This window comes from Paenibacillus sp. 01L418, assembly GCF_056400045.1.
Window position 1 is genome coordinate 1 of the sequence record NZ_JBFTSN010000019.1, and the last position, 44,819, is coordinate 44,819.

The 44,819-nt window shown below is 46.4% G+C and carries 39 protein-coding genes; 9 read left to right on the forward strand and 30 right to left on the reverse strand.

Annotated elements, in window-relative coordinates; genetic code table 11:
• Nucleotides 1-139 precede the first annotated feature (139 nt).
• From guaA to AC1DSE_RS04595, 5 genes are all read right to left on the reverse strand, one after another.
• Nucleotides 140-1,678, reverse strand: coding sequence for a glutamine-hydrolyzing GMP synthase (gene guaA, locus AC1DSE_RS04575; RefSeq protein ID WP_441885164.1), 1,539 nt, complete (start codon nt 1,676-1,678; stop codon nt 140-142).
• A 584-nt stretch (nt 1,679-2,262) separates the two neighbouring features.
• A complete protein-coding gene (locus AC1DSE_RS04580) occupies nt 2,263-5,244 on the reverse strand; it encodes a DUF4129 domain-containing transglutaminase family protein (protein WP_477510436.1) in 2,982 nt (993 codons plus the stop codon).
• A complete protein-coding gene (locus tag AC1DSE_RS04585) occupies nt 5,231-6,727 on the reverse strand; it encodes a DUF58 domain-containing protein (RefSeq protein WP_477527443.1) in 1,497 nt (498 codons plus the stop codon). Before AC1DSE_RS04585 ends, AC1DSE_RS04580 begins: the two co-directional genes overlap by 14 nt.
• The gene (locus tag AC1DSE_RS04590) at nt 6,724-7,743 is read right to left on the reverse strand and encodes an AAA family ATPase (RefSeq protein ID WP_339206902.1); all 1,020 of its coding nucleotides are present in this window, start codon (nt 7,741-7,743) and stop codon (nt 6,724-6,726) included. Before AC1DSE_RS04590 ends, AC1DSE_RS04585 begins: the two co-directional genes overlap by 4 nt.
• A gap of 88 nt (nt 7,744-7,831) precedes the next feature.
• Nucleotides 7,832-9,148 carry a polysaccharide deacetylase family protein gene (locus AC1DSE_RS04595; RefSeq protein WP_477510434.1) on the reverse strand — a complete coding sequence of 439 codons (1,317 nt, stop codon included), beginning with the start codon at nt 9,146-9,148 and terminating at the stop codon, nt 7,832-7,834.
• A gap of 212 nt (nt 9,149-9,360) precedes the next feature.
• Here AC1DSE_RS04595 and AC1DSE_RS04600 point away from each other — a divergent pair, with 212 nt between their 5' ends.
• A complete protein-coding gene (locus AC1DSE_RS04600) occupies nt 9,361-10,479 on the forward strand; it encodes a copper amine oxidase N-terminal domain-containing protein (RefSeq protein ID WP_477510433.1) in 1,119 nt (372 codons plus the stop codon).
• A gap of 139 nt (nt 10,480-10,618) precedes the next feature.
• On the opposite strand, the gene AC1DSE_RS04605 is transcribed toward AC1DSE_RS04600, so the two are convergent.
• The 8 genes from AC1DSE_RS04605 to AC1DSE_RS04640 form a co-directional block, all read right to left on the reverse strand.
• Nucleotides 10,619-11,467 carry a MetQ/NlpA family ABC transporter substrate-binding protein gene (locus AC1DSE_RS04605; protein ID WP_477510432.1) on the reverse strand — a complete coding sequence of 283 codons (849 nt, stop codon included), beginning with the start codon at nt 11,465-11,467 and terminating at the stop codon, nt 10,619-10,621.
• A gap of 55 nt (nt 11,468-11,522) precedes the next feature.
• Entirely contained in the window at nt 11,523-12,185 is a 663-nt protein-coding gene (locus AC1DSE_RS04610; protein WP_076271133.1) for a methionine ABC transporter permease, read from the reverse strand.
• Nucleotides 12,182-13,183 carry a methionine ABC transporter ATP-binding protein gene (locus AC1DSE_RS04615; RefSeq protein WP_339206894.1) on the reverse strand — a complete coding sequence of 334 codons (1,002 nt, stop codon included), beginning with the start codon at nt 13,181-13,183 and terminating at the stop codon, nt 12,182-12,184. The genes AC1DSE_RS04610 and AC1DSE_RS04615 overlap by 4 nt, the downstream gene beginning before the upstream one ends.
• A gap of 675 nt (nt 13,184-13,858) precedes the next feature.
• Nucleotides 13,859-14,455 (reverse strand): lipoprotein BA_5634 family protein, encoded by a 597-nt coding sequence (locus AC1DSE_RS04620; RefSeq protein ID WP_477510431.1) that lies wholly within the window; start codon nt 14,453-14,455, stop codon nt 13,859-13,861.
• A gap of 234 nt (nt 14,456-14,689) precedes the next feature.
• Nucleotides 14,690-15,175, reverse strand: coding sequence for a thioredoxin-dependent thiol peroxidase (bcp, locus tag AC1DSE_RS04625; protein ID WP_477510430.1), 486 nt, complete (start codon nt 15,173-15,175; stop codon nt 14,690-14,692).
• Between the two features lie 53 nt (nt 15,176-15,228).
• Nucleotides 15,229-16,020, reverse strand: a complete 792-nt coding sequence (locus AC1DSE_RS04630) for an ABC transporter permease (protein ID WP_477527444.1) — start codon at nt 16,018-16,020, stop codon at nt 15,229-15,231.
• A 5-nt stretch (nt 16,021-16,025) separates the two neighbouring features.
• Nucleotides 16,026-16,820, reverse strand: a complete 795-nt coding sequence (locus tag AC1DSE_RS04635; RefSeq protein WP_076271138.1) for an ABC transporter permease — start codon at nt 16,818-16,820, stop codon at nt 16,026-16,028.
• Nucleotides 16,817-17,842, reverse strand: coding sequence for an ABC transporter ATP-binding protein (locus tag AC1DSE_RS04640; protein ID WP_339206887.1), 1,026 nt, complete (start codon nt 17,840-17,842; stop codon nt 16,817-16,819). Before AC1DSE_RS04640 ends, AC1DSE_RS04635 begins: the two co-directional genes overlap by 4 nt.
• Nucleotides 17,843-18,216: 374 nt before the next feature.
• Between AC1DSE_RS04640 and AC1DSE_RS04645 the strand changes: the two genes are divergently transcribed.
• A complete protein-coding gene (locus AC1DSE_RS04645) occupies nt 18,217-19,302 on the forward strand; it encodes an LCP family protein (RefSeq protein ID WP_477527445.1) in 1,086 nt (361 codons plus the stop codon).
• A 137-nt stretch (nt 19,303-19,439) separates the two neighbouring features.
• Nucleotides 19,440-20,750, forward strand: coding sequence for a glutamate-1-semialdehyde 2,1-aminomutase (locus AC1DSE_RS04650; protein WP_076271140.1), 1,311 nt, complete (start codon nt 19,440-19,442; stop codon nt 20,748-20,750).
• A gap of 63 nt (nt 20,751-20,813) precedes the next feature.
• Here the strand turns inward: AC1DSE_RS04650 and AC1DSE_RS04655 are convergent, their stop codons facing one another.
• Nucleotides 20,814-21,971, reverse strand: a complete 1,158-nt coding sequence (locus AC1DSE_RS04655; protein WP_477510428.1) for a PQQ-dependent sugar dehydrogenase — start codon at nt 21,969-21,971, stop codon at nt 20,814-20,816.
• 185 nt (nt 21,972-22,156) lie between these two features.
• On the opposite strand from AC1DSE_RS04655, the gene AC1DSE_RS04660 reads away from it, so the two are divergent.
• Entirely contained in the window at nt 22,157-22,642 is a 486-nt protein-coding gene (locus AC1DSE_RS04660) for an RrF2 family transcriptional regulator (protein WP_477510427.1), read from the forward strand.
• A gap of 60 nt (nt 22,643-22,702) precedes the next feature.
• On the forward strand, nt 22,703-23,617 hold the full coding sequence (locus AC1DSE_RS04665) for an NAD(P)/FAD-dependent oxidoreductase (protein ID WP_477510426.1): 915 nt from the start codon (nt 22,703-22,705) through the stop codon (nt 23,615-23,617).
• A gap of 87 nt (nt 23,618-23,704) precedes the next feature.
• Here the strand turns inward: AC1DSE_RS04665 and AC1DSE_RS04670 are convergent, their stop codons facing one another.
• From AC1DSE_RS04670 to AC1DSE_RS04695, 6 genes are all read right to left on the reverse strand, one after another.
• Nucleotides 23,705-24,559: an inositol monophosphatase family protein gene (locus AC1DSE_RS04670; protein ID WP_477510425.1), complete on the reverse strand. Its 855-nt coding sequence runs from the start codon at nt 24,557-24,559 to the stop codon at nt 23,705-23,707.
• A gap of 106 nt (nt 24,560-24,665) precedes the next feature.
• On the reverse strand, nt 24,666-25,484 hold the full coding sequence (locus tag AC1DSE_RS04675) for a sulfite exporter TauE/SafE family protein (protein WP_441885134.1): 819 nt from the start codon (nt 25,482-25,484) through the stop codon (nt 24,666-24,668).
• Between the two features lie 105 nt (nt 25,485-25,589).
• Nucleotides 25,590-26,612: a UV DNA damage repair endonuclease UvsE gene (uvsE, locus tag AC1DSE_RS04680; protein ID WP_477527446.1), complete on the reverse strand. Its 1,023-nt coding sequence runs from the start codon at nt 26,610-26,612 to the stop codon at nt 25,590-25,592.
• Between the two features lie 3 nt (nt 26,613-26,615).
• Nucleotides 26,616-26,933: a hypothetical protein gene (locus AC1DSE_RS04685; protein ID WP_054026471.1), complete on the reverse strand. Its 318-nt coding sequence runs from the start codon at nt 26,931-26,933 to the stop codon at nt 26,616-26,618.
• An 825-nt stretch (nt 26,934-27,758) separates the two neighbouring features.
• The gene (locus AC1DSE_RS04690; protein ID WP_441885130.1) at nt 27,759-28,880 is read right to left on the reverse strand and encodes a D-alanine--D-alanine ligase; all 1,122 of its coding nucleotides are present in this window, start codon (nt 28,878-28,880) and stop codon (nt 27,759-27,761) included.
• Between the two features lie 23 nt (nt 28,881-28,903).
• A complete protein-coding gene (locus AC1DSE_RS04695; RefSeq protein WP_477512572.1) occupies nt 28,904-30,223 on the reverse strand; it encodes an amidase domain-containing protein in 1,320 nt (439 codons plus the stop codon).
• A 509-nt stretch (nt 30,224-30,732) separates the two neighbouring features.
• Here AC1DSE_RS04695 and acnA point away from each other — a divergent pair.
• Nucleotides 30,733-33,444 (forward strand): aconitate hydratase AcnA, encoded by a 2,712-nt coding sequence (acnA, locus tag AC1DSE_RS04700; RefSeq protein WP_477512571.1) that lies wholly within the window; start codon nt 30,733-30,735, stop codon nt 33,442-33,444.
• Between the two features lie 784 nt (nt 33,445-34,228).
• Here acnA and AC1DSE_RS04705 read toward each other — a convergent pair.
• Nucleotides 34,229-34,972 carry an IclR family transcriptional regulator gene (locus AC1DSE_RS04705; protein WP_076271916.1) on the reverse strand — a complete coding sequence of 248 codons (744 nt, stop codon included), beginning with the start codon at nt 34,970-34,972 and terminating at the stop codon, nt 34,229-34,231.
• 253 nt (nt 34,973-35,225) lie between these two features.
• Here AC1DSE_RS04705 and AC1DSE_RS04710 point away from each other — a divergent pair, with 253 nt between their 5' ends.
• Both AC1DSE_RS04710 and AC1DSE_RS04715 read left to right on the forward strand, forming a co-directional pair.
• Nucleotides 35,226-36,281 (forward strand): alpha/beta hydrolase, encoded by a 1,056-nt coding sequence (locus AC1DSE_RS04710; RefSeq protein WP_339206872.1) that lies wholly within the window; start codon nt 35,226-35,228, stop codon nt 36,279-36,281.
• An 82-nt stretch (nt 36,282-36,363) separates the two neighbouring features.
• Nucleotides 36,364-37,449: a Fe-Mn family superoxide dismutase gene (locus AC1DSE_RS04715; RefSeq protein WP_477527447.1), complete on the forward strand. Its 1,086-nt coding sequence runs from the start codon at nt 36,364-36,366 to the stop codon at nt 37,447-37,449.
• Between the two features lie 180 nt (nt 37,450-37,629).
• Here AC1DSE_RS04715 and folE read toward each other — a convergent pair whose 3' ends face one another.
• The 8 genes from folE to AC1DSE_RS04755 form a co-directional block, all read right to left on the reverse strand.
• Nucleotides 37,630-38,223, reverse strand: a complete 594-nt coding sequence (gene folE, locus AC1DSE_RS04720) for a GTP cyclohydrolase I FolE (protein WP_076268865.1) — start codon at nt 38,221-38,223, stop codon at nt 37,630-37,632.
• 36 nt (nt 38,224-38,259) lie between these two features.
• Nucleotides 38,260-38,481 (reverse strand): YneF family protein, encoded by a 222-nt coding sequence (locus AC1DSE_RS04725; protein ID WP_053372732.1) that lies wholly within the window; start codon nt 38,479-38,481, stop codon nt 38,260-38,262.
• 127 nt (nt 38,482-38,608) lie between these two features.
• Nucleotides 38,609-39,142 (reverse strand): methylated-DNA--[protein]-cysteine S-methyltransferase, encoded by a 534-nt coding sequence (locus tag AC1DSE_RS04730; protein WP_477527448.1) that lies wholly within the window; start codon nt 39,140-39,142, stop codon nt 38,609-38,611.
• Nucleotides 39,135-40,316 carry a tRNA epoxyqueuosine(34) reductase QueG gene (gene queG / locus AC1DSE_RS04735; protein ID WP_477512569.1) on the reverse strand — a complete coding sequence of 394 codons (1,182 nt, stop codon included), beginning with the start codon at nt 40,314-40,316 and terminating at the stop codon, nt 39,135-39,137. Before queG ends, AC1DSE_RS04730 begins: the two co-directional genes overlap by 8 nt.
• Entirely contained in the window at nt 40,317-40,751 is a 435-nt protein-coding gene (gene rnhA / locus AC1DSE_RS04740) for a ribonuclease HI (protein WP_477512568.1), read from the reverse strand. It lies immediately after the preceding gene.
• A 70-nt stretch (nt 40,752-40,821) separates the two neighbouring features.
• Entirely contained in the window at nt 40,822-41,445 is a 624-nt protein-coding gene (lepB, locus tag AC1DSE_RS04745) for a signal peptidase I (RefSeq protein ID WP_477512567.1), read from the reverse strand.
• Nucleotides 41,442-41,999, reverse strand: coding sequence for a DUF402 domain-containing protein (locus AC1DSE_RS04750; RefSeq protein ID WP_477512566.1), 558 nt, complete (start codon nt 41,997-41,999; stop codon nt 41,442-41,444). Before AC1DSE_RS04750 ends, lepB begins: the two co-directional genes overlap by 4 nt.
• Before the next feature lie 110 nt (nt 42,000-42,109).
• Nucleotides 42,110-42,532: a GNAT family N-acetyltransferase gene (locus AC1DSE_RS04755; RefSeq protein WP_339206861.1), complete on the reverse strand. Its 423-nt coding sequence runs from the start codon at nt 42,530-42,532 to the stop codon at nt 42,110-42,112.
• A 355-nt stretch (nt 42,533-42,887) separates the two neighbouring features.
• On the opposite strand from AC1DSE_RS04755, the gene AC1DSE_RS04760 reads away from it, so the two are divergent.
• Nucleotides 42,888-43,499, forward strand: coding sequence for a superoxide dismutase (locus tag AC1DSE_RS04760; RefSeq protein ID WP_477527449.1), 612 nt, complete (start codon nt 42,888-42,890; stop codon nt 43,497-43,499).
• A 418-nt stretch (nt 43,500-43,917) separates the two neighbouring features.
• Here the strand turns inward: AC1DSE_RS04760 and AC1DSE_RS04765 are convergent, their stop codons facing one another.
• A complete protein-coding gene (locus AC1DSE_RS04765; RefSeq protein ID WP_477512564.1) occupies nt 43,918-44,547 on the reverse strand; it encodes a hypothetical protein in 630 nt (209 codons plus the stop codon).
• Nucleotides 44,548-44,819 lie beyond the last annotated feature (272 nt).

Consider the following 44,819-nt stretch of genomic DNA (forward strand, 5'->3'; position numbering starts at 1 on the left):
CTCATTAGCATGAAAAAAGCGCCAACTAAGTACATTTCAAATTAGTTCTTTGATTTTGATCAAACAAAAAAAACTCCCTTCTATTTGCTGAATAACACAAATAAAAGAGAGTATTTTTTTGTAATCAATTAATTCCAATCTATTCCCACTCAATTGTAGCAGGCGGTTTTGAAGTTACGTCATAGACGATACGGTTAACGTTGTCTACTTCATTAACGATACGTACGGAGATTTTCTCAAGCACATCCCAAGGGATACGTGCCCAGTCTGCTGTCATTCCGTCGATTGAAGTTACGGCGCGGATACCAACTGTGTACGAATACGTACGAGCATCGCCCATAACGCCTACGCTCTTCATGTTCGGAAGCGCAGTGAAGTACTGCCAAATTTCACGGTCAAGACCAGCTTTGGCAATTTCGTCACGAAGAATCGCATCCGACTCACGAACGATATGAAGCTTGTCCTCTGTTACTTCGCCTAAGACACGAATCGCAAGACCCGGACCTGGGAATGGCTGACGCCATACGATAGCTTCTGGAAGGCCACATTCTTCGCCGACTTTACGAACCTCATCCTTGAATAGCGCTTTAAGAGGCTCGATAAGTTTAAACTTAATGTCCTCAGGCAAACCGCCAACATTGTGGTGAGATTTAATCGTTTGAGCTGTAGCTGTACCGCTCTCCACGATGTCTGTGTAAAGTGTACCTTGTGCCAAAAATTCAAAGTCATCCAGCTTGTCCGACTCTTCTTGGAACACATAAATAAACTCATTGCCGATAATTTTACGTTTTTGCTCTGGATCTTCTACGCCCTTCAGCTTGCCAAGGAAACGCTCTTGCGCGTCGATTTTGAGCACTTTCATATCGAATTTGCCTACGAATGTTTCCATAACGCCTTCAGCTTCACCTTTACGGAGCATGCCGTGGTCGATAAACATACAAGTAAGCTGATCGCCGATCGCTTTGTGAAGAAGAATAGCTACAACAGAAGAATCTACGCCGCCGGAAAGCGCGCATAGTACTTTTTTATCGCCAACTTCATTACGAATATCACGAATAGCATCTTCAATGAACGATTCCATCGTCCATGTGCCATCACAATCACAAACATTGTAAAGAAAGTTGCGAATCATTTCATTACCGAATTCAGAGTGACGAACCTCTGGGTGGAATTGAACGGCAAAGAATCCGCGGTCTGGATTGCTCATCGCTGCAACAGGAGCATGATCCGTGCTTGCATCTACTTTGAAGCCTTCAGGCAGCTCAACTACGTGGTCGCCGTGGCTCATCCAAACCGTTTGAACTTTATCTAAGCCAAAGCCGATTTGCGAACCTTCCACAAATTCCACTTCTGCTTTTCCGTATTCACGTTTGCCCGCGCGCTCAACCTTACCATTAAGCTGATGCGACATCAGCTGCATACCGTAGCAAATACCGAAAATTGGAATGTTCAAATCATAAATCGCAGGGTCAACCATTGGTGAATTTTCTTCATAAACGCTTGCCGGTCCTCCCGAGAATACGATACCCTTCGGCTGTAGTTCACGGATCCGTTCTACCGACGTGTTATACGGCAATAGCTCGCTATATACGCCCAAATCACGAATACGGCGTGCAATAAGTTGGTTATATTGTCCTCCAAAATCGAGTACAACGATGATTTCATTTTGCTTAGTCATTACCGAGCCTCCCTCAAATTATGTAGTAATTATATATAAGGCTGTTTAAGCGAGTCAAGGCAAAGCGGAGTGACAATTCATTGAAGTAAAAATGTAACCGCTTATCTGCTTGATTATAGGCTTATAAATAGAATGTTATTTAATGTGCCAAGTCATACGGATTAGTTGAAAAAATATGAGTAGCTGCAGGCTGCTGCATCATTTCATCCATGCTTTTTTCATGCGGATGCCTAAGTTAAGGGCAGATTATATAGTAAAAACGCTTGGTAATTCTGCAACTATGCTTATTGCGAGTGTTTCAACAGCCTCTTGAGAAAATAACGGGAAAAGCTCCTTTTAAAATGTCTCAAAATGAGCATTGCAGCGAATTAACAGAAAAAACTCCCGTTAATTCTCGAGAAATAGCCATCATCAGCTAAATCATCAACAATTAACGGGAGAAATTCCTTCTATTGCAGAAAATAATCAAATGTACACCATATTAACGGTAGTTTTTCCAGCTAAACGGCGTTTCATGTTTCGTTATATAAATCGACTTACAGCTTAACCCTTTAGGAGCCAAAATGTATCATCGTCTCCTGCAACTATTTAGGAGCCTTGACTGGCATGTCGCTTCTCTTCTGCTTTTGCAGATTATCCGCGGAGTGCTTCTTCACTTTCTGAATCGGCTGCTTGTCCAGCACTCGCAGAACCGTCCGCAGTGCAGAAGGAGTAGGTGCACCCGGCCAAGGACCGGGCGCAGCAAAATGCGCTTCCTCAAGCCAGCTTGTAAGCTGGCGCAGCGCATCCTGCTGCTCCGCACCGAGCGTCGGCTCAGCGGCGCTCGCATATTCACGCGCCGTTTGCCCCGGCGCCTGCACGCCGAAACGGCGCTGCAGCAGCGGCGCTAACGCGCTGCTCACTGCAATGAAGCTCGCGCGAATCCGCCCATCGGCGTCGCGCGGCGTTTTTCCACTGCGCGGCGCCATATCCTCCGCCGCGCCGCCAGTGCCAGTGCGCCAGCGCGCGACCGCCGCTGGCGCTGCATCCATGTCCGTCACAGATTCATGTGACGGATAGGGCGCGGCTGCGCCGGCGAGCTTCGCGATGCCGGCGTGAGCCGCGCCATAGCGGCGCAGCGCCAGCGAGAGGCGAAGCCGCTGGTGCTGTGCCGCAGCAATGGCCGCGGCCGCAAGCGCTAGCGCGGCCGCGCATGCGGTAACTACAGCGGCGGGCGATGCCGCCGCTGCGCTCTTGGCGGCGCTTTGCGCCGCATGCACGAGGGCGTCTGCTCCTCGTGCAATGGCTGCTGCCGCCGCCTCGAATGAAGCAGCGACCCGCGATAAATTGGACTCGCTATGGCCACTTGCTCCAGTTGCCGCTGTTCCTGCTGCACCCATCGCAGGAGCAGCAAGCTGTCCGTCCACAGAACCGACGGACGCGATAGTTGATACATCGCTGAATCCCGGCGTCGGATCAAAGGGTACCCAGCCTGCGCCTGGGAAATATACTTCAACCCAAGCATGCGCATCTGAGCTTCTAACCTCATAATCCACCAGCTTCAAACTATTTTCAGTGGTTTGCCCAGCACCACTGCTTCCCGCGCTTAGCATTTCACTATTCAAACCCTCTGTACTCGAATTAAGCGTTCCTTGCTTCCCGCTATCATTACTTCCGCCGCTCTTATTTAGCGCTCCTTGAGCTCCGCTATTATGACTCCCACTACTCAGCTGTTCATTCTTCATACTTCCTGTACTCGTATCTATCGTCCCTTGCGACCCGCTATCATTACTTCCACTGCTCGTACTCAGCGAGCCTATCTCCGCGCTCTCCCCCACTGGAGTGCCTGAAGTAAAGCCTTTCACCCACCTAGCGGGTATCCCTTGCGAACGAAGCAATACGACCATGGCTGTGGAGAAATGCACACAATAGCCCTGCCGCTGCTCGAAGAGGAAATGATCGACGAAGTCGCTTCCTTCCGGCGGAACTGCACTGTCCTCCAGCGAGTAGGTATAGCTCGCTTTCAAAAAGTCCTCGATCGCCTTCACCTGATCGTAGCGGCTCGTAACTCCGCCGCCCGCAACCTCAGCAGCTAATGCAGTTACGCGGCTTGGCAGACTACTCGGCAGCTGCAAATAAGGCTCAAGCTCCGCAGCACTTTCTACTGTTGCCGCCTGTGCTCCATCACCTGACGATAAATTATCGTCAGCGGTACTGCTCAAAGCGCGCAATTGTGCTTCATCCGTTATGGAGAGCACACTCTCTATTGTATATTTCTCAATCTTCGCCGTATCCGATTGCGCGTATAAAGAGTCTTTATCCGCATTGTATACGTAACTTCCAAGCTTCCTGCGCGGATCAGCTGCAACAAGCTCTGTCACATTGCCAAAGTGACCTGATGCAAAGAGCGGCATCCCCGCTGTCGGCTTAGACCAAACTACGGCTTGTCGAATGAGCGGACCCAGCTGCTTATTTCCAGCTTCTGCTGCCGCCTCAGTGGAGGCTGCTGCATCAGAGCCTCGTATAGGAAGCAGAACAGAGCTACCCGCGGTATCAATCCAGCCCCGGCCGTCGTACACCTGCTTTGACTCCCCGCGCCAGTATGCTTTTTCAGTGGAGCTGCCTGTAAATAATACGCCGTTATCCTTTTGTACAGGTGCTCCCAGCACGCCGTCATCAAAACCATAACCCGTAAATGCACTGCCTAATCGTTCAAATCCGGTTTGCCCCATTACATGGATAGACCCTTGCTGATTACCCATAGACTGAATGGTTTGCTCTAAACGATCATTAAGAGAGGCAGTCCAGCTAGCAGGCGGCATCGTTTCACCTTTCCCGCCTGCAAACAAAAGACCGCAGCCAAGTATCGTAAGTACAACAAAAATGGAGCTTGATAACCAGCGCATATCAAGACCTCTAAGCTTGCCGGCACCTGTATTAATCATTCGCTTAACACGCGGTACAGAGACAATGGCACCTAGTAGGAGCCCTTCTGCCACGGTTCGCATTAAGCCTCCCATTACATCCATACCCAGCCAGACATGCAGCGCAATTAAATAAACTAGCGTGAAACATGCGATGCCAAGAGCCGTCTGCCTCATCCATAATAAAGCCTGCAATGCAGGTGCAAGCATCGCCCAGCCTATAAACAGCAGCAAAGTCCGAAGCTCTCCAGACATTGACCACAGCCCATTTTCTATAATCAGAACGAAATGGTCTCTCAACATGCCTGGAAACGCAAGCAGCCATTGCAAACTGCTTTGATCAGCGCTTTTATAAATCCACATGAGACTTAGTATGCACAACAAAGCATTCATAACGAACGAAAGTGCAATCGGCAAACGAAACAGCCCTGCCAGCAGCACCACTCCGATAACAAAAATTAGCGGGGCAGGATTATAAATAGCCGACCACTCACCTGCATTCACCCAAGGCAGCAGCCATTCCGATAGCAGTCCGAACAGCAGCAATGTTGTGATCAATCGGTATTCAAACGATTCCTCAGCAGCTTCTCCTCGCAATAAATTATGCTCAGCTTTCAGAGGTTTATCGCTCCTCCCTACTACATCGCTTTTAAGCAAGCTCATGATTGTCGCCTCCTTCCTCGGCGTAAGGGAGCGCGTTCATACTCGAAGGGACATGCAGCCACGTCACTTTGACGCCGCCGCTTTCCAACCATTTTTGTTGTTCGCGCATAGCGAAGGTCGGTACATTGCTGCGCGTAATAATAAATAGTTCCAGCCTGCAGCCTTGCTCGCCTGCGAATCCGGCAAGCTCTCCCCAGCTCCGGCCGCCTCTCCAATCCGCAGTAAATACAAGTATCGTACTGCCGCGTGCTTGCAGGTTTGATTCCTCGGCGAGTCTCCCAGCAAGAGAGCCCTTTCCATCTGCGCGAAGCAATGCCATTGCATGCAGCATCTCTGATAAATCAGCCTGCGTTCCTCCATCAACAGATGATTGCATGACAGGAGTGCCTTGTCCGAGCAGCAGTGTCACAGCGTGGCCGAGTGAAGCAGACTGAGCTAGTGCAAGCGAAGCCCAGCCTACACAAGCATCAAACAACCGATCGTCCTGCCCATAAGCCGAAGCAAGCGTATCGACAGCAATAACTGTTTTGGCTGGCCGCTCTAAAGGATGGATTTTTGTCTGTAAGCCGCGCCCCTTAGCTGCACTTCGCCAATCCAGATGACGCAGCGAATCTCCTTCGCGATATGGACGGCTGTCTGGTCCAAGTCCCGCTGCACTCACCGCCGCTTTGATTTCCTCACGACCCGCATCTCCTAGGTGATCCGTACTTGGATCAGCGGTCAATGATTGCACAGCGTATAATGCTGTGCCTCTTGCACGTTCCGCTTTATGTACCTGATCGGCATGGGGCAGTCCTGGCAGCACTACAAATTCTCCTGCGGTATATAAACGTTTATGGATCGCTGACAAGCCGAGCCAGTCCCCCACTGTAATCGATATAGGCTCGAAGGGATAACGCCCGCGCCGTAAGTGATGAAGAGTATATCGGTAAGTCATCTCTTGGCGGAACATTGGCATAAGCACCGTACGCACGCTTATTTTCGTATTTTCTGATGAACTTTTATTACTCGTCTCATCGGAAATAGCAACCCATACAATAGGTATGAGCAAAGAACGCTTTATTCTCAGGCTAATTTCGAGCTGCCCGCCTTCTCTCGTCATTTCTTGCGACATCATCCTCATTGCAGTTAATCCCTTGGCAGCCATAATAGGCGCAAGCCCGCTAATGATTATAATCATGCTGAATACGGACAGCATAAACCACTCTACTGCACCGCCCCGCATTATTACAGCTGCCCAGCTGCTTGCCCAGCCCGCCGTAATGATACACCAAGCGATCCATCTCGTACGATAAGGATAAGCTAGTTGATCCCATTCCTTATTTACAAGGACAGCTTCTTTTACTTGTACCGACGCTGTTCTTTGCCCACTCCTATCAAGCGGAGCTGCGCTGTCGCCCTCTTGAGTATATGTCGTCGTATCAACAGCCTCATTCTCCGGCGTTCCGCCTTCCAATAATTCATCTTGAAAAGGTGCATTCATCGGCGCTTCCCGCTTCCTACCGCAGCAGGCATCGGACATTCACGTATCGTCCGTCTCATAACTGCAGCTGCATCAGCACCAGCCGCAGTCGCGTTAAAACGCAAAGACAAACGATGCGGAAGCACAGCATCAGCTGTCGCCAGCAAGTCATCTGGTATCGCAAATCCGCGCCCTTCCATATACGCATTCGCCTGTGATGCCCGCAGCCAGTCGCGCAGAGCGCGTGGACTTAAGCCCAGCACAACCTCAGGAGCACGCCTTGTCGCATCGGCTACTTGCACCATATATTCAAGCAGTGCCGGATGCATGTGAGTCTGCCTTGCCTCAGCCTGCATTTGCAGCCATTCCTCCGTAGCAATGACAGGACGAAGCCGTTCGGGTTCAATTCGATTGCCATTCGCGTATTGCTCGAGCATCCGCTTCTCTTCCGATGAGCCGGGATAACCAATCGTCAGCCTCATCATAAACCGATCCAATTGTGCTTCCGGCAGCGTGTTTGTCCCCTCGAAGCTAAGTGGGTTTTGTGTAGCTATGAGCATAAAAGGAACCGGCAGCTTGCGGGTTTTCCCCTCTACCGTCACTCGTCTTTCCTCCATGGCCTCCAAAAGCGCAGACTGCGTACGCGGCGACGTTCTGTTAATCTCATCAGCAAGCACCACATTGCCCATAATCGGTCCAGGCCGATAGACAAGTTCACTCGTCCGTGCATCAAGCACGACTCCGCCAACAATATCAGCCGGAAGCATGTCGGACGTAAACTGTATTCGTTTAAAATCTCCACCGACCGCTCTAGCAAACGCCTGAGCGAGCAATGTCTTGCCAACACCCGGCACATCCTCTAGCAAAACATGTCCGCCAGCCAGAAGTGCAGTTAGCGTATTTCGAATGACCTGCTGCTTGCCTAGCAATACACTCTCTACCTTTACTAGCAATCGATGCAGCAGCACCTGTGGTGCTTCCGGCCAATGACTATAACGTTCCTCTTTAGCATCCTCAGAAAATTGGGGAGAAATCATCGTATAAATCGCCTCCTGAAAAATAAATCTATCTATTTTTCAGTGTCCCCAGCTTTCTCTCACTTTAGACCTGCTAGAAACCTTTCTATTACTCCGTTATCCAAATTTCCCGATCGGTATCGTTGTACACATATCTTGTTATCGCAATTCCAAGTTTTTGCAGCGTCTCACGCACTGGAACTACGATCTGCTTCTTGGGCTCATCCATCACAGGTTTCTCCTTGCCGGATTTCGGCGGCACCTGGTTTGTACTTACGTACGATTCTATGGAATCAGTATTCAGCTCAAATTCCGTGCTGTCTTCAATCCATTCCACAAGCTTTTGCAGCGACACTTCGATGGCGCCGTTTTTTATTCCGTATTCGCTTGACGCAAGCACTAGACTTTTCTCGCCACGATGCAAAATTAAATTTGGAACCTGCTTCTTTGTTTGGGCAGACAGGCTGCTTTGACCTAGCTTCTCCGAAAACAGAGTGAGCTTATCTACTTCCTGCTGCGTGACCTGCTTTCTGCTCCACTTGAGTTTGCTTGCCACCCTAAACTGAATAGGTTCAACCTGATCCGTCAGCTTAGCAAATGTGTACCCTTTATCTTTGTAATATTTAATGATGGCCGGCAATGCCTTAACAGACTCTGCATGCCCTGCACTGTCATGAAGCAAAACATTCAGCTTGTTTGCAATCTTTGAGCCTTTAATCGTCGTCATAATCTCGGAAGCTGGTACTCCTTGCCGCTTCGAATCCCCACTGTCTACATTCCAGTCATGCACCTGATAACCTGCCGCTTTCATTGCATCGAAGTATCCCTGATCAAAATTGCTATATGTGCCGCCCGGCGCGCGAACTAATGTAGTTCTAACTCCAGTTGTACGATAAATAGCTTCATCCGTTTTCATCACCTGATCAGCAAATTCAGCAAAACTTCCGTATAAATGATCGTATTTATGGTCGAACGTATGATTGCCAATTGCATGTCCTTCCTTCACGATCCGTTTAACTAATTCCGGCTGCTTCAGCACATGTTCACCAAGCACAAAAAAAGTCGCCGTTATCCCTTCTTGCTTCAAAATATCCAGCACCTGCTCTGTATTCTTACTAGGTCCGTCATCGAATGTTAAATACAAAATCTTTTGATCTGATCCTAGTGAATCTACTTTAACTCTATCATTTTGCGATGAAGCAGCAGCTGACGACTTGCCTTGCTCCAGCTTTTTCCCAGTATCGTAAGATGCCTGCACCGTTAGAAGCGGCATCGCCTCATAATTCGTAACCGCAGCAGCGGCACTTGCCTGTACGATCTTCTGATCACTTGCAGCATCGTCTTTATTCGCCCCAAAACCATCAGGCTTAAACAAACCAAAGCAAACAACTAGCATACAAATCGCTACCCGCCAAATCCGCTGCATTCACGCTGCCACCCTTCTCTACCTATGAATAATTAACTGAGTCATTCTGATAGATTATATGAACAGTTGAACTGGTAAATGACTATGCTAGTCAATTTCAAATGTCAGCTTCGAATAAAACATGAAGACAGCAGTGCGCAACTTATTGTGGTGCATTCGCGTCTTCATTCCATATATATTCCATTTAATTGAAATTTAGGAGAGTGATTGTAATGAAATGGAGCATTGCAGCCGTTATTTTGGTATTTGCACTCCTGCTGCCAACCCCTGTCAGTGCGGCATCTCAGGCAAACTATGAGTTTAATTGGGATTCCGGCACTCGCTCTTATGGAGGAGCACTCGTAAAAAATGGCGTTACATTCGTATCAATGGATAGTGTCGGAGGCGGAGCGGGGCTCGAAGTGAAATGGGATAAAGCGGGCAAGCGGGCTCAATATGACGGTTGGAATAAATCGATTGCGGTGCGTCTAGGCAGCAAAACAGGTGTACTCGATGGAAAGATGGTTAAGCTCGAAAGCGCACCATTTTTGTATGAGAAAAATGTTTATTTGCCTGTCCGTTTCGTTGTCGGAGCATTAGGTGGAGATAACGTGACGTGGGATGACAAAAAAAAGACGATAAAGGCTGATCATCTGAAAACGTTCAAGCAGTATCTCTACTCATATGGTGGATTAACTTACACCGTAGAGCCTAAGAAAGGCATTGTCTACGTCACTGAGGCAAAGGGTGTAAGGCGTGAGCTGGCAAAGCTAGGTGAATCCATACATGAATATTTGACATTCAAATTTCAAAAAACACCGGGCGGGCTGCTGGTGATTAATCTGGAAGATAACTATGGAGAACCGCATATTCACAACCAGCTATTCACGCTTGTCATGAAAGACGGCAAAGTCATACAGCAATCCAGCGTTTACTATTTCAACCGATTTGAGCAAAATATGACTCAAGCAGACGGCAACTTGCTGCTGAACGATGGGAAGACTTTGCACCTGATTAAAGACGGTACCGGAGAAGTGATTGAAACGATTAATTTGGTTAACCTCAGCGGAGAGGATGACAATTATTTTATTGAGTATTTTGACAAGGATGTTTTTCTCTTGCGGGCAAATAAAAGCGGCATTTTAAAACTTGTGAATAGAAAAGATATGACGACTACAGTGCTTTACAAAGAATTATTGGGTGCTAAGCAGCAAGAATATGTAGAAACAAATGATCTTCCTTATCTCGGCGATTACCTAAAGTTCATCAAGCGTGAAGGCGATATTTTGTATTTCAAGAATGGTTTCCCGTATGACAAGGATAATCAAACCTATAGTTTAAGCCTTTCGTAACAAGAAGGAGCTTGTTGGCAGAGATTTAGGTATAAAAGCATTGACTAACAATAGCAGTGATGCACAAAACATAAAAAAGCTAAGCAGCGATTACTCGCATGCTCAGCTTTTTTGTCATTTTAATTAAAGTCCGGCCTGCTTAAAATGCAGCAACAATCGCGCCTTTGTAGGTCTCATCAATAAATTTCTTCACTTCAGGTGAACGCAGCGCTGCAGCGAGTTTCTGGATCGCTTCGGAATCCTTATTGTCTGGACGCGCAACAAGAATATTCACATAAGGGGAGTCATTTCCTTCAATGAAAAGTGCATCCTCTGTGGGAACTAGATCGGCCTCCAGCGCGTAATTCGTGTTGATCATAGCAAGGTCAACCTCACCTAAGACGCGCGGTAATGTCGCTGCTTCTACTTCTCTAATATCAAGCTTCTTCGGGTTAGCGACAATATCTGATACAGTTCCGCTAACGCCTACGCCATCCTTCAGAGTAATCAGTCCATTTGAAGCCATAAGGGCAAGCGCACGTCCGCCATTCGATGGATCATTCGGAATGACAACTTTCGCGCCATCCTTCAGCTCATCGATTTTTTTAATCTTTTTCGAATAAGCGCCAAACGGCTCAATATGAATAGCAGCTACATTTACAAGATCATAACCTTTGTCTTTGTTGAACTGATCCAAATAAGGTGTATGCTGAAAAAAGTTAGCATCAATATTTTTTTCATAAAGCTGTGTATTCGGTTGGATGTAGTCATTGAACTCGATAATTTCGAGATCCACGCCCTGCTCCTTGAGCATTGGCTTTACAAATTCAAGCAGCTTCGCATGTGGAACAGGAGAAGCGCCAACCTTCAGCTTAACCGCTCCAGGCGTTTCTGTTCCTTGATTAACATTTGATCCTGCAGAGTTGTCATCGGTATTTTTGTTTTGTCCGCAAGCTGCTAATGCAAACATCAGCATTAAAGTTACGATCATATAACTTGTCTTTTTCATGTTCATTCCTCCATAGTTGTCAATTCACTCTGAGCTGCATCATGCTTCTACTTATTTATTTTCTGCTGTAACGACGTACTAAGGAATCCCCGATCGTTTGCAGCACCTGTACGAGCACGATAAGAAGCGCGACGGTTACCAGCATCACATCGGTTTGGAAACGTTGATATCCGTAGCGCAGTGCCAAGTCACCAAGTCCGCCGCCGCCGATTACACCCGACATCGCTGTATAAGAGACGAGTGTGACTGCCGTTATTGTAACCGCAGCTAGCAAACTTGGACTAGATTCACGGAGCAGCACGCGGCGTACAATATCCCACTTTGATGCACCCATTGCCTGAGCCGCTTCAATAACGCCGCGATCCACCTCACGCAGCGACGTTTCCACCAGCCTTGCAAAGAAAGGCGTTGCTGCTACGACAAGCGGCGGAATAGACCCCTCTACGCCTAACGTCGTACCCGTAATGATTTTTGTAAGCGGCATGATCAATATCATCAATATAACGAACGGAACCGAGCGCAATACGTTGACGATAAATGAAAGGATGCCATACACAATAGGCTGCTGCAGAAGCTGCCGTTTTGAAGTTAGAAACAGGACGACGCCCATGATTAATCCGAAAATAATTGTAAACACGAGCGAGGCTGTCAACATATAGAGCGTATCCTTCGTAGCATCCCAAATTTCAGGAATACGTACGTTTTCGAAGCTCATCATATCGCATCCACCTCCAGCCCATCTCTACGCAAAACATCAATCACTTGATCAATCTCCGCGGCGCTGCCGATCAATTCCACAATAAGCTGACCATAAGGCGTGTGCTTCATACGCGAAACGGTTCCTTGCAAAATCGCAAATTGAACAGACGTTGGCTTCACCGCATTATACAAAATAGGCTCGTAAGTTAGCTCGCCAATATAAGTCATGCGAAGCAGGCGCCCTGAGCGGCCTCGCAGCAATTGTCCATTCACGGCGCTGTCCGATGCTTGGTCAACAAAGTCGCGAGTAACCGGATGCTCCGGCTTTAGAAATACATGCAGCACATCGCCTATTTCAACAATTTCGCCATCATCAATAACAGCGACACGATCACATATCGAACGTATAACGTTCATTTCATGCGTAATAAGTAAAATTGTAATTCCTAGCTTTTCATTAATGTCGAGCAGCAACGATAATATCGAATTCGTTGTCTGCGGATCTAATGCCGATGTCGCTTCATCGCAGAGCAATACATCCGGATTGTTTGCGAGTGCTCTCGCGATACCAACACGCTGCTTCTGGCCTCCCGAAAGCTGAGAAGGATATTTATCTGCATGACCTTCAAGCGAAACGAGCTTCAGCAGCTCATCCACACGTTTATTTACCTCTGCCTTTGAAAGCTTGGCGAGAACAAGCGGGAATGCAATATTATCTCGTACCGTAGACATCGATAGCAGGTTGAAATGTTGAAAAATCATTCCGATACGCCTGCGATGCGCTTGCAGCTGTCTCTCTGGCAAGCCGGTAAGCTCCACATTCCCAACATTTACCGTTCCCGATGTTGGTTTTTCCAGCAAATTGACGCAGCGCAGCAGCGTGCTCTTCCCCGCGCCTGAATGACCGATAATTCCAAATATTTCACCTTTACTTACCGTCAAGCTAACGCCACGAACCGCTTCTACTGAAACCGACCCTACTCGATACGATTTTCTGATGTTGTTTAGCCTGATCAAATCTATAACCCCCTATCTAACAAGCAAGTCCATATTTTATAAATGTGACAGCATACTGTCAATGTCAAAATTATCTATTTCACTGTGCTTCATAATTTAACAGCTATATATTCATTTGAGAAAGCTTCCTCTATTGTTTCCCTGCTCCATCTTTTTACTCTTGCACTTGCAGCATAACCGCGGGAACTGTCTCAAAAATAGTAAAGAGCAAGCTCGCTGAAGCAAGAGCTTACTTAGAACAAAATCGTTATTTTTCTATTCTGTTATATGGATGCCTTCGCCAAAATACACTTAAGGGTTCAACGCTTCATCGCACAGACAGCGCATAACATCCCAAAACCATTTGGCTAACGAACTGTATCATGCCTATTATGCAGAAAACTGCTTTTTTGAAGCTTTAACGAATCTTATTAACGTTATCGCGTACTGTACAGGACTCCATGAGCTGTTTTGCTCGAAATAACGATTCTGGAGTTCGTTAGAAATTCAATCCATTATAAATAGATCAAATAAGAGCTGCTGGGTTCGTAAGCTATTTGTCCGATAAGTGGAGTGCATTACTGGCTGCGATTAGCTCAGAGACTCACTATCCCTAAGTTACATCAGGCAAAACAAAAATAGGATTGTCACAAAAGCAGATTAACTCTGTTTTTGCGACAACCCTAGCTAAAGCCATTATTTCAAAGTTACAAGCTGGTCTCTTTCGACATCAAACTTTCCGATCAGCTTTTGTGGATTTTCTTTAAATTTCATAACAGCCATCGTTTTTTCTGTCTTTTGCAGCGATGACCAGGATGAGTCCTCCAGTACAACAAATGCATCGACATAAGCTCGGCCGCTCCCAATAATCAAATTCCCTTCATACTTGACTGAAATGGGATTCCCATTTCCATTAATCTTGTCTGACTCTTTTTTGGCAAACAATAAGCCTTCCCCATTTGGAACAGTCGACAAAGATTTAACCTTTTTGGTTTTGCCGTCAGCTTCCACTTCGGTTAGCAGTTCTTTTTTCAATAAGCCTTGAATCGTGGATTGCGACAAATACATTATTTTTTGTCCATCAGCAATTTCGATTTTTATTTCGTACACTTCTTTTGTTTCTAATTGCTCGGCATGTTTGGTTAATACATCATCGATCTGCTGTTTCTCTCCGTATACAATGACACCCTTAGCCTGCGGAAATATTTTTTCGATGATGCTGTCCTTGCCAACATATCCCGCGATTAGGATGACAGCGACAAGCGACAGCATTGCAATTAACAACTTTTTCATTTTTATTCCCCCATATATTTTGTGTGTATTCGATATTCTGCGATCAGCTGAGTTCAAGATATTGGAACAATTTGTTGACGCCTCCTTTACAAGTCCGTTTTCTATTTCCTATCGTATAAAAAATAGCGATTGCCAACCATCGATTAGGGTGACAATTCAGGTGACAAATTTGTAAGAGTCCAAAACAAAAAAAACAGGACGGAGCAGCTACTTCCTGCTCCGTCCTGTTTTCAATTATTTAGCAGCAGCCGGCTGCAAATCCTTTACGGCATCCAGAACCTGCTCTGCATGCCCCTTCACCCTTACTTTACGCCATTCCTGCACGAGCCTGCCCGCTTCATCGATGAGAAAAGTCGATCGGACAAGACCCATATACTCTCTGCCATAAAGCTTCTTTAATTTCCATACTCCATACAGCTCGCACACCTCATGCTCCACATCAGCTAATAACAGAAAAGGAAGCTCCTTCTTTTCAATAAAACGCTGATGAGACTTTACCGTATCTAGGCTAATCCCCAAAATAACAGTATTTCGTTTCAGCATTTCTGTGTTTGCATCTCGAAAATCACATGATTCCTGTATGCAAGCCGTCGTCATATCCTTTGGATAAAAGTAAAGGACAACATTTTTCCCGCGATAATCGCTAAGTGAAACATCTTCTCCATTTGACGCCGGCAATACAAACTCCGGTGCCATATCTCCCACTTGAAGCTGTGTCATGATTAGTCCCCCATCATTTTTGCTGCACACCTATTCAATTAAAACCAAGCCGTTTAAGAGCCGGCTCCTCGGTATCGCTTCACGCCATGGTTCCATAACAACAGCCCTAGAGTGAACACGATAATTCCCATGACCGGAGTTAAGAGCGCGAGCTGTGAGAGATCATCCGCCTTCTTCTCAAGAAAATAAGAAGCTGGGATGACGCCTACAAAAGCAAACGGCAGCAGCCATGTTAATACGAAGCGGATCATTTTGTTATAGATATTAACCGGGTAACGTCCGTAATTTTGAATGTTGTACATCAATGGCACAATTCCAGTCGGTGCATCCGAATAAAAGGAAATGGCACTAAGTGCCGTGTAGAGCCCCGCATAAATCAGCACTGCACCTAATATTAAGAGCATCAGCACAAATAGATCGAGAATCTCGAAAGGCAAACCGAGCTGTGTCCAGCATAGCACCATAATAATAGCCCCAACGAAAGAACCGATTAAAGAAGGCGGATCTACATTTTCGAGGAGCACCTGATATAGGCTGTGTGCTGGGCGGGTTAGAACACGATCCATCTCGCCCTTCACAATATAACGCTCGCTGAAATTCCATATGCTGAAGAAAGTGCTGAACACACCATATGGGATCATGAAGAAACCATAAACGAATACGACCTCTGCCTCAGACCAGYCGCCAAGCGACGGCGTGTGCTGGAACACGATCAAAATAAAGATGAGGTTCATCCCTTGGAACAATAAATCGGAAAGTACCTCAATCCAAAAGTCAGCACGATAAGTAAGACGCGTCTTCGCGTAGTTTTTAATGTACTCCAAAAATAATGATGCGTATCTCATATTTATTATCCCCCTTGCACGAACAACCGCTTGCGAGCGGCGCGCCACGTTAACCAGATTGGCACCAGCAGCCCAACAAACCAAAGCACTTGAATGCCAAACACCTGCAATATTTGATCGCTAGGCGTCCGCCCCGTGAAGACGGAGCTTGGCAAATACGTAATGGCTTGGAATGGCAGCCACTGCATAATAGCTGACAGCCAGCCTGGGAAAAACGCTATCGGCACAACTACGCCAGAAAACAAATCGACCATAACACGTTTCATTCGCATCATGCCTTCGTTATTTTCAACGAAAAATGCGAATAGGCCGGTCAAAATATTAATTTGCGAGTTGATAAGAAAGCTAAAGAACAGCATGACTAAATAAATTAGCCAGGTCATCGGATCTGTCGGTAATTTAACGGGAAATAAGAAACAAACGATAATCATCCCCGGCACCATGAAGAGCAGCATTCGGAACAAGCCTTCTCCGAAACCTTGCATCATTTTTACGACTAAATAGGAATAAGGTCTAATAAGCTGTACTGCTACGCTACCGTCCCTTATTTCATTCGCTATCTCGCGGTCCAGGTTATTGAAGTAAAAAGCACGAGCCATCCACGATACCGCAACGTAGGTTGTCATTTGAGTTACCGTGAAACCGGCCAGCGTCTCCTTGTCCCCATAAATCGCCTGCCATAGAAAGTAATAAGCGCCGATATTAATCGCATAAATAATGATACCGCTATAATAATTAACGCGGTACGCAAGCATCATGATAAACCGTATTCGAATAAAGTCGATATAAGCGCTCATCATGATTGAACCGTCTCCTTGGATGTTGCCGCAGAGCCAGAGGAATAAATGCTTCGAACGATGTCATCGGTGTTTGTTTCGATAATTTTAATGTCGCGAATTTCAACGCCGCCTACAACACATGCCAATGCATCCGAGACATTAACGGCATGCGGCAGCCACATTTTTGCGCTCACTTCATTCTCCATTGTCCATGTTACATCGAGTGTGCTCGTCAACTGCTGCAGCTTGGCAAGCGCAGTATGCCCTGCAAATTGGAACTGAATTTCGCGTCCTTTGCTCCAACGGCTCTTCAGATCCTCCAGTCCGCCATCATAGATAATGCGGCCATCATCAAGCATAATGACGCGAGAACAAAGTGCTTCAATATCCTGGAGATCATGAGTCGTCAGCAAAATAGTCGTACCCTGCTCCTTATTCATTTGCATCAGGAAATCACGAATTTCTGTCTTCACGACGATATCCAGACCAATTGTAGGCTCATCTAGAAAAAGAATAGATGGATTGTGAAGGAGTGAAGCGACAAGCTCGCAGCGCATCCGTTGTCCAAGGCTTAGCTTGCGTACAGGACGATTTAATAAGTCGCCAAGCTGTAGCCGCTCAACAAGCTCGTCAAGACGTTTGCGGAAATCCGCCTCCGAAACCCGGTATACTTTGCGCAATAATTGGAACGATTCAATAACGCCTATATCCCACCACAGCTGAGACCGCTGTCCGAATACAACACCAATGCCATTAACAAACTTCTCTCTATCCTTAAAAGGCACGTAGCCATTTACTTTGAGCTCGCCTGCGGTCGGTACCAAAATACCGGTCAACATTTTGATGGTTGTCGATTTTCCGGCTCCATTCTCGCCAATATACCCGCAAATTTCACCCTGCGGGATTTGAAATGAAATATCCTTTACCGCCGTTACCTCGTTGTACTCGCGTTTAAACAAGTCCTTGAGGGCGCCGGATAGGCCTTCTCGGTTTTTTTGCACGCTGAATTGCTTGCGTAAATCCTTTACATCGATTGCTAACATCTGGTTGTTATAGCCCCTTCCACTTCGACATTTCCTAGGAAATAGCGATCTTTATTTACTTAAAACGATAAAACTTGCTTCTGCATGTCGTTCAGCTTTATAATTTTATGATATGTAATCATACATTAGTTCACGCCTAGCGTAAACGACTGTCTTTGCCTTGTGCAGCGAAGCTTTTGTTTGCTGATGAAATATAAGCTGTTAATAAGGCTCATACTTATGCGTTCTTATATTTCTAACGTATACTGCTCTGCTAACTTCTTTTTCTGGGAGCGGATCATTCGCTATGCCATCTTTGCTCATGCTTACATTGAAATCTACCCTCATTGTTTCAAAACGATTCCGCAATATCTGAAAGGAGCACGTCTAACGAAATGCCTAAAGAGACGAATAAAGAGACGACTGAAGAATCGAAAAATGAGACTGCTAAAATGGCGAAGAAAAAAAGATGGAAAAGGATTTATATCAGCCTCTCTGTCATTCTTGGTGTGGTAGCAGCGTTTGTTATTTATTGGAGCGTAGGTGTTTACAGTGCGCTTGATAAGTTCAGTGATCCAGAGCCAACAAAGGCTCCTATCGAGGATGCTGAAGCAACGCCAGTACCTATTCCTGAATGGGAAGGCAAAGAGCGCGTTAATATATTGCTGCTCGGCGGTGACGCTCGCGGGCTAGACGAGGGGCAAGCGGCTCGTTCAGACTCCATATTGGTTGCATCCTTTGATCCTGTAACCAAGAAAGCACATCTATTCTCCGTTCTTCGCGACACTTACGTCAGCATAGAAGGACATGGGAAAGGCCGTATTAATACAGCACTTACTTTAGGAGAATATCCGCTCGCTATGAAAACGGTTGGAGACTTGCTTGGTCTCGACATACAATATTATGTTTATACCGACTTTGAAGGTTTTAAAAGCCTGATTGACGYAATGGGCGGCATTTACTTTGATGTCGAAAAAGATATGCATTACACCGATAACGCCGACGGCAATCGCTACGATATTGATCTCAAAAAAGGCTACCAGCTGCTTGACGGCGATAAAGCCCTGCAATACGTTCGTTTCCGCCACGATGCGATGAGCGATTTCACAAGAACGGAGCGTCAGAGAAATTTCCTTCAGGCGGTGTCCAAAGAGCTTCAATCGACATGGAACATTATCCAAATGAAAAAAATTCTTGAAAGCGTTCAGCCTTATGTGAAAACAAACATTAGTGTGCCGGATATGCTGAAGCTCGGTCAGCTTGGCGTCAAAAGCCATGTGGCCAGCACAACGCAAATACCGCCGATGGATCTCATCGCGGAGGATCGGGTTGGCGGCGCGTCTGTTATTGGAATTAGAGATGAAGATGAGCTGCGCTCCTTCGTACAGACGACGCTGCAAGAAGACAACACCGTTCCAGAACCTACTGCTTCGCCAAGCAGTACACCAAGCGGCAGCGACAGCAGCAATAAACAGCAGTAAACATACGTACACGCAACGGCGCTTCAAGTTGCGTGTATTTTGTTTCTAGGTGCGCCACTGCTGTACATCATACGACACACTCTCTCAACTTGTTTAAATTGACTTACAACTATGAATCCCATTGGAGGCTGCTTTCCATGACAACAAAGCGACAAAATTCCGAAAAACTATATGAAGAAGCGCTGCAGCATATTGTTGGCGGCGTCAACAGCCCTTCCCGCAGTTACAAAGCGGTAGGCGGCGGCGCACCCGTATTTATGAAACGTGGCGAGGGCGCTTATTTCTGGGATGTCGATGATAACCGCTATATCGACTATTTAGCTGCTTATGGCCCTATTATTACTGGACATGCTCACCCCCATATTACAGAAGCTATCGTTCGTGCAGCTCAGAACGGTACGCTATACGGCACACCAACGGAGCTGGAAATTAAGCTTGCTCGTATGCTGAAAGAAGCCATCCCATCTCTCGACAAGGTGCGGTTCGTCAATTCCGGTACGGAGGCCGTCATGACAACCATTCGTGTCGCTCGCGCCTACACAAAGAAATCCAAAATCATTAAATTCGCTGGCTGCTATCATGGCCATTCAGACCTTGTGCTCGTCGCAGCAGGCTCTGGTCCATCTACTCTGGGCATTCCAGACAGTGCAGGCGTGCCTGCAAGCATCGCTAGTGAAGTCATCACCGTGCCATTTAATGATCTGCCTGCGCTGAAAGCTGCACTCGATCGCTGGGGTCATGAGACTGCCGCTGTTATGGTTGAGCCGATTGTCGGCAACTTCGGTATGGTTATGCCGCATGAAGGCTTCCTAGAGGGGCTTTGCAAGCTCACTCGCGAAGCTGGAGCGCTAGTTATATACGACGAGGTCATCAGCGCCTTCCGCTTCCATTACGGAGCAGCACAGACCTATGTTGCGTTCCCTGATCACCAAGCCATCGAACCGGATTTAACCGCATTAGGCAAAATCATCGGCGGCGGCCTTCCAATCGGTGCATACGGCGGACGCCGTGAAATTATGGAGCAGGTTGCCCCTCTCGGCCCTGCTTATCAAGCAGGTACGATGGCCGGCAATCCTGCCTCGATCTCAGCAGGCATAGCGTGCTTGGAGCTGCTCCAAGAGCCTGGCATTTACGATAGAATGAACGCACTGGCTACGAAGCTTGCAACAGGATTGCACGCCGCTGCCAAGCAGCATGGCATACCGCTCACAATTAACCAAATTCGCGGCTCCTTCTCCGCACATTTCTGCGATCATCCGATTACGAATTATGATGAAGCACAGGATACAGACGGTGAGCTGTTCGGCAGATTTTTCAAGCTCATGCTGGATCAAGGCATCAATCTTGCACCATCCAAATATGAGGCTTGGTTCTTTACGACAGCCCATACCGAGGCTGACATTGATGAAACGATTAAAGCCATTAATTATGCTTTCACTAACTTGTAATAAATAAGCTTTGTAGTTTAGATCAAAAAAAGCTCAGGAGCTGAAATAGGCTCCTGAGCTTTTTTATTTCACCTGCTTTACTATAAGCAATCGATCATCCGATGGTGACGGGTTACCGCGGCCATCGGTATTATTCGTGATGACATAAATACGTCCGTCCTTTATCTTTACGTCACGAAGTCTTCCTTCGCCTTCGAATACCCTTTCCATGTTTTTGGATGCTGGGTCATAGCGATAAAGCGCCTCGCCTACTAAAGTTGCAATCCATATTCGATTGTTCTCATCGATTGTCGCGCCTGAGGGCGCAATCGCTTCTTCGCCGGTATGATAAATTGGCGTTATCATCCCTTCCTGCGCAGCACTGCCATAAATCGCAGGCCAGCCGTAATTGCCGCCCGCTGCAATTTTATTAATCTCATCATGTCCGCCAGGATCTCCCGAAGGGCCATGCTCTGTATTAAATAGAACACCTTCACTATTCCAAACAAGCCCTTGAGGATTGCGGTGTCCATAAGAATACACATAGGAGCCGGAAAACGGATTGTCCGCTGGCACCTTGCCATCTAACGTCATTCGCAAGATTTTTCCTGCAAGGCTGTTACGATCCTGTGCCAGCTCCGGCTGCTGGGCATCTCCTGTTGTTACATAAAGCAGCTTGTCGGGCCCAATCGCCAGCCGTCCGCCATCGTGATTCGCAGCACCAGGAATGCCCTCGAGCAGTGCTCTAACCTCATCCCATTGCCCGCCATTTTGTTTAATAAGCACGACTCTGTTCATTACACGACCATTTTCTTCGTAAGTATGATACGCGTAGGCCTCTCGAGACTGAGCGAAATCCGGAGCAAGCAGAAAACCTAAAAATCCGCCTTCTCCGCGGTCATGTACACTTTTGAGCAAATGAACCGCTTGACGTGTCGTCGCATCGCCATCTACCTTCACAATATTTCCTTCGCGCTCGCTTATAAAAACAATGTCCTCGTCAAAAGTAATGACCCAAGGCACTCGAAGCTCCTTCGCGAGTACAGTGTAAGCCTCGTCTTGCTCTTCTTGCTCTGACGGCTCAGTGCTTTCATCAATTGCCATCGTTTTCTCAGGCTTATCCGTCGCTTCATTTACTTTTGTATTTGTTGACGACGTTTCATTTGGTTCGCATGCAACCAGCATGCCTAAACATAAGGTTGTCATCATCATCGCAGCAATTCGTTTTTTCACTGTCACCATCGTTCACTCCTCCTGGCTTATCTCCAGTACTTCCATGCTATTTCATTCGACAAAACACATTGTAAATCCTTGCAAATTTACGTATTTGTATTACACCATTGCATTATGGATTCACGTTGTCTATAATGGACATTGTAGATCCATAATGATTAAGTACAAGTATTAAAGGAGGGTGAGTGTACCCTATGCAATATTCAAAAAGTATCGGTTATGCACTTCATGCTTTAATTCACTTAGCCCATGCTGAGCGCGGTCAGAACATAGGTATTAAAGATTTATCTTCTTCTCTCGGAGTTTCAGAGAGCTACTTATCCAAAATTATGTCCAAGCTGCGCCAGGACGGCATCGTACATGCTGTGACGGGTGCAAGCGGCGGCTACGAGCTTGCTAGAGCTGCAGATCAAATTACATTTTTTGATGTCATTCAAGTTATTGAGGGACGACAGCCTTTATATGAGTGCTTTAATATTGACGATCAGCATCATCATTTATTTTTTGAAGCTGAAGATTTAGAGCTTGAGTCCACTGACCATTCAGAAAATAAGGGATGTCTTGTAAAAAAAGTGATGATTGGTGCTGAACGTCATATGCAGCAGTACCTTCAGCAGCATACGATCCAGTGGGTGGTAGACTCTGCTGCCTTCAATCCATTAACACAAACCGTAAAATAAACAAGTCTCACTACTCTTTCTGCGTAAAAATAAAATTAGCCATTCGAGAGGATGTTTAACATGGAACAAATGATCGATGCAGCAATTATTGGCGGGGGACCTGCAGGCTTGAGTGCTGCACTTGTACTAGGCAGAGCAAGAAAAAGCGTAGTTGTTATTGATGAAGGGCGTCCGCGCAACCGAGTTACTCGCGAAACTCACGGTTTTCTTACCAGAGACGGCATTAGTCCGGGCGAGTTTCGACGAGTCGCAAAGGAGCAGATTAGCGCATATCCTACGGTTCATTTTGTAGAGGATGCTGCAGTGTCGATCACTGGAACCGATGGCCATTTTCAAATTTCGACTGCACAGGGACAAATCTATCAAAGCAAAAAGCTGCTATTTGCAGCAGGAATGAAAGACATCCCTCTCGATATTAATGGACTGTCTGAAGTATATGGAAAAAGTGCCTTCGTCTGTCCTTATTGTGATGGCTGGGAATTAAGAGACCAACCGCTTGTCTTGATTGTCAAAGGCGATAGAGCGCTGCACTCTGCCAAAATGCTGTCGGGTTGGACAAGCCAAATTACCATTTGTACCGATGGTCCTGATGAATGGACCGATGAGCAGCGTGAGGAGCTTAAGCTGCATAACGTTCCTACCTTTAACTCACCTATCCTGCGTATTGAATCTAGCGATGGCATGGTGAAGCAAATTATGCTGGAGGACGGTACTATTGTTCCGTGTACAGGAATTTTCTTTGCACCAAAGCTTGCTGCTGGCTCAGACTTGCCGCAAACATTAGGCTGCAAAGTCACTGAAGCAGGGACTGTTGTTGTTGATATGTTTGGGAAAACAAACATTCCAGGTATCTATGGCGCTGGTGATGCTGCGACGGAGCTGTATCAAGCCATTACGGCTGCTTCAATGGGATCTTTGGCTGCTGTGGGCATTAACAGCGAGCTGCTTGCAGAGGCTTGGAATAGCCGAGTTTAATACTTTCAAATTCATAAAAAAAGCAGCTTTGGCAATTTATAAGCCTGGCTGCTTTTTTGGTGTTTGTGTACACGCTGTCTATTGCGTTTATTCGCTTGCTTTCGCCTCGGCAAGCGCCGAGATAAGCTCCTGCTGAATGTGGCCATTTGACGCTACGATATTTCGCGTTCCCAATTCGTAAGGCTTGCCAACTGTACTCGTCACAATACCGCCCGATTCCTGAACGAGCAGCGAGCCGGCAGCCAGATCCCAGCTATTCAGTCCAATCTCCCAGAACCCGCTCAAGCGTCCTGCCGCCACATAGGCCATATGCATAGCAGCAGAGCCGGCTATACGGAGATTTCGAACCTGCGGGGCAACTGCTTGAATGCCTTTCAAATTTAAAGGCAGCGCATAATGATGGTCAGCCGGAAGACCTGTTGCAACCAAGCTGCCGCGCAGCGTATCCTCCTTGGATACCTGCATCCGTTTTCCATGCACGTATGCTCCCTTGCCTTTTTCGGCTACAAACAATTCATCCTTCATCGGGTCATAGACCACGCCGACGATCACCTCGCCGTTATGCGCCAAGGCAATGGATACACAGAAAAAAGGAAATCCGTGAACAAAGTTCGTCGTGCCATCAATAGGATCAACGATCCATAAATATTCAGCGTCACGGATGTTCTCTAGCGCACGTGTTGACGCTTCCGGCCCAGGCTCTACGCCTTCCTCTCCCAAAAAAGAATGATGGGGAAAATGAGTCATCACTAGATTTTTTATTAAACGCTCGGAACCTTTATCAATTTCCGTAACAAGATCATGCGAGGAATACTTTATATCAAGGCTTGCAAAATTGCCAAGCTTCGTCTTAATCCATTCTCCTGCTTTCGACGCACAATTAATTGCGACAGCAGTAAAGCTTTTACCGCCAACGACGGAAGTACTGTTCTGATCATTCACGATCCATCACTCTTCCCTCTATGTAAATTCACGAACATTTCTATCCATGTTAAGGTCTACTACGTTTGATGCTTTTACCAAGTTTCGCATGATTACTCCAACCATATCAAAATGAACGCAAGCCTTCAATGATTAATTGTCCCGCAAGCAGAAGAAGCGTCACTCTAAGCAGCCAAAGTAAGCCCTTGCCGCTCATTTTCACAGCAATTGCCGCACCCAGCTTTCCGCCGATCCAAGCTCCAGGCACTAATGCAAGCACGAGCAGCCAATCTGTTTCACCTAGATAAACGTGCATTCCGCTCCCTAGAATTGATGATAAAAAAATAACAAACATTGACGTTGCAGTTGCCATATGAGGCGGAAAACGAAATAACAGCACCATAAGAGGGACAAACAGCGACCCGCCGCCGATTCCAAATAAGCCAGACATGAGACCTACGCCAAAACCGATGCCGAGTGCAGGCATAATACCATAGCTGTACGTATGCACCTCGCCTGATGCATCGGTCATCGTTCGAACGATTGGCCACTGCTTCGAAAACGGTTTCATGTAGTCACGAGCAATTAATAATGATGCCATCAGCAGCATGAAAATACCAAAAACAAGTTGGAATACACCTGCAGGCAGCTTACCCGTAAGAGCGGAGCCAATCATTGCTGCAGGCCCGCTGGTCACAAAAAATATCCAGCCGCTGCGGAAATCAACGATTTTACGTTTGGCATAGCTCAGTGTAGATGCAAGTGCCGTAACGACTAATACCGTTAATGATATGCCAACTGCTGTTGCATGTCCAATAGCTTCTCCCGTTAATGCGGGACCAATGAGCATTAAGACAGGAACGATAATGATACCGCCGCCAAGTCCTACAATACTGCCAAACATCGCTGCTACAACGCCAAGAAGTACAAGAAGTATCCATTCCATGCGAATTCACCTTTTCAGTTACATAATGATGCATCTACTTGGAAGCGCCCGCTATATAATAACACCGCCAAGGCAAGCCCTGACGGTGTTATTTTGCTGCTATACCTACTCAGCAGTAATTTCTACGCGGCCGCCATCCAACACCTTGATGCCTTCTGCGCTTGCTTCCAGTTGCCTTAAGTCTTCTATCAGCTTCATCAAAGCCTCGTCCTTGCTTTTGGCTTCAAGCATGCAATCCAAATATTCGGTATTTCTTGCCGCATGACRCAAAAACTGTACAAGCGGCTCCGCTTCCACATGATCTGCATGACCACGGGGGTCAGATAAGCTTTTTGGACTGGAAGCGTGAATTTTGGGAGGAAGCTGGCTTGTACTAGCTATGCCCAGCCGCTCTCGCTCTTTGTCCCAGGTTTGAACAATACGCGGCCATAAATGCTCATATAATTCGTCATCTGAGATGTCTCCTGCATTAACAGCATGATGGTGAATGTCGAGCACCATCGGAACCTCAACTTGCTCAGCCGCCTCTAGCGTTTCCCTGACATTGAACGTTTTATCATCATTTTCAAGCGTAATCCGATGTTTAAAGCGAGGCGACAAGGAGCTGAACTGGCGAACAAAACGTTCACCAGCTACAACCTTGTCGCCGTATGCTCCACCGATATGTATATTGCATTTTGTCGCTTCATCAAGCCCCATTGCCTCAAGCATAAGAATATGATTGAGCAAATCCAGCTCTGATTTCGCGAGCACCTCCGGTCTAGGCGTGCTGAACACGCAAAAATGATCCGGATGAAAGGATACTCTTATTCCGTGCTTCTGCACGAACTCGCCAACTTCCTGAAATGCTGGCGCTAGCGCTTCAAATGGATTCCAGTCCAATAAGTCCTCATGAGTAGCAAGGGGTATAAGCTTTGACGAAAAGCGATACATTTGAATGTCGCTGGCTTTGCAATGCTTCAAAATCCGCAGCGTACTGCGCAGATTTTCCTCTGCTATTCTTTCCAGCTTCCGAATCCCTGCCTCGCGGTCGTTTAGCTTCGAGAAGTTCGCAAACGTCATCGTTCTTGAAGGCGATGCATTCTCAACCTGCAAGCTCATTGCGACAAAACCTAATCTGACAATCATCGATTAGGCCCTCTCTCCAAAAAACATTTCAAAAGCAAGCGCCGTTTGAACTTTTGATTCTTCCTCAGTCAATTTTCTCACGAGCTCCATCTCCACTTGTGTCACTTCTTCGCCTTGAAAATTAATTTCTGCGATAGAAGCTAAAATGCGGACAATCGCAATCGCTTCATTGGCTGGTGTATAAGCAATCACCTTTTGGCCAGTTGGAAATACGCGAAAGCCGCTCTTGACCATTTTGCCCCGACCATACTCCAACAATTCATAGAGCTCTTGTTCGGACTTAAATTTGCACACAGAATTAAACTCAGTTGCAAAACCCATATTTTTTCCCTCCTTTCAGTGAAATTTCTACCGTGCCTTCAAAGGGCTTTACTACCAAACCTTTAAAGGCTTATTTCAAAAATTTATAACATTAATATCAACTTATCAAACCTTTAAACCTTAATGTCAAACCTTTAAAACATTAATATCAAACCCTTAAACCCTTTTCAAGCTTTTCGAACCCACCCAAACCCTCCCTTCCAAGGGAGGGCCCCAAGGGTTGCACCCTCTGGACACCCGCAACTGAACTAACCTAAGAGTTACACTGCGCGCGCTTTCTACTTTTGCGGGGGATCGCTTTCGTCCCTGCGGGACACGCTTTACTTTTGGTGCGTTAAAAGATTAATCCTCTTAACCTTTCAAGTCATTCAAAATTTTCGTACTTTTCGAGCTTTCAAACTTTTCGAGCTTCACAAACTTTTCGATCCCACCCAAACCCTCCCTTCCAAGGGAGGGCCCCGAGGGTTGCACCCTCTGGACACCCGCAATTGGACTAACCTAGGAGTTGCACTGCGCGAGCTTTCTACTTTTGCGGGGGATCGCTTTCGTCCCTACGGGACACGCTTTACTTTTGGTGCGTTTTTCTCACATACCTTTAAACCCTTTCCGAGCTTTTGGGGCATTGAAGAACAACTTGTCCATTTTAAGAAGGAAAAAAGATCTTTTACCTGTTTACCTCGGATACAAAGATAAGGATTGAAGCCCCAAAGTAAATAATAAAAGAAATTTTTCCCTATATCTTTTTCTCATATGTGTACAAACAGTTATAGAAAGTTAAGAAATTTATAGAAATTATAACAAATTAGAGATCGTTAGAAATGCATCTTACGATTGTGATGCTTCACCTGTAAAATCTATCCGCTGCTTCTCCGCGTGACGGGAAAGAGCTAAGGAAATTAAGGTGTCTAACAATTCTTTATATGGAATGCCGGTTTCTTTCCACATAAGTGGATACATACTGATAGGTGTGAAACCAGGCAATGTGTTGACTTCGTTGATAAAAAGCTGATTGTCGCTTTTGCGAAGGAAAAAATCTACACGTGATAATCCCGAGCCATCAATGGATTGAAATGCACGAACGGCCATTTCGCGAACGGATTCTGTAAGCTCAGGCGATAAATGAGCCGGAATCTGCATCGTCGATTTTCCATCGATGTATTTGGCTTTATAGTCGTAAAATTCGTTAGAAGGCGCAATCTCGCCAGGTAAGGATGCTTTGGCATCATCATTGCCAAGTACGCTTACTTCGATCTCGCGGGCATCCACGAACTCTTCTACAATAACCTTACGGTCAAAACGGAACGCATAGTTGATGGCATTAATAAGCTCTTCACGGTTTTTCGCTTTGGATACGCCTACACTAGAACCTAGGTTGGCTGGCTTAATAAAGCATGGATAGCCGAGTGAAACCTCGCATTCCATGATGAAGAAAGATGCGTCTCTCTCCCACTGTGTACGGTTAAAGTACCGGAAAACGCATTGCGGCAAGCCTTCTTGCGCAAATACTTTTTTCATTAGAATCTTGTCCATCCCAACGGCAGAAGCGAGAACACCCGCTCCGACGTAAGGAATGTTGGCCATTTCGAACAGCCCTTGAATGGTACCATCTTCACCAAATGTTCCGTGCAGCAATGGGAAAATCACATCAATGCGCGGCTCATCGCCAGCCGATTTTGAGCTTCTATTCAAACCTTGAAATAATGGAGCAAGAGCAAAGCCATTTTCCTCAGCCTCGTCTGTTGTGTTGCGTAGATCTTCTACACTGCTTGGACGGTTATGCAAAACGGCTCCCGTTTTCCATTCGCCTTGCTTCGTAATATAAAAAGGTTTGATTTCATATTTGCTGTAGTCAAATTCACCCATTACAGCGTAAGCCGTTTGCAAAGAGACCTCATGCTCTCCCGATTTCCCCCCGTAAACTAAACCTACTCTAACCTTGCTCCCCATGGCATATCCTCCGGTACAATAATTTATAATAGATCTGCAATATGAAAAAAACGATATTTCGTTTGTTCCGTCCATGCATAGGAATCACGATAATCCCAATAACGATGCCTGCTGGAAACGGTATTCGCATTCACTAGCGGCATACCGAACGAATCAAAAGCAGTTACGATTGTGCTGTGCTGAAAGCGATGATCACCATTCCAGTCATACGTAATGACATCCCCAAGCTGCAGCTCATCCGCAGATTGCACAACCTCTGCACGCAAGCCTGAGGTCTTTGAACCAGTTAAATAGTTGGTTATCGCGTTTGATACCGCCCAGCTGTAGCTCCACCATTCACTGCCCTTATTTCGGCCCTTATACCACCAGCCCGTTTCTCTCTTACCAGTATAGTTCATCGGAGCATTGCCTGCAAAGATGCACTGGGACACGTAATTGGTACAATTCACCTCAAAAAGCTCATACGCTGGGTTCCCCTCATTCCACCAACGATCCGCATATGCAGCAACCAAATCTCTCCTGTAACGAATACCAGATGGCCTGTGTTTGAATTGCTGTAATAGGTCATAATTTAAGTATGGTGTTGATGGCGAAGATTGTTCGCCAAATAGCTCCGAGTAATCATCGACGGTCATCCAATTGTCTACTGCTGTGCCATAACGCGGTCTTCTTTCCGATATAATTGGCTCAACACGAAGAACATTCCATGAGTGACCAGCGAGCCCTAACCAAAGACGCTCAAATTCAGATCTTTCTTCCATGTAAAAACGCCCAGACTGCTCCATTCTTCTTTTGATGTGGAGACGAATCAACACAGAGACCTCGCTTGATGATTCGTTGACGCGTATGAGCTCTGCTTTTGTTTCGCTTCCTGCTGGAAGCGCGCCTCTAAGCAAATCGCGTTCACGAAGACGCTCAAGCCTGAATCTTAGGCGATCACAATGATCGCGGTCCGTAACGTAATCGGTCAGCACAGCCGCATGCTGATTCGCTTCGGCTTGATTGTACAAGCTAATATAGCGATGAACAGCAGCTTTCCAACCTTGCAGCTTCCCTTGCTGATCGTGCGGATCGTAATCAGAGGAACGAAGCAGCGAGTTTAACTTTGACGTTTGTTGTTTTACTGGCTTTTCTTCCTGATTTGCTCTTTTTTGATTTTGCAGTGCTTGATCGCCGATTTCAGCATTTCGCTCCGCTTGCAACCCGGAAGGCGATGGCTGCTTCTGGATGGCATGCGTTACAACTTTCTGCTGCGACTTGCGCTGAGAAGCTGATGGTTTGGATGATGTTTGGTTATGCTTTTGGCCCTGAGTTCCTGGCCCCCGGTTGCCTGTTCGCGGCATAGCAATCCCTCCTTGACCTTATCGTGAGTGCAAGCGTAAACGGCTGCAGCATCTCTTTTGATGAGGCTAACTCGATTGGCGTTGAAATATAAACTTTTGGGATAGGAATCCAACTTAACCGAATTTACATTTCAATTGTAAAAGACTGCAGCTTCTCCCTTAATGCTTCATGGCCGCCGTTTCACGATGAAATATAAGTTTTTGGATTGACCTTCTCGATAGCAATCTTATATTTCAAGCCTATGCTGCTACAGCTTGCCTTTATGGCATGAGAACGTCATCAAGTATTTCGTGCTAAACTTGTCGCTGATTAACTGCTTCATTATATGAAGCACTCTGCCATTTCATGTAACATTCATTGAGGATCATTTTCAATGCCATTTCCAAGCGCATAAAGACATAATTGGACTTTACGGAAGGACTATTTTAACGATATACTATAGATATAGAAATTATGAAATAGTGTTTCACAGAATGAAACTCAGACTACAGTTAAAAGGAGAATGACGATGTCTACACAAAATCATTATTCAGTTCGCACAACGCTTGACGCTGGCGGCAAGTCTTATGCTTACTACCGTCTAGGCGGACTTGAAGAGCAAGGACTAGGCGATATTTCCAAGCTTCCTTTTTCAATTAAAGTATTGCTTGAGGCTGCTGTTCGTCAATTTGACGGACGCGCAATTACCCCTGAACATGTAAAGCAGCTTGCTACATGGGCTGACGGACGCGAAGATAAAGAAATTCCTTTCATCCCTGCTCGTATCGTTTTGCAGGATTTCACAGGTGTACCGGTTGTCGTTGACCTTGCTGCAATGCGCGACACTGTGAAAAAAGCAGGCGGAGATCCGAAAAAAATCAACCCGCTCGTACCAGTTGACCTTGTAATTGACCACTCGATCATGGTTGATGCATTTGGTTCACCTGAAGCACTTGAGTACAATACTAAAGTTGAATTTGAGCGCAACGAAGAGCGTTACCGTTTCCTTCGCTGGGCACAAACAGCATTTGATAACTTCCGCGCGGTTCCACCAGGTACAGGTATCGTTCACCAAGTTAACTTGGAGTACCTTGCATCTGTTGCAGCTACAAAAACAGTTGACGGCGAAACAGTCGTATTCCCTGACTCACTCGTAGGTACGGATTCCCACACTACAATGATCAACGGTCTTGGCGTAGTGGGCTGGGGCGTTGGCGGTATCGAAGCTGAGGCTGGTATGCTTGGTCAACCGCTTTACTTTGTAATGCCAGAAGTTATTGGTTTCAAATTGACAGGCAAGCTTGCAGAAGGTTCAACAGCAACTGACCTTGCGCTTACGGTTACTCAAATTTTGCGTAAAAAAGGCGTTGTTGGTAAATTCGTTGAGTTCTTCGGCCCTGGTCTATCGAACATCAGCCTTGCTGACCGTGCAACAGTTGCCAACATGGCACCAGAATATGGCGCTACAATCGGCTTCTTCCCTGTTGATAACGAGACTCTTAGCTACTTGCGCCAAACTGGCCGCAATGAGGATCTTATTGAGCTTGTTGGCTCTTACTACAAAGCACAAGACATGTTCCGTACAGACGAGACTCCAGATCCAGTATTCACGGATGTGGTTGAGCTTGATCTTTCGACAATCGTTCCTTCCCTTGCAGGCCCGAAACGTCCTCAAGACCGCGTAGAGCTTACTGCAATGAAGGAATCTTTCAATAGCATCATCCGCACACCGATTGACAAAGGCGGCTACGGTCTCTCTGATGAGAAAATCGAGCAGTTCGTTACTGTTAACCATAATGACGGCCAAGTTAGCCAAATGGGTACAGGCGCAGTCGTTATCGCAGCTATTACAAGCTGTACAAACACTTCGAACCCAAGCGTAATGGTTGGCGCTGGTCTAGTTGCTAAGAAAGCAGTAGCACTTGGACTTAAGAAACCTGCTTATGTAAAAAGCTCCCTAACACCAGGCTCGCTCGTTGTTACGGAATATTTGACAAAAGCAAACCTAATCGAACCGCTTGAAGCACTTGGCTTCCACGTTGCTGGTTACGGCTGTGCGACTTGTATCGGTAACTCCGGTCCACTTCCAGATGAAGTAAGCAAAGCGATCATCGACAATGACATGACCGTATCTGCTGTACTTTCCGGTAACCGTAACTTTGAAGGCCGTGTCCACGCACAAGTAAAAGCAAACTACCTGGCTTCTCCGCCACTAGTTATCGCTTATGCGCTTGCTGGAACGACTAACATCGATTTGACAACTGATCCAATTGGTTTCACTGAAGACAACAAGCCTGTATTCCTAAAAGATATTTGGCCAACGTCGCAAGAAATCAACGACGCAATGACAGCTGCGCTTAACCCGCAAATGTTCCGTGACAAATACGAAAACGTATTTACACAAAATGAGCGTTGGAACGCAATTTCGGTACCTAAGGGCGAAAGCTACGAGTGGGATGCAAAATCAACTTACATCCAAAACCCGCCGTTCTTCGAAAACCTAAGCTCCGAGCTTTCTGATATCAAAGATATCCATACAGCAAACGTACTTGCTCTTATGGGCGATTCCGTAACAACGGATCATATCTCACCTGCTGGTAACATCACAGTTAACAGCCCAGGCGGTCAATACTTGATCGAAAACGGCGTTAAACGCGAAGACTTCAACTCTTACGGCTCACGTCGTGGTAACCATGAAGTTATGATGCGCGGTACGTTTGCGAACATTCGTATTCGTAACCAAGTGGCTCCAGGTACAGAGGGCGGCGTAACGACTTACCTTCCAACGGATGAAGTAATGTCGATCTACGATGCATCGATGAAATATCAAAACGAAGGCAAAAACCTTGTCGTTCTTGCTGGTAAAGAGTACGGTACAGGTAGCTCGCGTGACTGGGCTGCAAAAGGTACATTCCTACTAGGCGTCAAAGCTGTTATCGCTGAAAGCTTCGAGCGTATTCACCGCTCCAATCTGGTTGGTATGGGCGTATTGCCACTTCAATTCCCAGAAGGTCAAGGCTGGAAGACGCTTAACATCACTGGCCGCGAAACATTCGACATCGTTGGCTTGTCAAATGACGTTACTCCAGGTTCGCAAGTTACCGTTACGGCTACTCGCGAAGACGGCACGACATTCGACTTCCCAGCAATTGTACGTCTTGACTCGGTAGTTGACGTTGATTACTATCGCAACGGCGGTATCCTGCAAACTGTACTTCGTCAAATGATCGCTAACATGTAATAATCTGCGCATATCCTGCGCCGTATCGAAAAAAGAGCTTTGCCGATTCGTCGGCAAAGCTCTTTTTTCGTTTGTTATTAAGCAATGGCGTTGTTACCTACTTTTTGTTATTTGCTACCTGTTATGTTTTACGTGTTACCTGTCACTGTACGCTGGAAAATTTCCGTGGCCTATGCTTGCTCGTGGCTCCAGTACTTCCAAACATGCTCAATCAATCATTATGAGTTTAAGCATGCTTGCACAGCCAACACCTTAGTCATGCTCCCCTCCGAGAGCAGGCGCGCCACTAAAACATTAGTCTTAGTCACGCTTGTAGTGTCATAGCCTCACTTTTTCGCACAAAACTTCATCTAACGGACATAGGATCCGTTATTTATTACAATTAACGTCCACAACAAATTTAACGGACATACAATCCGCTATTTGTCCCATATCGAGCTAAATCCTACCTTTTTAAGCCCAATAGCGTACCCTATGTCCGTTAGCCACTCCAAACGTAAGAAAAAGGAGCAAATAGCGTATCTGATGTCCGTTACCTTCTCTAAAAAGCAATACACAGGAGCTTCCACTCCCACCGATTAGATGACTTAATCCTGAAACTCATATGCTCCAATCATTCGTGGACCATGGCTGCTTGTTAAAAACCTAGATGCAGCAACCGCTAGCTAAGCAACATCCCAGCAAAGGCGTAGCTTAAACGGGCTACACTACCCAACAACCCTAATGTGTTTAAACAAAAACAGCAGGCCCGAGGATCACCTCATGCCTGCTGTTTCTTTTATGACTATAGAATCATCGTACCCATCCGTTTGGCGGACTCCATCATAACCGGGGCGTATTCCCTCATCGTGTCCATCGTCATCCTGCTGGCTGGACCCGACACGGATAATGCAGCAGCGAGCTTGCCGGTACGGTTAAAGATAGGCGCCGAAAGCGCCGCTGCTCCCGGTTCCCGTTCCTCGAAGCTTGTGGCATATCCCTGCATACAAATCTCTTCGAGCTGCTGCTTGTATTGATCCAAATCCAGAGAGTACAGCCAAGCTGGATCTCCAAAAATGCTTTCCTGTACGATCGGATCTGAATAAGCGATTAGCACCTTGCTCGATGCACCTGCATAAAGCGGCAGTCTCACGCCTACAGGCGCTACCCGCCTAACGGGTTGATTGCTTTGCACGGCTTGCATACGAATCCGCTCAGAGCCGTCTCTTACGTATATGCTAACGGTCTCGCCCAGCTGGTCGCGTAAACGCTCCATCTCAGGCAGCCAAATTGTTGCTTGATCATCTGAACGTGATAAATGGGCTGACAGCTCCCACATTTTTAAACCCAAATGATATCGGTCTGTCGAGCGATCGCGCTCGATGAAGCCTTTCTCTTCGAGCGTGGCGAGCATCCGGTGCACCGTGCTTTTGTGCAGGCCAACCTGTTCGGCAATCTCAGTCATTGCCCAGTCTGTTTTTGAAATAAAACACAGCAATATATCAAGCGCCCGATCCACTGCTCGAACCGTCGATTTTCCATCTTCCATGCAGCCACAGCTCCCTCTCCAAAAGTTTCATCCAATGAAACCGATTCTCATTCAGTATAACTCATCGCTTCCATTATCGTAAAGAACAGTTGTTTACATTACAGTAATATTACAAATGATTAACATTACCTCGACAACAATTGACAGGCTTATAGGATGGGACTACGATAAAAGTACTAGATAAGAAAAGCGCTTACAACGTTCCGAATAGATGAGTCTAATGGACGGTTACTTACAGAGGGAGGACAACGACATGAGCACGACTATAATGACACCATTGCCACTTGAAGGCGGATTTCCAAAAAACCTTCATCCCTTCCCGCTTGGCGATTCGGATAACCTGTCCCAATTGCGCAAAACCAAAAGCCGCAGCAAGCATTTGCTGGTTGCTTCCATTGCTTCCCTTACGGCAATGTGTTTGATTGCTGTCATTATTTTTCATGGCTATGTCGCTTGGATGCTTGCATATCCTTATGTAGCCCCACTCTCCTCTAATCCGCAAGCGGCTATCGGCCTAGATTACGAGGATGTCATTTTCCCTAGCAAAAGCGGAAATACGACGGTCAGCGGCTGGTTCATCCCTGCAGAGAGTGATGCAAGCGAAGCGGCTCCTTCAGCTCGAACTGTTGTTTTCAGCCACGGTTATGGCGCTAATCGCGAAGAATCATGGGTACCGATGTATGAGCTCTCGAAGCTGCTGCACGGTTTAAACTATAATATATTGTTGTTTGACTACGGCTATGCATCTAAGGAGTACAAAGCTCCGGCCACTGGCGGCCTTGAGGAGTCACAACAGCTGCTTGCTGCAGTAGATTATGCAAAATCACGCGGAGCGGAGGACATCGTCGTCTGGGGCTTCTCAATGGGGGCAGGAACGGCATTGCAAGCAGGACTGCAGACCGATGAAATTGATGCCATGATACTCGACAGTCTATTCATCCCGAGCCCCGAGGCATTATTTGATAACTTGAATCAATTTGTTTCATTGCCGCAGTTCTCTTTGCCGCTTATTGAATCGATGATCCCCCTTTGGACGGGTACAAGCTTTGGATCTATTCCGGCAAGCGAGGTTTTATCTAACGTTTACGATATCCCGTTATTTATCATCCACGGCACAGAAGATTCAAAGGCGCCTTACCAAACCGCAGAAGCTATTGCTGAAGGGCAAGGCAACGTTCTATCACGTTCTTGGATTGTTCCCGAAGGCAAGCACGAATTGCTTTTCCAAGTTCATCCGAGCGAATATATCCAAAGAGCAGCCTTATTTCTAAGCCAAGTTGATCAACAGCTCCAAGCAGAACGAACATAATAATGAAGCACGACATAAGCCCGCTTACCAACGAATACATCTAACATAGATGCATTTGTTGCGAAAAAGGGAGGCGATGGTCGTGCTTTTTGTTTATGGAACGCTCATGCCCGTTCGCGTAATGGAATTAGTTAGACATTGGAAGCTGCAAGAGAAAGAGCATATCGCTGTTATTTTGCAGGCAGCGCCTGAGATGGAGCGTCAGTATGTTCAGCTTCTCCAAGCATGGGAGCCTGTTTTCTCCAATACCGCTCAATATACTAATCAATGGCTGGATGAATGGCTTCCTTTTCCGTCACGCTTACCATCCTATATGGAACAAACGATTGAAGCGGTTGTAGAGACATCTCTTGAACAATCAAGAACGTATGTCGATCAACTCAGACAGCTAAATGAGCGCACCGCGTCGGCTTCTTCTGATGTTACCAAATCCGTCATCTCACACGCCATTCGTGAATCCAACTATTATATCGGCTTAATGAGCTCCTATCGACAAAAGGTAACCAGCTCAGGCAATAATCAGCATCGTGCAATTGTCCAGCAAGTCCCCATCGGAGGACATACACTGCCTCCTCTGCCTTATGCATACAGTGCCCTCGAGCCTTATATCGATGAGCATACGATGCGAATCCATCATGATATACACCATCAGTCCTATGTCGATGGTCTAAATGAAGCGGAATTGCAGCTCAAAATCGCACGCGAGACGAATCAATTTGAGCTGGTTAAGCATTGGGAGCGAGAGCTTGCTTTTAACGGTGCCGGCCACTATTTACATACTCTTTTCTGGAGCATCATGACACCCTATGGTGGAGGTGAGCCGATAGGAGCTTTGAGCCAGCAAATCCGAAATGATTTYGGCAGCTTCTCCGCCTTTAAGAATCAATTTAGCAAGGCAGCGGCGAAGGTGGAGGGCAGCGGCTGGGYGATTCTAGTTTGGAGTCCACGCAGCAGCCGGCTTGAAATATTAACCGCAGAGAAACATCAGAATTTATCACAATGGGATGTTGTGCCTTTGTTAGCCTTGGATGTGTGGGAGCATGCCTATTATTTAAAACATCAAAACAAGCGGCCTGAGTATATTCAAGATTGGTGGAATGTCGTGAATTGGACGTTCGTTAGTGATCGATTTGAAGAAGCTCGAAAGCTTGTGTGGGTGCCATTCTAATCTATTCAGAAAAAAAAGCCCGACACGGGAGCTGGGGACTAAACTGACCCCGGTTCACTGTCGGACTTTTTCAAAATATAAGAAAGTATATTAATTTTCTCATACTTATCTTATATTTCACCGTCAAAGCTGCTTCAGCATCCAGAGGACGCTGAAGGCAATTTTGCTTGTTTATATCGTCTATTGCTTTAATAATGTCAAAAACTCGGAGCGAAGCGCAGGATTGCTGCGGAAGTCGCCTCTTACCGCAGACGTTACGGTCATGCTGCCAGGCTTCTTCACCCCGCGTGAGCACATGCACAAATGCTCGCCTTCCACGACGACCATGACGCCATGCGGCTGCAGCTCCTCAGTAAGGATATCCGCAATTTGTGATGTAATCCGCTCTTGCACCTGCAGTCGGCGAGTAATCGCCTCTACGAGTCTAGCAAGCTTGCTAAGACCAGCGATTTTGCCGCTAGGAATGTAGCCAATGTGCGCTTTTCCGAAAAACGGCGCCATATGATGCTCGCACTGACTGTAATAAACGATATCTTTTACAATAACAAGCTCTTCATGCTGCTCATCGAACGTAACGCCCAGCACCTCACGAGGATCAACCTCATATCCGGCAAAAATCTCCTCATACATTCGAGTCACACGAGCGGGTGTTTCCAGCAAGCCTTCACGCTCTACATCTTCACCGACAAGTTTCAATATTTCTCTTATGTGATGTTCAATTTGCTCCCGGTTGCTCGAAACACTCGAATTGACGTAATCTTTCTTTCCCGCCATTTCTGAACTCTCCTTCCGGTCCCCCCGCGTCTTTCTTTATCTGCGAGGCATCTTTTGGTTTTTCATCATGTGCTGCGCTTTTTGCATTTGTTGCTTATTCAGATTGTAGCCCATTTGCTTCGCCATTTTCTGAATCATTTCTGGATCATTTTGCATTTTCTCAAGCTGCTTCCGCAGATAGAATACGCCTACAAAAAAGCCCCCAACAGCTCCTGCAATTAAAGTAACAATTGGTACAACAATGTTCACCCACGACATACCTTTCACCTGACCCTTTCCAAATCTCCTGCTGTGTATAATGTTCCCATGATAGCATGTTCACCTCTTGTTCGCAATGAACATGCTGACGCTCCGCTTAACCTTTTTGTGACAATTTTTGATGCTCTTATTTCGCACTCTTTTCCAGATCAAGCAGCGCGATTTTAATAGGAAGACCTCCGCCATAACCAATCATTTGGCCGCTTGCCCCAATCACGCGATGACAAGGCACGATGATCGAGACAGGGTTGCGGTTGTTCGCTCCACCTACGGCACGCATAGCTCCAGGCTGATCCAGCATCACAGCGATATCCTTATAAGTACGCGTTTCCCCATAAGGGATTTGCTGCAGAGCTGCCCACACCTTCTGCTGAAACGGTGTGCCATACATTTGAATAGGCAGATCGAATTGCTGAAGCTCTCCGGCAAAATAAAGCGCCAACTGCCTTGCTGCTTCATTCAGCTGTTCATGAGAGGCTGCTTCGACCCGCGTAATATCCGCGGCACCGTGCCCAAATACCCGCTTCGTCCACTGCTCTAGTTTCTCTAAAGCCGAATCGTAAGGAGCAAAGTCCAAGTGGCAAATCCCTTTGTCCGTTGCCGTTAACGTCATCGGCCCGATAGGCGAATCAATCTCAGYCGTATAAAGTCGTTCACTCACTTGCGCCACCTGCTTCCGAGTTGTCTTCTGGAATCGTGCTTAATTGAGCAATGGCATTCGCAATCGCCTGCAGTGCTTCCTCATCCGTTTCCTTCACTGATGCTCCAAGCAAAGCAGACTTTGCCTGCTCGCCGCCAATTCGCGCAAGCGACCATGCAGCTGTTCCGCGGAGCACCGGGCGAGGATCCTGCTCCAGCACCTTGATCAAATCCGGCACTGCACTAGCCTCTTTAAAGTTGCCGAGCGCGATTACTGCATTGCGCTGAATCGGCTTCTTGCCCCGCCAAGCGGAGGATGTTCGGCCATATCTGGCTTGAAACTCCTTGTTGCCTATCGTTAGAAGCGGAACGAGCAGCGGCTTTACTAATTCCATATCCGGCTGCAGCTCTGGTTGATGCGTCCAGTTTTTGCCGCGGTTTATCGGGCAGACCGTCTGGCAAGTATCGCAGCCATAAAGCCGATTGCCGATTTTTCGCATGAACTCGTCCGATATCATTCCTTTCGTTTGTGTGACAAAGGAGATGCAGCGGCTTGAATTCAATTGACCCGGTCCAACTAGTGCATCCGTCGGGCAAGCGTCAATACATTTGGTGCAGCTGCCGCAGCTTTCCGTTATCGGTTCATCCGGTTCAAATGGAACATTGGTAATCATCTCACCGAGGTAAATCCACGAGCCGAGCTCGGGCGATATAATTGCGCAGTTTTTTGCGCTCCAGCCAATGCCTGCACGCTCAGCAACGGCGCGATCCGACAATGCGCCGGTATCGACCATGCTTTCCACGCGCAAATCCGGCATCCGCTCCCTTAGCCATGCTTCCAGCTTAGCAAGCCGATCACGCAACACTTTATGGTAATCTTCTCCCCAAGCTGAACGTGACATAATGCCTCGCCTTGCACCCGGCTCTGATTTAGGAGGGTCCTTCAGCTTGGATGGATAGGCAATGGCTATTGCAATAATCGACTGCGGATTTTCAAACAACAGCGCTGGATTCGTTCTTTTCTCAATGTCAGGCTCCTCGAAGCCAGACTCTCTTCCGAGCTCGCGGTGCCTAAGCAAAATTTGCTTTAATGATGTGAATGGATCCGCCGAAGCGATCCCTATCTTGTCGATGCCGAGGCTTGGTGCCGCCGCAATCATCTCTTCCTTCAGCTTTGCCCATCTATCTGTCATCATCTATAACCTTTTAATTGCTTCACGAGCCAGCTCGTCACAACGATTATTCCATTCATTATCGCTATGGCCTTTTACCTTTACGTATTCTACTTTATGACGCTGCATAAGCTCCCAAAGCGCTTTCCAAAGCTCTTGGTTCTCAACAGGTTCCTTCTTGCTGTTCTTCCAGCCGTTGCGCAGCCAGCCGTTTATCCAGCCTTTCTGGAAGCAATTCACGACATATGCTGAATCACTATACACCGTCACCTTACAGGGCTCCTTAAGCAGCTTCAACCCTTCGATTACTGCTTGGATTTCCATACGATTGTTCGTCGAGTGTTTCTCTCCACCTGAAATTTCTTTCTGATGAACGCCAAAAAACAGCACTGCTCCCCAGCCGCCCGGCCCCGGATTACCGGAGCATGCACCGTCCGTATAGATCATAACGTCCTTCATAAGAATCCCTCCTAAAGGTTTGCGAATGCAAACCTACTTCGTAAGCAGCAGCTTTTCACACACAAAGTGATTAAAGCGCTCTTATCTTTTTGTAAGGCCATAAAATATAATCGGCTCTGCCGCGAATAAGCTCTTCTGGCACAGCGTGAAACGTCCGGCTGTCCAAGCTCGCCCTAGCATGTCGATTATCCCCCATTACAAAATAGTTTCCTTCACTTATTACTTCTGGCCCGTAGCTCATATCTTCTATTAATGAATCCGTGTAAGGCTCGTCCACTAGCTCGCCGTTACGGTACAATTGTTTATTATGGATTTCAATACGATCACCGGAAACCCCAACGATCCTTTTTACAAGAAACTTTTCCTCGTCTTCCCCCATATCCGGTTCCTTCAAAATAACGACATCACCAACCTTAGGCTTGCCGACCAGGTATACAAATTTATTAACAAACAGCCACTCATGCTCCGTTAACGTCGGCTCCATCGAATGACCTTCTACCTTCGAGAGGTTAAATACAAAAAAATGCAGAAGCAGCACCACAGCAAATGCAACAACCAATGTTTTCGACCAATCAAGCAGTTCTGCGAGCCAATTGGAGCGATTGCTTGCAACAGTATGGGCAGATAATCCCGCATCTACACTGATTCCTGCTTTTTCATTACTTGGCTTGCGATTCTGGTCCTCAAGGCTCATTGTTCCACCTCTTCACTTCGTTTCAGCCAATCCTGATAATACTTCAGCACGAGCTGATCCTGAAAAGGCGATTGCCCTTGATCCATCCGCTTCAAAAGCGCATCAAGACCCTCATGCACCTTTTCTTCGACCATTTTCGGATAGTGGTAAGCCGCTTTGTGCATCTCATATTCGTCTTGATCGACGACTGTTCTTCCACCATCAACTGTACGAATAACGTCCAAATCGTAATCGATATAGGTAAGCACATCACCCTGAATGTACAGCGGTGAGGCAATATTGCAATAATAGCGGACGCCTCCGTCCTCTAGCAGAGCCACAACATTGAACCACTGCCCCGGTATAAAAAAGGAGACTGCTGGGACGCGGCTGATCCATATCTTACCATCAGACTCTTGAATCGGCGTTTGACGGTTTATGAGCACCTTAATGGATTCCGCTTTATGCTGCTCGTCAAGCAGCTCATCAGGCACAAGCCAATTCTGTTGCCATATACGGTGAATGTGACCGTTATGTTTGAAGCTTTTGATGACACAGTGCCGATATGGTTCCATCCCGTTCTCCTCATAAATGTATATAGTAATAAGAAAAGCATATCTGACCGCCAAAAGCAATGGCGATGCAGATATGCCCTGCGTACAACTTACATGCAGTAAAGTTCGCGTTAACCAGCTACAATGCTCAATTTCTGAAAAGATCTGATAAAATCGTTGGCTACATACCCCATCGACTCGTACAGCGGTAAAACTGGCTCGTTGTGCTCGTCCGCGGTAATTAGTATCTTTGTGACACGGCGCTGTTCGAAGCGCTGGCGCAATGCCTGGATAAGCGTTTTACCGATTCCTTTCCGTTGGTGGAGAGGAGATACAGCAATTCGATAATAATAACCTTTGTTATTATCAATCGTACCGATAATCATGCCCACAATTTCGGAATTTTCGACAGCGACTAATACTAAATCACTATCCCATGACAACTGGCGGGCAAAAGCTTCCATCGTTTGTTCGTAGCACTCTTCTGTTAGAACCTCTTCAAGCAGTGCTGTAATTGATCGGTAATCGGACAACTGGAAGGAACGAACATTCATTAAAATTACACCTTCTATACCATGTCATAGTATTGCATTTAAAATATATTACGACAAAATTAAACGAAATCCTGCTTCAATCTTTAATATTCCTTAAAAAAAGTAAAGAAATCATCAATTATCTCGTGTAAACGCTTAATATTAAGCGCTTACAACAATTTAATCCATTTATTTCTCTATAAATGCAGTTCTATCTTCCTAATCTGTATATTTTAGCTAGCGTCGAGATACCCTATTTTAGGTTATGTTTGATCGTTTTAGCCCATTCGACTTTTGAAACAATAATGTTGATTTATTCAATCGGATAAGGGATAATGGACTTGGATAACTACATATAATTAGGAGGCTGTAAAAAATGGCACATCAACTACCTGCTTTGCCGTACGCGCACAACGCACTTGAGCCGCATATCGATGCGACTACAATGGAAATTCACCACGGCCGTCACCATAACGCTTACGTGACTAACCTTAACGCTGCTTTGGAGTCCGCTCCAGAATTGCAAAGCAAATCAATCGAAGATTTGATCTCCGATCTTGCAAGCGTTCCTGAAGCAATCCGTACTGCTGTTCGCAACAACGGCGGCGGACATGCTAACCACAGCTTGTTCTGGGAAACAATCGCTCCAAACGCTGGCGGAGCACCTACTGGCGCTCTTGCAGCAGCAATTGAAAGCGAGCTAGRCGGCTTTGAAGCTTTCAAAGCTGACTTCGCAAAAGCAGCAACAACACGTTTCGGCAGCGGCTGGGCATTCCTAGCAGTTGCAAACGGCAAATTGAAAGTATACAGCTTGCCAAACCAAGACAGCCCGATCATGGAAGGCGAAACGCCAATCCTAGGTCTTGATGTATGGGAGCACGCTTACTACCTGAACTACCAAAACAAACGCCCTGATTACATCGCAGCGTTCTGGAACGTAGTTAACTGGGATGAAGTTGGCAAACGTTACGAAGCAGCTGTTAAATAATATTGTTTTTCCAAACCGGCGCTTGCCTCTTTAATGAGGCAAGCGCCGGTTTTTATTTCTTTTATGATGCGTATAAGGTGCTGGGTGTTGGAGTGGAAAGTTGCTTAAGTGCAGGGAAAAAGAGTGGAATGTTGACAATGTACATAAGACGCGGGAGTTGGAGTTGGGTTACGATACTGCTGATGAGCTTAGGGTGCAGGAAGTTGAAGTACAACTTTGTCTATCTGCTTCTGTTGCAGAACGTTGAATTACAACCCTGCCGTCCACTTAGGTTCAGGGAGTTGGAGTGTAACACTGACCATGCTCTTATGGTGCTGGGAGTTGAAGTACAACTCTGACAATTTGCTTATGATGCAGGGAGTTGAAGCACAGCTCTGACAATTGGCTTGTGATGCTCATTAATTACTGGAGGAATATACTAGTCCAACAAACGAATGATTTCTTTTGCGTAAGTGTCCCAAGCTTTGTTATCGGTGTTGATTTCTAGAGTAGGAATGACTGAGTTTGCTGCTGCTTTTCGCAGTTTCAATTGAGTTGCTACCAGTTCATCTGCTGCTGCTTTAATTTCTTCACTACTCTTATTCGACCATTCATCAGGCGTGCGGCTTTGAATTCTTAGTTCAGCTATTTCCGGTGATATCGTTAATAATGCACATTTTGCCCCAAAGTGTAAGAGTTCCTTTTCGATAGCTTCAATTTCATTATTTGTTTTATCAGAATAGGCGACTCTATGATTTAAATGAAACCTTTCTAGTATAAAGAATACACCTCGCGAGCCGCGTGAAGCTCTCCCTAGCTTAGTTGACCATTCTTCTAATTGCCTCAGCATAGCAACTCTTTCACTCAACAATTGGAGATGCTCTTCGTGACTTGATGTTATAAACTGACCACGTACGTTGTGCAGCACCTGTGAATAATGCTCGCTTAAAACGATAACACTTCGCTCAGCTGATTCGTCCTGCGCTTGCATTAGCTTTAACGACTTCAATACCGATGTTTTACCCGCATTCGAAAATCCTTCCAAAATAATGCCCCGCAGTTGATTCACGCAACAACCACCTTCTGTAATTATTTTCATATCATTATATAGGGACAGTTTCGCTATAGGCAAATATATACAATTGATAGACATAGCGTGGCAGAGTGTATTCATTTATCTTCCGAATAGCTAGCCTGTAACTGGATAGAGGTTAGGTTGACCTCATTAGTATCATAGGAGTTTTTACCTTCGATAATGGTCAGGTCGTCTCTCCTTACGGACATAGGTTCCTCTATTTGGCGAAATATCCGTATATTGAAGTTTTAACGGACATAGGATCC

Coding starts and splice junctions, on each gene's coding strand:
- AC1DSE_RS04710 (WP_339206872.1), top strand. CDS start 35,226: ATGAGCACGACTATAATGACACCATTGCCACTTGAAGGCGGATTTCCA.
- AC1DSE_RS04725 (WP_053372732.1), bottom strand. CDS start 38,481: ATGTCGTGGGTGAACATTGTTGTACCAATTGTTACTTTAATTGCAGGA.
- rnhA (WP_477512568.1), bottom strand. CDS start 40,751: ATGAAGGACGTTATGATCTATACGGACGGTGCATGCTCCGGTAATCCG.
- AC1DSE_RS04585 (WP_477527443.1), bottom strand. CDS start 6,727: ATGAATGCACCTTTTCAAGATGAATTATTGGAAGGCGGAACGCCGGAG.
- AC1DSE_RS04685 (WP_054026471.1), bottom strand. CDS start 26,933: ATGGGTTTTGCAACTGAGTTTAATTCTGTGTGCAAATTTAAGTCCGAA.
- AC1DSE_RS04705 (WP_076271916.1), bottom strand. CDS start 34,972: ATGGAAGATGGAAAATCGACGGTTCGAGCAGTGGATCGGGCGCTTGAT.
- AC1DSE_RS04650 (WP_076271140.1), top strand. CDS start 19,440: ATGACAACAAAGCGACAAAATTCCGAAAAACTATATGAAGAAGCGCTG.
- AC1DSE_RS04620 (WP_477510431.1), bottom strand. CDS start 14,455: ATGAAAAAGTTGTTAATTGCAATGCTGTCGCTTGTCGCTGTCATCCTA.
- AC1DSE_RS04750 (WP_477512566.1), bottom strand. CDS start 41,999: ATGGAACCATATCGGCACTGTGTCATCAAAAGCTTCAAACATAACGGT.
- AC1DSE_RS04660 (WP_477510427.1), top strand. CDS start 22,157: ATGCAATATTCAAAAAGTATCGGTTATGCACTTCATGCTTTAATTCAC.
- AC1DSE_RS04695 (WP_477512572.1), bottom strand. CDS start 30,223: ATGCCGCGAACAGGCAACCGGGGGCCAGGAACTCAGGGCCAAAAGCAT.
- bcp (WP_477510430.1), bottom strand. CDS start 15,175: ATGACACAGCTTCAAGTGGGAGATATGGCACCGGAGTTTGTATTGCCG.
- AC1DSE_RS04610 (WP_076271133.1), bottom strand. CDS start 12,185: ATGATGAGCTTCGAAAACGTACGTATTCCTGAAATTTGGGATGCTACG.
- AC1DSE_RS04595 (WP_477510434.1), bottom strand. CDS start 9,148: ATGCAGCGGATTTGGCGGGTAGCGATTTGTATGCTAGTTGTTTGCTTT.
- guaA (WP_441885164.1), bottom strand. CDS start 1,678: ATGACTAAGCAAAATGAAATCATCGTTGTACTCGATTTTGGAGGACAA.
- acnA (WP_477512571.1), top strand. CDS start 30,733: ATGTCTACACAAAATCATTATTCAGTTCGCACAACGCTTGACGCTGGC.
- AC1DSE_RS04690 (WP_441885130.1), bottom strand. CDS start 28,880: ATGGGGAGCAAGGTTAGAGTAGGTTTAGTTTACGGGGGGAAATCGGGA.
- AC1DSE_RS04580 (WP_477510436.1), bottom strand. CDS start 5,244: ATGAGCTTGCTTAAAAGCGATGTAGTAGGGAGGAGCGATAAACCTCTG.
- AC1DSE_RS04600 (WP_477510433.1), top strand. CDS start 9,361: ATGAAATGGAGCATTGCAGCCGTTATTTTGGTATTTGCACTCCTGCTG.
- folE (WP_076268865.1), bottom strand. CDS start 38,223: ATGGCGGGAAAGAAAGATTACGTCAATTCGAGTGTTTCGAGCAACCGG.
- queG (WP_477512569.1), bottom strand. CDS start 40,316: ATGATGACAGATAGATGGGCAAAGCTGAAGGAAGAGATGATTGCGGCG.
- AC1DSE_RS04635 (WP_076271138.1), bottom strand. CDS start 16,820: ATGATGAGCGCTTATATCGACTTTATTCGAATACGGTTTATCATGATG.
- AC1DSE_RS04665 (WP_477510426.1), top strand. CDS start 22,703: ATGGAACAAATGATCGATGCAGCAATTATTGGCGGGGGACCTGCAGGC.
- AC1DSE_RS04675 (WP_441885134.1), bottom strand. CDS start 25,484: ATGGAATGGATACTTCTTGTACTTCTTGGCGTTGTAGCAGCGATGTTT.
- lepB (WP_477512567.1), bottom strand. CDS start 41,445: ATGAGCCTTGAGGACCAGAATCGCAAGCCAAGTAATGAAAAAGCAGGA.
- AC1DSE_RS04755 (WP_339206861.1), bottom strand. CDS start 42,532: ATGAATGTTCGTTCCTTCCAGTTGTCCGATTACCGATCAATTACAGCA.
- AC1DSE_RS04640 (WP_339206887.1), bottom strand. CDS start 17,842: ATGTTAGCAATCGATGTAAAGGATTTACGCAAGCAATTCAGCGTGCAA.
- AC1DSE_RS04655 (WP_477510428.1), bottom strand. CDS start 21,971: ATGGTGACAGTGAAAAAACGAATTGCTGCGATGATGATGACAACCTTA.
- AC1DSE_RS04590 (WP_339206902.1), bottom strand. CDS start 7,743: ATGATTTCTCCCCAATTTTCTGAGGATGCTAAAGAGGAACGTTATAGT.
- AC1DSE_RS04605 (WP_477510432.1), bottom strand. CDS start 11,467: ATGAAAAAGACAAGTTATATGATCGTAACTTTAATGCTGATGTTTGCA.